Below are 57,276 nucleotides of genomic sequence, written 5' to 3' on the forward strand. Positions count from 1 at the left end.
AAAGGCTCGCGCAAGGGCGTTTTTCCCGCGAACCTACGAGCGCTTGCACTCGTTTTCCTCCTCGGCGCTGTGGTGGTCACGGCGCTGGGGGACCTGGCCTCACCTCAGGTCGAGCATGTATTCCTCGACACGATTGCTGCGCTGCTGGGCGCTGCGGCTTCGATCGGCATTGTCTATACGGTGGTGGCGAGTTTCCTGGTTGGCCGCTTCTTTTCCCGTAGCGTCAAGGTGCCGAAGCACTTTCCCGGCGTGACGATGGTAAAGCCGCTGCATGGCGACGAGTGGGAATTGCGCGAACACATCGCATCGTTTTTCAATCAGGATTACGAAGGAGAGATCGAGTATCTCTTTGGCGTGCACGATGCGAACGACGCGGCGCTCAAGAGCGTCGAAGCGCTGAGTGCGCGTTATCCTGACGCGAAAATCACCGTGGTCGCGGACGGCCGGCTTTATGGGCCGAACCGTAAGATCGCCAATCTCGTCAATATGCTCGAACACGCTAGCCACGATATTTTGTGTTTCGCGGATAGCGACGTGCGCGTCGATCGGTCGTATTTGCGGCAGATCGTGGGCACGCTCGACGAACGCGGCGTGGGTCTTGTGACCACGATCTATCGTGGTCTATGTGCGCCGGGTTTCTGGCCACGCGTTGGGGCGGCACTCACGAACTATCATTTTCTGCCTGGCGTGATTACGGGCGTGGCGATTGGCCGGGCGCGTCCCTGCTTTGGACAGACGATTGCGATTACGCGGCAGACGCTCAATGAAATTGGCGGCTTGCAGCAATTCGCCCATCATCTTGCTGAAGATCACGCGCTCGGTGAAGCGGTGCGCCGCAACGGCGCGACGGTGGCGATTCCGCCGATGGTGGTCCAGCACGCTTGCGTGGAAGACACGTTTGCCGCGTTCTTCAAGCATGAATTGCGCTGGAGTCGCACGATACGCGCGGCTGATCGCTCCGGTCATCTGGGTGCTGTGTTGATGCATCCGCTTCCTCTGGCGCTGCTGTCGATTGTGTTTTCAGGCGGGGCAGTGGCGGCATGCTGCATAGCGGCATCCGCGCTGCTGGCGCGCGTGCTGTTGGTGCTCAGGGTCGATCGCGCCACGCAGAACCGCACGCGCGGGTTGTGGAATCTGCCGCTCTGCGACATGCTGCAGTTTGTGGTGTATATCGCGAGTTTCTGTTCGTCCGCTGTGGTCTGGCGCGGCATCCGTTTCAGCGTGGATGGCAACGGCATGCTGTCGCCCGTCCATGACGAATGAGCGGAAGTGGCTATTTCACGCAAGAGAAAGTAACTGATGAAGCAGCTTGGTCGTATTGCGGCGCTGGCCGGTTTTGCCATCGCCGCGTTTCTAGTCTGGCGCGAACATCCGGAAACGACATGGCGCCTGATGCGCGATGCGGGTTTCGGGCTCGTGCTCGCCGCCTGTGTTCACGTTATGCCGATGTGGGCGAACGCTTGGGATTGGCGCACGCTGATCCGTCCCGCTGAGCGTCCGTCCTTGCTGACGATGCTCAAGATCGTGTGGATTCGCGAGTCGGTGAATGGATTGCTGCCGGTCGCGCGCGTGGGCGGCGAAATCGTCTCGTTTCGCTTGCTCAATCGTCTTGGCGTGCGTCCTGCGAGTGCGTTGGGAAGTCTCGTCGTCGATATTCAACTGACGTTGATCAGCCAGCTTCTGTTTGCATTCCTCGCGTGCGCCTATGTGCTCGACCAGTCGAATTCCGGCGCCGCGCATACGATCAGCACGCTGCTCTGGAGCATTAGCGCGGCCGTGCCGGTTCTGGTGCTGTTTGCGCTGGTGCAGCATGCACGGCCGTTCGAGCGGATGGCGCGCGTGATGAATCAGGTGACGAGCGGCAAACTGGTCGAACTGGTGGGAAAGTCGGTTCGTATCGATCAGGCCGTCAAGTTAATATGGCGGCGCAAAGCGACGGTTCTGCGCTATTTGTTCATCTGGCAAACGATTCAATTCATTGGCTTTTCACTCGAAATCTGGCTTGCGCTGCGCGTGCTGGGCGCCGAGCCGACATTCGCCCAGGCGTGCGTCATTGAAGCGTTGATCCAGATTGTCAGCAGTATTGCGTTTCTGGTGCCCGCGAGTCTAGGCGTGCAGGAAGGCGGTTTTGTGCTGATCGGAGCGATCTTTGGCTTCGACGCGCCGACGTGCCTCGCGCTGGCCGGCGCGCGTCGCATACGAGATCTGCTGTTTTATGTACCGGGCCTTATCGCATGGCAATTGGCCGAATATGGCGGGCCGCGCGAACGCCAGACGCAGGCGAAACTGGGTCATGGGGTCTGAAACTGACGAGTGGCCCGTCATCAAGAATTTGGCAACACGATATGCATGTACAGATTGCGTCGGATCTTCATCTCGATGCGTTGCAGAAGAAGTTTCCCGATTGTGCGCCGCTCGCCATTGCGCCGGGCGCCGACCTGCTGATTCTCGCGGGCGATATTGATCTGGGCGCTGCGGGCGTCGATCGATTCGCCGAATGGCCCGTGCCCGTGATTTACGTGAGTGGGAATCACGAGGCCTATGGTTCGGGCTATCGCGAAACCGTGGACGGTATCGCCAGGCGCGCGCAAGGGACGAATGTTCATTACCTCGAGCGTCGTTCGATCGAACTCGATGGTGTGCGTTTTCTGGGCTGCTGTTTGTGGACCGATTACGCGCTTTATGGCGATAGCGCCACGAGTATGGAATACGCACGCGAAGCGATGTCGGATCATCAGGCGATACGGCGTGAAGACGGCGGCTCGTTTGGCCCGGAAGAGGCCTTGGCCGAACACCGCGGTGCAGTCCAGTGGCTTGTGAAGGAGCTGGCGACGCCGTTTCGCGGCAAGACGGTGGTGATTACGCACCATGGCGTTTCGCCCGAGTCCGTGCACGAGCGTTTTCGCGATCATCCGGTCAATGCCGGCTTTCTAAGCGATCTACGTAACCTGCTACCTTTTGCGGATCTGTGGATTCACGGCCACGTGCATGACTCGTTCGATTACCGGTCGGGCGGCGCGCGCGTGATGGCGAATCCGCGCGGCTATCCGTTGAACCTGGCATCGGCGCACAGCCCGGCTGAATTGCAATGGGAAAACCGGGCGTTCGATCCACATTGCGTCGTCAGGCTTTAACCGGGTTGTCGGTTGAAACCGTTAGCGCTTCCCACGCGCGAATTTCCTCATCTAGCGCCGACAATTTGCTTCGCACCAGACCAAGCGCATCGCTGCCCAGCAGCAGATGCGCGGGCGGGTTCTGCGCATCGATTACCGCGAGCATCGCCTGCGCGGCCTTTTGCGGATCGCCCAGTTGCTTGCCGCTTTTCTCCTCGCGGGCCTGGCGAATGGGATCGAAGAGGGCGTCGTAATCCGCTATCGAGCGCGGTGTGCGTGCCATCGAGCGTCCGGCCCAATCGGTGCGAAACGAGCCGGGCGCCACGGCCGTTACGGCGATGCCAAACGGCTTGACCTCTTTGCCCAATGCTTCCGAGATTCCCTCCAGCGCAAATTTGCTGCCGCAGTAGTAAGTAATCCCAGGCATGGTGATATAGCCTCCCATCGATGTGATATTCAGGATGTGGCCGCGACTGCGCTCGCGCATGAAAGGCAACACGGCTTTCATCATTGCGACGGCGCCAAATACATTCACATCGAACTGCCTGCGCATCTCGGACAAGGGCGATTCTTCCATCACGCCTTCATGGCCGTAGCCTGCATTATTGACGAGCACATCGACCGGGCCGACAGTCGATTCGATCCCGGCGACAACGCCATCGATCGCATCGAAATCGGTCACATCCAGCACGCGAGCGAAAGCGTCTTGCGTGGATAGCGCCTCGAAATCGCGCTTCGCTTCTTCGCTGCGTACCGTGCCGATTACGGTGTGACCTGCCGCCAACGCCTCTTGCGCGAGCGCTCGCCCAAAGCCGCTGCTAACGCCCGTGATCAGTAGAATCTTGCTGGATGCCATGAGAGCCTCGCTCGAATGTTGTCAGAAACACCATACTAGTCTCAGGAACAGGGCAAAATAAGCCAAATTACCGGATTTATATTGCCTAAAACTATGAGCAAGAAACAAGCCGTTCCACTCGAAGCCGAGCGGGCGCAGCCCAATCGCAAGCGCACGATTGCGCTTTTGCGCGCGCTGGCGCCGGACGAGGGCTACAACCTCACGCCGCTGCCGGGCGTGCGTATCCTGCGCTCGAACCGGCCCTTGTCGATGACGCCGGTGCTTTACGATCCCGGCATCGTGATCGTGTGTCAGGGCAGCAAGCGCGGCTATTTCGGCGATCAGCTCTATCGCTACGACGAGGATCATTACCTCGCCGTCTCCGTGCCGGTGCCGTTCAACATGGAAACCGAGGCCAGCGCGCATCGCCCGTTGCTCGCGCTCTATCTGCATCTGGATTTTGCGCTTGCTGCCGAACTCGCAGCGCAGATCGATCGAGAAGGCCTTGCGGAGCACGTGCAGGCACCGCAAAGCATGATGTCGACGCCGATGGACGATGCCATGCAGGCGTCCGTGTTGCGCTTTCTGGAGGCCATGCATCAGCCGCTCGAAGCGGCGGTGTTGGGGCCGGGATTGTTGCGCGAACTGTATTTTCGCGTGCTCACCGGCGCGCAGGGCAGCGCGATGCGCGAGGCGCTGGCGATGAAAGGGCAGTTTGGCCGCATCGGCCGCTCGCTGCGCCTGATTCATGCGAACTATGCGCAGGCACTGGATGTGATGCAGCTAGCGGATGAAGCGGGCATGAGCATGCCGAGTTTCCATAGCCACTTCAAGGCAGTCACGCAGATCTCGCCGATGCAGTATGTGAAATCCACGCGTTTGCATCAGGCGCGGCTGTTGATGGTGCGGCAGGATCTGACTGCGGAGGCGGCCTGTCACGCTGTGGGTTACACGAGTGCATCGCAATTCAGCCGCGAATTCAAGCGCTTGTTCGGTTTGACGCCGGCGGCGGAAACGCGCCGCATGCGGGAAAGCTTCGCGATTCCCGAGCCGTTTGACGGCGCGGTGTTTGTTTCGTCGCATTGAGTCATTTGCCGCTTAACGCATCGCATCGTTATGGGGCTGAGTTTGTCCAAGCGTATCCGCAGGCCGATATTCGCTGGGCGGCACGCCTAATTCGCGGCGAAACATATCGCTGAAACTAGTGGGCACATAACCGAGCGATCGGGCAACCGCGCTCACGGATTGCCCTTCTGCAAGCCGCGAAACCGCAATCGCCAGTTGCACCTGGCGTCGCCATTGCGCGAAGCCCAGACCCAGTTCCCGCGTGAAGAGTCGCGCGAGCGTGCGCACGCTTGCGCCCACCGACGCCGCGTGTTGCTCGAAGGCAATCTCATTCGACGGATGGTCGATCACGGCCCGGCAGAGCATGGCGAGGCGCCGGTCTCCCGAACCCGCCGTCCCCACGGCATCGGGCAACGGAATGCGCAGCGACGAGCGCCGCGCATGCGCGAGTTCCATCGCCGCGAGATGCGATGCGGTGGCGAGCCAGGCGTCGTCGCGTTCGGCTTCGTGTTCGGCGATGGTACGGATCAATTCGCGCAACAGACCATCGATTTGGAACACTTCGCTGCGCGTACTCAGATGCCCGATATCGCGTTCGTGCAGATAGAGATTGCGCATTTCCACTTCGCTAATCATGTGGATGGCGTGCGGGGTGCCAGGCGGCAACCAGACCGCGCGCTGCGGCGGCACGACCAGTGCTTCGCTGCCGGCCTCGACCCACATCACGCCGGAGACCGCATACAACACTTGCGCCCAAGTGTGCGAATGCGGCTCGATATGCAGACCGCGCGGATAGCGGCGCGCGAGCGAGCGGCCACGTCCGGGCGCGTCGTCGAGAATCGGGGGCGCGGCTTGGGTCATAGATTACGATGCTTCAGGGCGAAAGGCGAAGATCGCTACGCTATCACGAGACGGAAGGGCACGCGCGTTGCGCTACGGGCAGGTGTGCGTGCGAAAGTCGATGATCAATTGCACCATGCGCAAAGAGAAAAGCACGTACGCTACGGTCAGTGCCGCCTGCAATGCGACGTGCCATCGCAGTCTGGACCACTGTCGCAAGCAATCGATCAGATTCAGAACGATGAGCACGCGACCAACACCGGCGACGATATAGCCCGCAAAACGCGGATTCGACCAGCTCGGCGAGTTCATGAAGTCGAAGCTTTTGGCGGATTCAAAACCCGCTGCAACCAGCACGGTTGCAATCACCAGATTGCGCACATGCTTGAACGCGGATTTCAGCCCGCTCCGGTCGAATGTGCCCGTGCAGCAGCGTGTGCGACACCTCGCATGAATGCCCCTTGAACAGGCCGATTGTGCGCGCTTGCTTATTGAAACGTTGCGTTGATGGTCAATTCGACGGCATTTCCTTTCGGACGATTGCTCGCGCTAAACTCATTCACCCAACGCAGCGCTGCGCCTACCAGTGTCTTGTCGATTTTTCCATTCCATGTGAGCGTCGGGCCAATCCCGACCGAGTGGCCCTGCGAGCCGCCCGTCAATTGTATGATCCCGCCCGTATCGTTGCCTACCTGCTGGATATAGCCACCGATGATGCCGGCGCCCCAACCGCCCGCGAAACGCTTGAGCGCCAGCACATCCAGCACGCTGACCGGCGCATTGTGATATTGCGTGTCGTTATTCGGCGTATAGAATTCGAGGCCGTAATTCAGCGAAAACTCGATATTCTCGGCCGGGAAAATATGGGTGTACGCAATCGTGGGCGTGAAAGTCCAGGTATTCTGACCGGCGTTGGCGAGGCGATTGGCATTGTAGGCGCCGGTGGGCGCGAAAATCTGCACGCTCAGCGCGATGTGATCGATTTTCGTCAGATGGTAGCCCGCCACGACAGGCGAGAAGAACACATCGGCGAATTGCGTGCCGTGGTCGTTCGGCAAAACACCATGAAACAATGAGATGTCGGTGTATTGCAGCGGCACGCCGAACGAGGTGCCGAAGTTCCAGCCACCAGCCGTGATTCGCCACGTTTTGACCGCATTGATCAGTGTGTACGAGATCGTGTAATCGAGCCCCGCAGTGACGCGTCCCGCAATCGGCAGGGTTTTACTCGCGCCGACTGAACCTTCGTAGTAGATCGTATTGAGCGAAATGATCCAGTCCGATGTGGGCGGCACCACGCCCGCATAAGGCGAGATCTGCATGCCGGTGATCGGGCGGCCAATGCCGCTTTCGGTGGCCGCAGCGTTCAAGGAAACGCCAAGCGTGCCTGAACATGCGATTGCGGCCAGCAGCCTTGTCGACATTCTGCGCGCTTGAATGGTGGTCATCCTGTTGGTATCCAGCGTGATCGTGTCGATGAACCTGCGCCGTTCGGTTCGCCTGTGTGATGTCCGGCACACGCCAGCTACGGTCGACGGCGTGGTGACGCGTCATGCGTCGCCACGGGAGGAAACGCGTCAGGCAGCGCGATCGGCGTGTTACCGGCTTCGCTTATTTCGTCGGCGTAAAGTCGCCGGGCTTCCAGCTCTTGTCGAACGCCGCGGCCTCCAGGCCATAGATGCGGATATAGGCGAACCAGCCACGGCCAGGCACAGTCTTGATCCAGTGGCCTTCCTGCCCCTTGGGCGCTGTCGGGCCGAAATACAGCGTCACCGGTTTGCTCTGGTCGATATCCTTCAACTCGAACAGCGAGCGCAGCGCGGCTTTGTCCTGATCGGTTTGCACCTGCAAGCGGGTAGCGGCGTCGTAGGCGGTCACGGACCAGAAAAGCTTGCCCGGCACCGGTTGCGGAATCACCAGTGTGTAGTGCTTGCCGCCATCGAGCCACGCGCCTGCGGCGTCGCGCGCGCCCAGCCAGTAGAGCGAACCCGCGCCCGGATCACGCCGGAACATCGCAGGCGAAGTGACGATGGCCTGCGCAAACCAGCGGTCGTGCGCATGCAGATCGATCCCGCCAAGCGTCTCGAACTGCACGCTGCCCGGCACGAGGCCGATCCACTCCCAATGACGGTCGGGCCACGGTTTGAGGTCTTGCCGATTGCTGTCGAACGCGGAAACCAGCATCTGGTCGCGGCCCATACGCGCGGCGCGATCGAGTAGAGCCTTTTGTTTTTCGTCGAGATGGACGGGCTTGCCTTTCTCGATGCCAAGTTCGGCCAGTAGCCCGTACATCGGCAGAAAGGAGGGATTGAGCGGCGCTTGCTGGATGATCTTGTCCAGTTCCTGCCAGAACTGGGGGTTGTCCTGAATTGATCGATGGACGCAGGGTGCTTTTCATTTGCAAACGACCAAGAAAAAAGCCGCTCTTTCGAGCGGCTTTTTTATCTGCTACGACAACGGATCAGTCGTCGAGCAGCGACAGATCGCGCACAGCGCCCTTGTCGGCCGACATCACCAGCTTCGCATACGCCTTCAGTGCCGCCGACACCTTGCGCGGACGCGCTTCTACCGGCTTCCAGCCCTTGGCGTTCTGCTCTTCGCGGCGGCGCGCCAGTTCTTCATCCGAAACCAGCACGTTGATCGAGCGGTTCGGAATGTCGATGCGGATGCGGTCGCCATTGCGCACCAGACCAATCGCGCCACCCGCTGCCGCTTCCGGCGAGCAGTGACCGATCGACAGACCCGAGGTGCCGCCCGAGAAACGGCCATCGGTCAGCAGCGCGCATTCCTTGCCCAGACCCTTCGACTTGATATAGCTGGTCGGGTAGAGCATTTCCTGCATGCCGGGGCCGCCCTTGGGGCCTTCGTAACGCACGATCACCACGTCGCCGGCCTTGACCTTGTCGGCCAGGATGTTCGCGACCGCTTCGTCCTGCGACTCGGTCACGTGCGCCGAGCCTTCGAACACGTGGATGCTTTCGTCCACGCCGGCTGTCTTCACCACGCAACCGTCCAGCGCGATGTTGCCCGTCAGCACGGCAAGGCCGCCTTCCTTCGAGAACGCGTGCTCATACGAGCGGATGCAGCCTTCGGCGCGGTCGGTGTCGAGGCTCGGCCAGCGCGTGTTCTGGCTGAATGCCGTTTGCGTCGGGATGCCTGCGGGGCCGGCCATGTAGAAGGTCTTGACCGCTTCGTCCTGGGTGAGCGTGACGTCCCACTGGTCCAGTGCGTCCTTGAGCGTGGGCGCGTGCACGGTCGGCGCGTCGGTGTGCAGCTTGCCTGCGCGGGCCAGTTCGCCCAGGATCGCCATGATGCCGCCTGCGCGGTGCACGTCTTCGATGTGGTACTTGTTGGTGTTCGGCGCAACCTTGCACAGTTGCGGCACGACGCGCGAGAGGCGGTCGATGTCACGCATCGTGAATTCGATTTCCGCTTCCTGGGCGATCGCCAGCAAGTGCAGGATGGTGTTGGTCGAGCCACCCATGGCGATGTCGAGCGTCATCGCGTTCTCGAACGCCTTGAAGCCCACCGAGCGCGGCAGCACGCGGTCGTTCTCGCCTTCGTAGTATTCGCGCGTGATTTCGACGATACGACGGCCCGCGCGCTTGAACAGTTGCTCGCGGTCCGCGTGCGTGGCGACCACCGTGCCATTGCCCGGCAGCGAAAGGCCCAGTGCTTCGGTCAGGCAGTTCATCGAGTTGGCCGTGAACATGCCGGAGCACGAGCCGCAAGTCGGGCAGGCCGAGCGTTCGACTTCGGCGACTTCGGCGTCCGAGTACTTGCTGTCGGCGGCGATTACCATCGCGTCGATCAGGTCGAGCTTCTTGACTTCGATCGCCTTCGTGACCGGGTTTGCGAGGCGCGTCTTGCCGGCTTCCATCGGGCCGCCCGACACGAAGATCACAGGGATGTTCAGGCGCATCGCGGCCATCAGCATACCCGGGGTGATCTTGTCGCAGTTCGAGATGCAGACCATGGCGTCGGCGCAGTGCGCGTTGACCATGTACTCGACCGAGTCGGCGATGATGTCGCGGCTCGGCAGCGAGTAGAGCATGCCGTCGTGGCCCATCGCGATACCGTCGTCGACGGCGATGGTGTTGAATTCCTTGGCAACGCCGCCTGCGGCTTCGATTTCACGCGCGACGAGCTGGCCCAGATCTTTCAGGTGCACGTGACCGGGCACGAACTGGGTGAACGAGTTGACAACGGCGATGATCGGCTTGGCGAAGTCTTCGTCTTTCATGCCGGTGGCGCGCCAGAGCGAGCGCGCACCTGCCATGTTGCGGCCGGCGGTGGAGGTTTTGGAACGGTATGCGGGCATCGTGGGTGCTAGTGAAAAATCGCTGAAAAATTAGCGGGCCACGGGAATAAAGGCCCCTCGAGCGCCCGCGCGGCCAACCTTTTGAGCGGCGCCTCGGGCAAACTCTGTAATTATCCCATACGTGCCGCAATGCCGTCCTAGTCGGCCGAATTTGAGGTATTTGCGTGCGCGAGCAAGGGTTTTTCGCCGGGCGAACATAAAGCTCGCTGAAAGCAGGGCCGAAAACGATCGCCGCAGACGCAGACGAAAAAAAACCGCACGCGAACTTTGCATGCGGTCTCAGACGATCCGTGGATCGTGCAGTGCCGGCCGATTCTGCCAGGCCGGCAGGCGTTATCAGAACAGGTTGCGCAGACCGATTGCGACGCCGGTCTGGTTGTTGCGACCCGGGTAGTCGATCTTGTAAGCGCCGGTGCCGCGCGTGAAGTCGACCGTGCCGTAGACTTCCGTACGCTTGGAGATCGAGTACTCTGCGAGCAGCGTGGCCGAGTAGTTGATACCGTTGCCCAGATCGCCGTTGCCGAGCGATGCATTGCGTGCGTGGCCGTAGTAGCCTGCGACCGTGATGGCCAGCGGGGCGGTGGCTTGCCACGTGGTGCCGACGTAGAAGTTGTCGTCGATACGGTTCGGGCTCACAGCGCTCGTCGGCAGCGAACCGGTTTGCAGTTCGGCCTGGTCGACCGTGCCCGAGTTGTCCTGCGAGTGCAGCCAACCGGCGAGCAGGCGAACAGCCGGCGTAACCGAGTAGACGAGGCCGACGTTAGCCAGGTTGAACTTCTTGCCGGCGACGTCGTTCTGCTGCCAGCCAACGAGTGCTGCGAGCGGGCCGACCGTGTACGAAGCCGTCAGGCCATACATGCTGTTTTCGCCGGTGCTGCCTGCCACGCCGCCGAAACCGTACATCGCCTCGACGTGCACGCCTCCGAACGTGTTCGTGTACTTCGCCGAGCTGTTCGTGAAGAGGAACGGGCCGACCGGGTTGTACGCCCAGCTGTCCTGCCAGTAATCGGCAACGGTCAGCGGATCGAACGTGTTGCCCATTTCGTCGAAGAACGGCGTTTGCTGGCGACCGAACGTCAGCGTGCCGTACTGCTGGCTCGAGAGACCCACGTAAGCGTTACGCTGGAAGAGCGTGTTCGAGGTGTTGGCGAGCTTGCCGTTCCAGAGGTTGAACTGGTTTTCCAGCTTGAAGACAGCGGAGAGTCCGCCGCCCAGATCCTCGGCACCCTTCAGGCCCCAACGGCTCGGCGTCACGGCGCCTTCGCGCATTTCGACCAGACCGTCGTTTGCTGCGTTGGCGTTGGTTTGATAGCGGATTGCCGTATCGACGAGGCCGTACAGCGTGACCGAGCTTTGCGCGAAAGCGGACTGTGCCGAAAGGGCCAGCAGTGCTGCGCCGATTGCTGCGGTGGTCTTCTTCATGTATTCCCCGTTTGTAATTGATTCCAGCGGGCTCGGGCGCGGCGCTGGCATTAGTCTTCGAACCAGTATCGCGGACGGTGTCCCGTGCACGAAAGTGGCGATAATATTTCGAACCATTAAATTTCCCGCAATAAATTTAAATGGGTGTCGCACGGGCACAACATGGGCTGGCGCAGCGTGCAATTGCCCGCTATCAGGGCGTTCGCGAGGTTTCGGGCGGCTGGCGGCATGCATCGCCGTATAAACGCAAGCAGGTAATATGAGCGGCGAAACGGGGTTTTCCCTAATTCTTTTCTTTCACGCGCTTTCCATCTCATGAAGATGATTTGCCGATGAATACCCAGGCTCTCACAGTTCAAAACGAAGGTCCCGAAGGTCTCTATTCGCGTGGCGCGGGTGCCGCGCGCGAATGGTGGCGCGTGTCGCTTTCGGAGCGCGCGCAGATGTTCCGCATCGAGCACGGCCGTGACGCAGCGGGCGAAGGCGCGGTGGACATCGAAACAGTTGTCGATCTCGACAATCTGGAAGCGAAGCTGCTTAAGTGGCGCCGCGAAGGTTTCGTTTCAGCGGCTGAGCGCGAGGACGAAGCACGCGCAGTGGATGCGGGCAGCCAGTTCGCAGCGGAGCTTCGGCGGGCGGCGCAGCTTGCACAAGAGGCGGCGTTGCCTGCTGTGGAAACGGGTGTTTGCATCGGCAATGTCGTTATGCCGCTCACGCCTGAAGGCACGCCAACGGCGCTGGTGCCGCGCATCAACGAGGCCTATCTTTTCACGGCTCGTACAGACGATATCGCGCTCGATATCGTCGAAAACCGTCGCGTGATGCTGATCGGTCACACGGGTTCGGGCAAGACAAGTTTTATCGAGCAGGTGGCCGCACGCACAGGGCATGGCGTATTGCGCGCGAATATGAACGGGCAAACGACTATCGGCGATTTCGTCGGTTTCTGGACCGTGAAGGGCGGCGAAACGGTGTGGGTGGATGGCGTGCTGCCGGTGGCGATGCGCGAGGGCTACTGGCTCATCATCGACGAACTCGATTTTGCGGAGCCTTCGATTCTGGCGGTGCTGACTGCGGTTCTGGAACCTCACGGGCGCTTGTTATTGAAAGAGCGCGGCAATGAAATTGTTACGCCGCATCCGTCGTTCAGGCTGTTCGCAACGGCCAATGCAGCCGGGGCGATGAGTGCATTCCGGCACCTGTATCAAGGGTCGAATCTGCTTAATGAGGCGTTTCTCGATCGCTGGCGCGTCTATCTTTTCGACTATCTGTCGAAAGAAGAGGAAACCGAAGTATTGCTGCGGACCTTGCCGCAATTCACGCCGATGCTGGCGCAAACGCTCGCCGCCATTGCCGCCGATTGTCGCGCGGCTTTCGCGCGCGAAGATCTGGCGAGTACGTTTTCGACGCGGCGTCTGATCGACTGGGCCGAGTTGATGCTGCGCACCGGCGACGCCGACCGCGCTGCCGGTCCGGCGATCTACGCGAAAGTCAGCGCTGAAGATGCGGCTTTGATTCGCAGCATCATTCGCCATCACGCGATTTTCGACATGGATTCCAGCGTATAGCGCAAACCGGCCATGGACAGCACGCCGATCGACGATCTTGAAGTGCGGCTTGGGAAACTCGCACGCGTGCTGACTGGCGCGGCGAGTGTGACGGTATCGATCGGCGCGGGCGGCCCACGTCTTGAGGGCGAGCGCTTCGTGTTGCCATCGCGTGCGCTGGAAATCGAAAAGGATTCTGAATCGTCTTTGCTGACAGGCTATCTCGACCTGCTGGCGGCGCGTTGGCGGTATAGCGCGGTGGAACGGCTGGATGTCGCGCAGGCGGGCGTGACAGGGCGTATTGCGCAGGTTATTGAGGACCGGCGTGTGCTTGCGCGTCTGTTGGTGGATTTCCCGGGCGCGCAACAGTATGTGACGCGTTGGCGCACGCAACTCGCTCGCGATGCCGCGCGGCGCTGGCAGGTGCTGACATGGTCAGAACGCCTGGTGTGGGCGATCGAGCGCACACTCTGGCATGAGATGTCCGACGTGGACGAACGCGACGCGGTCTCGCTGGCGGCCGCACTGCGTACGCTCGACGTTGCGCAAGGCCCGCTGGCGGCCGCGCGTGGGAGCGATTCCACGCACGCGAGCGTGCGGGCTGCGCAGGCGATCGTAGCGGGCGTGCGTTCGCTGGCTTCGCGCGGCGCGAACAATATGATGCAGTCGGCGCGGCCCATCGAAGCACTCGACGACGATGCGTTCGCGCGTGAGCTCGACGCCTTCGGCGCACAGGACGACACCGATTTCGCGCTGACGCTGGACGCAGACGAAGCCGCGAAGGCGTCGCGCGAGCCGGGCGCGCAGTTGCGGGATTCCGCCGCTCAGGCACAAGCCGATACATCGAGCGCACCGGGCGCCACGCTCTCAGACGCCGATGCCACTGCGCCGCGCGCTGCGAGCGCCGACGCAGCGTTCATAAGACCGCTGCGCTCGATTCCTCTCACCACGGCCTTCGACGTAATCACGGATCTCACCGGTAGCGGCGACGCCACCGCTTGGCGCAAGCTGCGCACGCTGGCGCGCGCAGAAACCGGCGCGCTCAAGATCCATCTCGAACGCGTGCTCAAGGCCGACGAACTCACGCACTGGAAGCGCGAGCTGGAACGCGGCGAGATCGATCGCGCTGCGCTCGCGCGTCTGGCGGTATCGCGTGGTTATCGCACGCCGTTTCGCGTGAGCACACACGCAAGCGGGCGCGACGCTGCCGTGACGCTGCTGCTGGATTTAAGCGGTTCGATGGCGGGGCGCAAGATCGAACTCGCGCGTTTATGCGCCGCCGCACTCACGGATGCGCTCATACAGCTCGATTTCGAGGCGGAAGTATTGGGCTACAGCTCGATCGAGTCGCTTTCAATGCGCGAACACTACGAGCACGAGCGGGCTTCAGGCGTGGATCTGCGCGCCTATAACCGCTTTGTCGAAAGGCTCGATCTGCGCGTCTTCAAGCGGTTCGACGCGCGCGATCCGAGCGGGCTCGCAGCCATCGAATGCGGCCACGAAAATCCCGACGGCGAAGCGCTAACGTGGGCCGCCACGCGTCTGATGGCGCGCAAGGCGCGGCGTCGCCTGCTATTCGTGCTCTCGGACGGTTTGCCCTCCACCAGCGACGGCGATCCCGCGATCCTGCGCAGCGACCTGCACGCGCGCGCGGCCGAGGTCAGCGGGCAGGGCATCGAACTGGTGGGGATCGGCATACAGGATGATGCGGTCGAAGCGTTTTATCCGCATGCGGTTGTGGTGCGCAAGCTGCACGAATTGCCGAGCGTTGCATTCGCCACGTTGAGCCGGATGCTCGCGCGGCGGCGTTGACTCTCGCAGCAACCCGTTTCGATTCGTTGCAAGTGCGCCTGAATAGCCGGGTATGAGCCTTGCAGACAGCGTAGGCGTGATATACCTTGTTAGATTAAATCGTCGCGCGGCGCGTGGCGATTCGACTGAACAAAGCCAGTGATAACTCTTTTAGATAGTTAGGTTATGTCCGCTCCCGACCCAAGGACACACGAAGACTACGATCGCCTTTATTACCGGCTCGACCTCGAGCCTGGTGCCAGCGCGGCCGATATCAAACACAACTATCGGCAACTCGCGCAAATATTCCATCCCGACAAATGGCGGCATCCGACTGCTGCGTCGCTGCATTGGGCCGACGAGCAGTTCAAGAGGATCAAGGAAGCGCGCGAAGTGCTGGAGGCTTATTGGGCCGCGCATCATGAAGCGCCGTCGAGCGGATATGCGCTCAGCGACGCGCAACGCGGGCGCGCGCTCGAACAGGTGCGCGAATTGCAGATGCGCCGCGAGCGCCTTTCCATCGACCTCGACAATCTTCAGCGCGAGCGTCTACGCACCCTCGCCGAAATTGCACGCATGCAGAACGAGCGCGAGCGTTTGATCGGCGACATCGTGCGTCTGCGTGACGACGCTTCGCGCGAGCGGGAAGCGCATGCGGACTGGAACGAACAGAAGCAGGCATTTTCTGCTTCAAACGCTAGTTCGAATTCGCCTTCCGATTACGACGCCCCGCATGGCTATGAAGCAGGCATCGCCACGCCAGCCGAAAGCGATTTCACGCCCACGAAATCGCATCCCATCCGCCATTTCTTTTTCTCGCGTTTTGACGACCCTTCGCGCGGCTGGCTGATGACGCTCAGCGGCGCGGTATTCGTATTGATCGTGCTGTTCGTGGCGGCGCACCGGATCGTCTTTAGCGTATTCGATATGACGGGTTCGTGGCGCTGGCTGGCGGTGTTTCTGCAAACGCTGTTGATTAGCACTGGCGCGGTGCTGGCGGGCGGTTTCGCTTGGGCGCAGCGCACCTTGCATCGCGCGGATAGAGCGGGCCGCGTGCATGGCGTGCCGCTGCCTGTGCAGGAAACCTGGCTGCGCGTGACGACGTCATTGCGCGGTACGAGCCGTCATGGCGCGGCGTGGCAGATCGAGACCGGCGCGCTTTCTACCGGCGATTCGGGTTTCGAAATCGATGCGGTGTTGCGCTACTCGACCCGACCGCACGGCGAAGGCGAAGCGAATCAGGCCGTGCGGTTCCGTTGCCGTGCGCAGGCCGCTGGAGCGGGCGCAACGCGTATTGCGTGGGATTTCGGCGTTCAGGCGCCGACCTGGTGGCTCGTGCCTGCCGCGCAGGTCGTGCGCGATCTGCGCTGGCGTGTTGAAGCCGATATCGCCGGGCGCATATAAACGCCGCGATATCGATTGTTCAGAACACCTGACGAAATGCCCAGTACAACGCGGCAGAGAGCGCAATCGAAGCGGGCAACGTCAGCACCCAGGCCAGCGCGAGATTGCGCACGGTCGACCATTGCAGCCCGGAGCCGTTCGCAGCCATGGTGCCCGCCACGCCCGACGCCAGCACGTGCGTCGTGGAAACGGGCAAGCCGTAGATATCGGCCATGCCGATGGTGAGCATGGCGACGGCTTCGGCGGATGCGCCCTGACCATAGGTCAAATGCTGTTTGCCGATTTTCTCGCCCACCGTGACGACGATGCGTTTCCATCCCACCATCGTTCCTAATCCCAGTGCAATCGCCACAGCCACTTTCACCCACGTGGGAATGAATTTGGTTGCGTGGTCCATCTGTTTGCGCAGGCCGTCGAGCGTTGCGGCATCCGCGCTGGAAAACGCGGGGTTTTTCGCTTTTTCCATCAGCCGGATCGCTTCGGAGGCGACGTACATATTGTTGCGCACGTTATCGACGATCACTTGCGGCACTTGTGCCATCGAGCCGGACAGACTGACCTGATCGGCGATCGTATCGGTCAAGGCGCGCAGCGCGGGCAGCGTGGCCGGCTGCAACTTGTGCGTACGCACATAGGCTTCGACTTCGGCACGTGGATTGTCGGGCGGCGCTTCGGGCGCGTAGTGCACGAGCGTAATGGACGCGGCGCGCGCGACGGCGACGAAGACTTCGGTTTCGCCCGGCGTGACGGCCTTGTTGAGCGCGTAGGCTGTCGGCACCACGCCGATCAGGATCAGCATGATCAGGCCCATGCCTTTCTGGCCGTCATTGGAGCCGTGCGCGAACGACACGCCCGTGCAGGTGCCGATCAGCAGCAGGCGAATCCAGAACGGCGGCGGTTTGTTCGGCTCCGGCTGACGATAGAGACTGGGTTTGCGCACCATGAATTTCAGTGCGACCAGCACGAGCGCGGAAAGCAGAAAACCGATGATCGGCGAGAACAGCAGCGCCTTGCCCACGCCGGCCGCTTGCGCCCAATCGACGCCCGAAGTGCCGGAAGGCCCGCTGATCCACTGATTCATGATGCCCACGCCAATAATCGAGCCCACCAGCGTATGCGAACTCGAAGAAGGCAAGCCGAAATACCAGGTGCCCAGATTCCAGATGATCGCGGCAATCAGCAGCGCAAACACCATCGCGAAGCCCGCGCTGCTGCCCACCTGCAGAATCAGTTCGACGGGCAGCAGTTGCAGGATGCCGAAGGCAACCGCACCGCTCGACACCAGCACGCCGAGGAAATTCCACGCTCCCGACCAGACTACGGCGATATGGGGTTCGAGTGAGTTCGTATAGATGACGGTGGCGACGGCATTGGCAGTGTCGTGAAAGCCATTCACGAATTCAAAGCCCAGCGCGATGATGAGCGCCACGCCCAGCAACACAAAGGGCAACGCCGAGCTTTCCTGCACCTCGCGCAGATCGAGGAACAAATGATCGATAACATAGATCGCGCCGATCGCGATGATCAGAAAAAACAGCGTGACGGCGAGGCCGCGTCGGCGAGGGTGCACCGCGCTTAAGGGGGAAAGGGGAAGGTCCGGCATGTGAGTGCGCTATGAGTTGGGCTCGTGAGCCTCGCGCGCTGTGCCGGGAAAACGTGACGCTGGCGATGTGGTCTGCAAACTCATTTGCAAACCTCGTGGCCGCGTGCGTGAAAGAAGGCGGGGCGCGTCAGACACGCTGCCATTCGAGCGTGTCCTTTCGAGACGCGACAGTGTCGCACAACGCGCGGCGCGGCTGCGCCAGGACGCACGCGCTGCCATGGCGTGCTGCGCCGCGGCGCCCGCCAGAAGCGGCCGCCGCGGCTTTTGCGTCGTATTGACGCGTGGTGTGTTGATTCACTTCGGGCTATTCGAAGTGCATCAGTCCTGCATCACACCGGCATCAGAACAGCAGCGCAATGCCCGCCATGCCGACAAACTGCGAATGCGTGCTCGACGGCGTGCTGTTCTGCGAGTCGCCCACCGAAGGCGTGGCGTTGACGATGTCGCCGCCGCCATTCGCGCCCAGCGTCTGACCGCTCGCGTGCTGATAGCCCTGCAGCGCATAGAGCGAGGTGCGCTTGGAGAGGTGATAGGTTTCCTTCAACGAAACCTGCTCGTAGCGCGCCGCGCTGGTGATGCCGTTAGCCTTCGACGCCATCGTGTAAGCGAAGCCGCCGCCCACGTCGAACGACGGCGTGAAGCGGTACGTGGCGAGCGCCGCCCACGTGTTGAACACGGCCGTATCGGCGAACAGCGACTTGCCGCCCGCGAGATATTCGACGTTCGAATACGACGCGCCCAGCATCAGATTGCCGATCGTGTAGTTACCTGCCACGGCGATGTGCTGCACCGCACGCGCCGAAACATAGCCCGTATTCAGCGACGATTTGCCGAAGCTCGCGGTCGACGAGGTGTCGAAGCCGCTCGTCAGCGCCGCATTATCCATGCGCAGATAAGCGGCCGCGAGTGCGATCGGGCCGTTGTTGTAGCGCAGCGCCGCGCTCCACGTCTGCCCCTTGCCGGTGCTGCCAGCGATGCCGCCGAACGCGTACATGGCGCTGGCCTGCAGGCCGTACCACACCGGCGACGTATAGATCGCCGAGTTGTTGATACGCACGGTGGTATCGAGCCCGTCGATATCGCCAGGGTGCGCGCCCGTCGCGCCGGTCAGCCAGTTGCTGCCCGTGAGCGGGCCGACGAACTGGTAATACGGCGTGTACTGGCGGCCGAGCGTGAAGGTGCCCGCATTGTTGTTCTTCAGGCCGACATAAGCCTGACGGTTGAAGAGCAGGCCGCTCGACTGCAGCGCGCCGGTGTTCGGATCGAAACCGTTCTGCAGATCGAAGATCGCATAGGTGCCGCCGCCGAGATCTTCCTTGCCGAGTAGGCCGAATTTCGAGGCATAAACGTTACCCTGGCGCAGGTAGACGTTCGAGTGACCGTTCTGGTTGTTGACGTAGGTGATGGCGTCGTCGACAGCGCCATACAGCGTGACGCTGCTCTGGGCGAAGGCGGGATTGGCGATCAGCGCGGCGCCCGCCGTCAGGAAAATACCGGGGCCGAAGGCAGTCTTCTTCATCGTTGTGCGTCTCCAATAAAAGGCAGGATTGCTTATTTTTTTAAATCGAACCGCGCAAAATTTGCGCGGGGTGCGCCGCGTGAACGGCGCAAGGGTCTCAGGCTCTTTGGGTTCGGTATGGCCTTCTTTGTGAAGGCTCGTATTGAACGTGTCTTTTTAAGGCTTTCTGATTTGACTTATTCAGCCTGTTCGCGTGCCGCACGGGCACGCTGGCGCGCCTGCGCGGCCAGACGCACGGCGGCGTTAGGCGCGCCGTAGCCGTCGTATCCGCCGCGTCGTTCGACCAGTTCGACAAAGAAGCGCTGGTCGAGCGTTTCGGTGTAGGCGTGCAGGAATTCGCCGCCGTTTTCGTCGCGGTCGTAGAGCAGGTTGTGCTCGCGCAGAGCATCGAGAAAATCGGCGGGCAGCGCGAAACGCGCGTCCAGATCGTCGTAATAATTCGCGGGCACGCGCAGCAGCGGCACGCCGGCGGCTTCGAATTCCGTGACCGCACGGAAGATATCGCCGGTGCTGAACGCCACGTGATTGAGGCCCGTGCCGTGATACGCGCGCACCGTTTCTGCCGCAGCGGTGTGCTGATCGACCGAAGCGTTGAGCACCACACGCAGGCCGCGATCGGCGCTGAAAAGGGCGCGGCTGCGCACCAGACCATAAGGATCGGGCACGAGCACGGCGGCGGTGGCCTGCAGACCGAACACCGATTTCAGAAACAGCACCCACGAATCGAACGAACCGGCGGGCAGCGAAAGGCTCACGTGATCGATGCCGGTGATCGGGCCGACTTCGGTAGGACCGTCCACATCGGTGAGCACGAAATCGGCTTCGAACAGTGTCGGCTTGCCGGGCTCTTCGTTAACGAAGTAGTTAAGACTGCCGTCCGGCGCCTGAACGGCGGGCACGACGCGCTCGTTCGGCCCGACGCTGCCTGAGAACGGCTGATAGCCGAATCCGGCCGCGCGTTCGAGCGCGTGGCCCGCATTGTCCACGTGCAGTGCGGACGCGCACAGCGACAGACCGTGGCGCTGGAAGAAGGCATCGGCGAACGAATCGGGCTCGGCGTTCAGGACGATGGCTGCGGTGCCGTGCTGATAAAGCGTCACATCCTTCGAGCGATGCTGGCCGGCGCGGCGGAAACGCAGCTTGCCGAGCAGATCGGCGAGGTGTTCGCGCGCGGCATCGTTGACGGCGAATTCGAGGAATTGCCACTGCGTGTGCGCGGGCGCGGCGGGCGGCGTGTAAAGCGTCGAACCCGCTTTATCGCCTGCTTTAGCGAGCTCCTGATGCGTGAGTTCTTCGAGCAGCAGCAGCGAACGATGGCCATCGGCGGCGGTCGCAGCGGGCGGCGCGCCACGGAAGCCGTCGTTGAAGATTTCGAGCGAAAGCGGGCCCTGATAACCGCTCTTAACTACCTGCGCCGTGAAATCCGCGAGCGCGAAGTCGCCCTGACCCGGGAAGCAGCGGTAATGGCGGCTCCATTCGAGCACATCCATCTGCATTTTAGGCGCGTCGGCGATCTGCACGAAGCCGATGCGATCGCCCGGAATCGACCCAATCGCGCCCGGCGTGTCGTCGAGCGACAGCGTATGGAAGCTGTCGAGCGCGAGTGTAAGGTTCGGATGATTCACCGCATCGACCAGTTTCCACGCGTGGCGATACGTGCTCACGTGGCGGCCCCAGGCCAGCGCTTCGTAGCAGGTCACGACGCCGGCCTGTTCGGCGGCGCGCGCGAGTGCGCCAAGCTGGTCGATGGACAGCGCGTCGTCGCCGATCGAGTCGGGCGAGACATTGCTGCACACCAGCAGACGGTCGGCGCCCAGTTCGTGCATGACGTCGAACTTGCGCTTGACGCGTTCTATGTTGCGGGCGAGGCGCTCGGCGCTCACGCCCTCGAAATCGCGGAACGGCTGATAAAGCACGATGGCGAGGCCGTGATCGGCGGCCATACGGCGCACGTCGGCGGGCGAGCCTTCAAAATAGAGCAGGTCGTTTTCGAAGATCTCGACGCCCGTGAAGCCGGCGGCGCTGATCGCGGCGAGCTTTTCCGCGAGCGTGCCGCTGATCGATACGGTCGCGATCGAACGGCAGAGAGGGGCGATGGCTGGGGCTTGGGGCGTCTTGGACATGGCGTGGTGCGGCTGCGGCAATAACGTTAAGCATAGGACCTGCGGCGCGGATCGGCTGTCCTATCGAGGACGGTCCGAGCCGCAGGAGTATCGCAAGGATAATAAAACTAACCAGTTAGTACAAATTCTGGGAAACCCCAGGTGACTGGGGCAGGGTCGCGCGGCAAACTGGCGGCCATGCGTTGGATGTGCGCATTGGCCACATGGATTCATGCGGTTCGAATATGCGCATAGACCACGCCTGTCGAGACGTCGTAGTGGAGCGTGTAATGCAATTGCCGTCGGTGCTGGTCCTCAATGGACCCAATCTGAATCTGTTGGGAACGCGGGAACCCGCGTTTTATGGGGCTGAAACGCTGGACGACGTGGCGCAGCGCTGCCGCGAAGCCGGCGAGCGGCTGAATCTCGCGATCGACTTTCGTCAGTCAAACGCCGAGCATCAGTTGATCGACTGGCTGCACGAAACGCGCACGCAGGTGGACGGCATCGTCATCAATCCTGCTGCTTACACGCATACCTCGGTGGCGATCGCCGATGCGCTTTCCGCCGTCGACAAGCCGGTGATCGAAGTCCATATTTCGAACGTGCACCAACGCGAGGCATTCCGTCACCACTCGTATGTTTCGGCGGTGGCGTCGGGCATCATCGTCGGCTGCGGCACCCAGGGTTATGTGCTGGCGCTCGAACGCATGGCCACGCTGCTGGCGCAGCAATCGGCGAAGAAGGGGGCGTAATGAGCACGAATTCCACACTCAAACCGCGCTCGTTTCTCTGCGGGCTGATCGGCAAAGGGATTGCCGGTTCGCTCACGCCCGCGATGCACGAGAAGGAAGGGCGCGAGCTTGGCTATAACACGGTCTATCGCCGCATCGACCTCGATCCACTCGGCCTTTCGATCGACGATCTGCCGGAGCTGCTGCAGTCGGCGCAGCGCATGGGTTTTGACGGCCTGAATATTACGTATCCGTGCAAGCAGGCGGTGATTCCGCTGCTCGACGAACTCTCCGACGATGCGCGCGCGCTGGGCGCCGTCAACACCGTGCTGTTCCGTGACGGCAAGCGCATCGGCCATAACACCGACTGGTCGGGTTTCGCCACCGCGTTCAAGCGCGGCCTGCCCGATGTCTCGCTCGAAGCGGTCGTGCAACTGGGCGCGGGTGGCGCGGGTGCGGCGGTCGCGCACGCAGCGCTGCAGATGGGCGCACGCGCGCTCACGCTGTTCGATGTCGATAACGACCGTGCAGCCTCGCTGGCCGCCGAATTGCAGGCGCGCTGTCCTGCGGCGCGCGTGAGCGCGGGCACGAGCGCCACGCTCGAATCGACGCTTGCCGGCGCCACGGGCCTGATTCACTGCACGCCCACCGGCATGGCCAAGTTGCCCGGTCTGCCGCTGCCGGCCGAGTATCTGCACACCGGCCTGTGGGTCGCGGACATCGTTTATTTCCCGATCCGCACGGCGCTGCTCGAAGCCGCCGAGGCGCGCGGCTGCCGCACGCTCAGCGGCGGCGGTATGGCGGTGTATCAGGCGGTCGATGCGTTCCGGCTGTTCACGGGCATGGAACCCGACGCAGAGCGCATGTACGCGCATTTGCAGGCAATGCTGGCGCTGGACGCCGGCCAATAACAAAGACCACTACGCGCCTCTACGGGCACATTCAGGTTCAGGAGACAGACATGGCACCACCCGTATCCACCGGGCGCGACGCGCCGGGCGTCGCTGCCGCACCGGCGCAGGGCGCACTGCGCCGCTCGAAGGCGCGTTATCGCATCCTCGGGCTGCTGGCGATCGGCACGATGATCAACTATCTGGACCGCACGGTGCTCGGCATCGCCGCGCCGCAGCTGACCAAGGAACTGGGCATCAACGCCGCGCTGATGGGCCTCGTGTTCTCGGCGTTCTCGTGGAGCTACGTGGTCGCGCAGATTCCGGGCGGCGTGTTTCTCGACCGCTTCGGCAGCAAGCTCACGTATTTCCTGTCGATGACGCTCTGGTCGCTCTGCACGCTGGTGCAGGGGTTCGTGGGCAGCGTGGGCGCGCTGTTCGCCTGCCGGCTGGGTCTGGGCGCGGCCGAATCGCCGTGCTTCCCGACCAATAGCCGCGTCGTGGCAACGTGGTTCCCGCAGCAGGAGCGCGCCTTCGCGACCGGCACCTACACGGTGGGCGAGTACATCGGCCTCGCGTTCTTCAGCCCGTTCCTGTTCGCGCTGATGGGCGCTTACGGCTGGCGCTCGCTGTTCTACGTGGTGGGCGCCGTGGGGATCGCGTTCGGCTTCGTCTGGTGGGCGTTCTATCGCGAACCGCACGAGCACCCGGCGGCGAACCGCGCGGAACTCGACTATATCGAGGCAGGCGGCGGCCTGGCGAAGCACGAACGCAAGGCCGACGCGGCCCAGCAGGAAGGCAAGCCGGCCAGGGGCGGCTTTGACTGGCGCATGGCCGGCAAGCTGCTGCGCAAGCGCCAGCTCGCGGGCATCTGCCTAGGCCAGTTTGCCGGCAACTCGACGCTGGTGTTCTTCCTGACCTGGTTCCCGACCTATCTCGCCACCGAGCGCCACATGGGCTGGCTGAAGATCGGCTTCTTCGCGATCATGCCGTTCATCGCCGCTTCGGTGGGCGTGATGTTCGGCGGCACGTTCTCGGACTGGATGCTGCGCCGTGGCATCTCGGCCAACGTGGCGCGCAAGCTGCCGATCATCGCCGGTCTGCTGCTGGCGTCGAGCATCGTGACGGCCAACTTCGTCGAAAGCAATGTGGCCGTGATCGCGATTCTCTCGGTGGCGTTCTTCGCCCAGGGCATGGCCGCGCTGGGCTGGACGCTGGTGTCGGACATCGCGCCGGCCGGCATGCTGGGCCTCACGGGCGGCATTTTCAACCTGGCCGCCAATCTGGCCGGCATCATCACGCCGCTGGTCGTTGGCATGATCGTGGCAGCGACGGGCTCGTTCGTGTGGGCGCTGGCGTTCATCGGCACCATCGCGCTGCTGGGCGCGGCGTCGTACATCTTCGTGGTGGGCGACATCAAGCGTATCGAGCTTTGAGCTAGCGGTCTGGACCGGCGGGCTGCGTTCGCGCGCCGCCGGTTTTTCGTTTCCCGGGCCCGCAGACCGGCCAGGCCACCCCGCAAAGCGGCCCGGCAAAGCCCGGCAGGGGGCCATGCTAGAATCGGTTGAATCCCTTCCTTACTCGCGGTCCACAGAATAATTATGGCAAGACCGGCGGCTGCGGCCGAACGTAACGACGCTCAATCCGAAAGCCGGCGCAAGTACGATCCCGAGCAGACCAAACGGAATATTCTCGAAGTGGCAACCGCCGAATTTTCGGCGATGGGCCTAGCTGGTGCGCGTGTCGACGCCATCGCCGAGCGCACCAACACCACCAAGCGCATGCTCTATTACTACTTCGGCAGCAAGGAAGGGCTGTACGAAGCGGTGCTCGACAAGGTTTATGGAGACATCCGGGCGCTGGAGCAGGACCTGCATATCGACGAACTCAATCCCGACGAAGGCCTCAAGCGTCTGGTCGAATTCACTTTCGATTACCACGACCGCCATCGCGATTTCGTGCGCCTCGTGACGATCGAGAACATCCACGGCGCGAAGTATATCGAGCGCCTCAAGACCTTCCGCACCCGCAATGCCAGCGCGATCCGCACGATCGAGGATCTGCTCGCGCGCGGCGTGAGCGCCGGCTTGTTCCGCGACGACATCGACCCGATCGACCTGCATCTGTTGATCAGCTCGATGTGCTTTCATCGCGTGGGCAACCGCCATACCTTCGGCGCGGCGTTCGGGCGTGATCCGTCGCATCCGCGTCTGCGCGCGCGGCATCGCGAGATGGTGGTGGACGCGGTCACGCGCTTCGTGCGCAAGTCGGCCTGAGCCATTTCCGGCAGGGAAGGCGCCGCCGCCCGGTTATCGGCACGCGGCGCGTCTAGCACATCCCCGACTTCCCTCATCCCATAAAAGTGCGCAAACGCATTACACTACGGCCCGGAAGCCCGCATGCGCGGGCCTTGCCCGTGCCGTGCGCCCGCTCGCGTCATTGCTACCGGTGGTTTCCGGTCTGACGACGTCGTGCGCGCCCGGCGCCGGCTCACGCCAACCGGATAAGCCCACGCGTAATGAGCACTGCCATGCCCCGTTCCGGTACCGCCGGACTGCCACGTCAGACCCAGGGTCGCTACACACTCGGTACGCGCATCGTTCTTAGCTTCGGCCTGCTGTTTGTGCTGATGCTGGCGACCGCCGCGATTTCCTGGGAGCGCCTGCGCGCCATCGACGACGAAGCCCTGAGCCTCACGCACGATTCCGTGCCGGGCCTGTTCTACGCCACTTCGATGCGCGCCGCCGCGAATCAGACCTACACCCTGGTCGAGCGCGCCGCCTTCGTCGAACCCGATGCAGCGGGCATCGCGCGCGTGCTTGGGCAATTGCCGGCTTCGGTGGCCCAGGTCGAGCAGAACGCCACGCATTACGAAGCCTCGGTGTATCGAGACGTCGACCGCGCGCGCTATCAACGCTTTCGCGACGCTTACGCGCGCTATCTGCCGCTGCTGATGGGCGTGGTGCGCAACCTGCCGGCCCAGCGCAGCGCGGCGCAGACGCAATTCGTACAACTCGACGCCACGTGGCGCGAGGTCATCACGGCCGCGAACACGCTCGTCGAAGAAAACCGCAAGCAGGCCGATCTCTCCGCGCAGGCCATCCGCGATTCGGTGACGGGCACGGAAATCACGCTGGCGACGGCGCTTGGTTTCGTGCTGCTGTCCGCGCTGGTGACCGGTTACATGCTGCATCGTGCGATCACGCGGCCGATGGCGCGCCTCGTCGAAGTGCACGACGCCATGCGCATGGGCAATCTCGCGCAACGCCTCGATCTGGGCCGCCGCGACGAATTCGGCGTGCTCGAGGACGGTTTCAACCGCATGAGCGACGAACTCGCGAGCCTCGTCGCCCAGGCGCAGAAGTCGTCGCTGCAGGTGACGACCTCGGTGGCCGAAGTGGCCGCCACATCGAAGGAACAGCAGGCCACGGCCAGCGAAACGGCGGCCACCACGACCGAAATCGGCGCGACTTCGCGCGAGATTTTCGCGACCGCGCGCGACCTTGTGCGCACCATGGGCGAAGTGGCGACCGTGGCCGAACAGTCGGCGGGACTGGCCACGACCAGCCAGAGCGGCCTCACGCACATGGAAGACACCATGCGCAGCGTGATGGAAGCGGCTGGTTCGGTGAACGCCAAGCTGGCGATCCTCAACGAAAAAGCCGTCAGCATCAATCAGGTGGTGGCGACCATCACCAAGGTGGCCGATCAGACCAATCTGCTGTCGCTGAACGCGGCCATCGAAGCGGAAAAGGCTGGCGAATATGGCCGCGGCTTCGCGGTGGTGGCGACCGAGATCCGCCGTCTCGCCGATCAAACCGCCGTGGCGACCTACGACATCGAACAGACCGTCAAGGAAATCCAGTCGGCGGTATCGGCGGGCGTGATGGGTATGGACAAGTTCGCCGAGGAAGTGCGTCGCGGCATGCACGACGTCCAGGCAGTGGGCGCGCAGCTTTCGCAGATCATCGGCGCGGTGCAGACGCTCGCGCCGCGCTTCCAGGTGGTCAACGACGGCATGCAGGCCCAGGCCACCAGTGCCGAGCAGATCACCCAGGCGCTCACGCAGCTGTCCGAAGCGGCGCAGCAGACGGCCGAATCGTTGCGCCAGTCGTCGCAGGCCATCGACAATCTGACGCTCGTGGCCAACGAACTGCGCACCGGCGTGTCGCGCTTCAGGATCGAGGCGTGATGCGCGTGCTGGCTCCGGCCTTTTTCTGAACGGAGCGCCGATGCTTTTTCTCGTCTTCGAGCTGGACGGCGAACGTTACGCGCTCGATGCGCGCGAGATCGTGCGCGTGCTGCCCTTGCAGCCAGTGCGCGCGTTCGCGGGCACGCCGCCGTTTATCGCGGGCGTGATCGATCACGAAGGCGCGCCGGCGCCGGTCGTCGATATGGCGCAACTGGCGCTCGGCCGTCCCGCGCATGCGCTGATGTCCACGCGGCTCGTGCTGGTGAACGACGGTATTGACGCGCACACGTTGAAGCCGCGCTGTCTCGCGCTGCTGCTCGAATGCGCCACGCGCACGCAGAGCTTCGCGCCAGGCGACTTCGCCGAAGGCGGCATCGCCACGCCCGAGGCGCGCTGGCTCGGCCCGGTCGCGCGCGACGCGCACGGTTTCGTGCAATGGGTAAAAGTCGACCAGTTGCTCGATGCGCGCGTGCGCGCCTTGCTATTTCCCGATCCGCCCACGTGGCAGCGTGACGGCATGCCGGCGGAGCGTACGCCATGAACGACGCGCGCTTTGCGGCCTGGCTGCTGGGAGAAACCGGCATCGAAGCCGAATCGCTCGGCGCCCAGGCGCTCGCGCGTGCCGTGTCCGCGCGCGCGGCCGCGACCGTTGCGCCGGATCTGGCGACGGGCGCGGTCTTGCCCGAGGCAGCCCGCGAAGCCTACTGGACCTTGCTGACGACCACCGCCGCCGAACGCCAGGCGCTGATCGACGCGCTGGTCGTGCCCGAAACCTGGTTTTTCCGCGAACGCGAGGCCTTTGCGGCGCTCGCGCGCGGCGGCGCGCAACGGCTCGGCTCGCATCCGGGCGATGTGCTGCGGGTGTTGAGCGTGCCGTGCTCGACCGGCGAGGAGCCGTACTCGGCGGCGATGGCGCTGATCGACGCGGGACTCGCGCACGAGCAATTCGGTATCGACGCCATCGACATCAGCTCGGCTTCGATCGAGGCTGCGCAGCGCGGCGTCTATGGCCGCAATGCGTTTCGCGGCGATGCGCTGGCGTTTCGCGAGCGTTTTTTCCACGCCACGGCGCACGGCTGGCAGCTCGCCGATACCGTACGCCGCGCCGTGCATTTCGAGCGCGCGAACCTGTTCGACTGGCTCGCCGCGCATCCCGTGCGCTACGACTTTATTTTTTGCCGCAACGTGCTGATCTATTTCGACCGCCAGGCTCAGGACCGTGCGATCGGCCTGCTGCGCGCGCGCCTGGCCGAAGGCGGGATGATTTTCGTCGGACCCGCCGAGACCGGCTTGATGATGCGCCATGAATTTGCGTCGGCGCAGATACCGCTGGCGTTCGGCTTTCGCTGGACCGGCGGCGAGGGCGCGTATTCCGCTGCGCCGCCCGCGTGGCAGGCGAGCCGCGAGCAAGCGCCACGCGTGACGCACGTGTCGAAAGCTTCGCAGTCTTTCCAGACACCGCACGCCGCGTTGCGGCCGTTGCACAGCGCGCCGCCCGCGCGCGCTGCCGGCGTGCCCGCTGTGAAAGCCGCCGATCCGTTTGCAGCGAAGCCGGTTGTGACGCCGGTGTTCGCCGCCAGAATCGCAACACCCGCCGCGCCCCAAACCCAAAACATCCCGACGCTCGCCGAAGCCCGCCGTCTGGCCGATGCCGGTTCGCTCGACGCCGCCGCGCGCGCCGTCGCGCAGCATGCGCAGGCCACGCCCGACGACGCCGAAGCCTGGTATCTGCTCGGCCTGATCGCCGATGCGCAGGGCGAAGCCACGCTCGCGCTCGGCCACTACCGCAAGGCGCTCTATCTGCAGCCCGGACACTACGAAGCGCTCACGCATCTGGCCGCGCTGCTCGAAGTGCAGGGCGACGCCGACGGCGCGCGCCGTTTGATGCGCCGCGCCGAACGCGCATCGCCGGGCGGCCAGGGAGGCGCGAATGCGTGACCACGACTTGTTGCATGACGCCACGGCCAGCGACGCCGCGCCGCTCGACGAATGCTGGAAGCGCATCGGCGTGTTGGGCGACGGCACTTGCGAGCGGCTCGAACAATATGTGCGCTGCCTCAATTGCCCGGTGTTCGAGCGCGCCGCCGCGCGCATGCTCAATCGCCCGGCGCAACGCGAAACCGGCACGCCGATCGCCCAGCAACCCGTCACGCAGACGAACGCGGTGCTGTCGCGCCGCGCCGGTTCGCTGGTGTTTCGCGTGGGCGCAGAATGGCTCGCGCTGCCGGCATCCGCGCTGCGTTATGTCGGCGAATCGCGTCCGATCCACACGTTGCCGCACCGGCGCAGCGCCGCCGTGCTCGGCGTCGTGAATGTGCGCGGCGTGCTCACGCTCGCCGCGTCGCTGGCCGAACTGCTGCATATCGAAGCCGCTGCGAGCGGGGGGAGCGGCGTGAACAACGCGGGAGCGCGCATCGCCACGCCGCGCCTGCTCGTGACCGAATGGGACGGCGAGATGACTGCGTTCCCCGTCGACGATGTCGAAGGCGTGGCCTATTTCAACGCCGACGAACTGCTGCCCGCGCCCGCCACGCTCGCTCACGCCGCCGGCCGCCACGTGCGCGGCGTGTTCGCGTGGCGCGGCCGCTCGGTGGGCGTGCTCGAACCCGATGCGCTGTTTGGCGCGCTGACCCGGAGCCTTGGATGAGCGACGACGAACTGAGCCGCCGCTCGCTGCTCGACCTGTTCCGCGAGGAAGCGCAGACGCAGACGCGCACGCTCGCGGCGGGCCTGCTCGCGCTCGAAGCGACGCCACGCGACGACGCCACGCTCGAAGCCTGCATGCGCGCGACGCATTCGCTCAAGGGCGCGGCGCGCATCGTCGGCTTGCCCGAGGCGGTGGATGTGGCGAGCGCGATGGAGGATTGTTTCGTCGCCGCGCAGCACGGTTTGCTGACGGTCGATGCAGCACGCATCGATACGCTGCTGGTCGGCATCGACCTGTTGATGGCGGCCGGCGATGCGAGCGCGCCGCCGCTTGCGCGCGATATCGTCGATGGCTTTGTTGCGCGGCTGGAGAAGGGCGGGCAGACGACGGCTGAAATGGCGGCGCCCATCGCGCAGCAAGATCCCGAGGCGTTGCTGGCCGCGAGTCTTGCAAGCGTGCAGCAGCCGGTCGAAGCAGAACCCGCGCTGGCGGAAAGCGCGAGCGAAGCCGCCGACGTTGCGAGCGCATCGGCGTCCGCTGCCCAGCCTGCAGGCGCGAATGCGTCCCGCATATCGCGCGCCAGCGACCGCATGCTGCGCGTGCGCGCGGGCACGCTCGATCGTCTATTGGGTCTCGCGGGCGAATCGCTGGTGGAATCGCGCCGCATGCGGCCGTTCGCCAACGGCCTGCTGCGCGTGCGCCGCGCCCAGGGCGAAGTGCTCGCAGCGCTCGGCCAGTTCAACGAACATCACGGCGATACGCTCGACGCCGATGCGCGCGCCGCGCTGGCGGCGATCCGCGAGCAACTGTCCGCGCTGGGTGGCCAGCTGGCGGAGCGCTTCGACGATCTCGACCGCATCGACCGGCGCGGGACGCAACTGGCACAACGTCTTTACGATTCGGCGCTCGAATGCCGCATGCGGCCGTTCAGCGACACGGCGCACGCCTATCCGCGCATCGTGCGCGATCTGGCGCGCTCGCTCGGCAAGCGCGTGCGTTTTGCGATCGAAGGCGAGAGCACACAGGTCGATCGCGACATCCTCGAAATGCTCGACGCGCCGCTCGGCCATTTGCTGCGCAATGCGCTCGATCACGGCATCGAAGACCCGGATACGCGCCGCCTGCTCGGCAAGCCCGAGGAAGCGACGCTCACGCTCGAAGCGCGTCACAGCGCGGGCAAACTGCTGATCGCCGTGGGCGACGATGGCGCGGGCGTCGATCTGGGCGCGCTCAAGCGCGCGATCGTGGCGCGCGGTCTCGCGCTGGCCGATGCGGTCGAAGCGATGTCCGAGCCGGAACTGCTCGACTTCCTGCTGCTGCCGGGTTTTTCGATGCGCGAGCGCGTGACCGATGTGTCCGGCCGCGGCGTGGGTCTGGACGCCGTGCAGAATTTCGCCAAGGCGGTGCGCGGCACGGTGCGCATCGAAAGCGCGGCGGGGCGCGGCACGCGTTTCGTGCTGCAATTGCCGCTGACGCTGTCGGTCGTGCGCAGCCTGATCGTCGATGTCGCGGGCGAGGCCTACGCGTTTCCGCTCGCCCATGTGCGGCGCGCGCTGCGCGTGCCGCGCGATAGCATCGAAATGCTCGAAGGCCAGCAGCATATCGTGCACGAAGGGCGGCCGATCGGTCTCGTCACCGCGCGTCAACTGCTGGGCGCGAACGGCGCGGCGAGCGCCGCCGACGACGTGAGCGTTCTGCTCGTCAGCGACGGCACGGGCCACGAAGCCGCGCTGTACGGCATCGCCGTCGATGGTTTCGCGGGCGAACACACGCTCGCGGTGCAGCCGCTCGATGCGCGTCTGGGCAAGGTGCGCAACGTGGCGGCGGCTGCGCTGCTCGAAGACGGCACGGTCACGCTGATCGTCGATGTCGAGGATATCGTCGCCTCGGTGGCGCGGCTCGTGCGAGAAGGGCAACTCGCGGGCGTGGCGTGCGGCGCGAGCACGGTGGCGCGCGAACGCAAGCGCATTCTCGTCGTCGAGGATTCCTTGACCGTGCGTGAGCTGGAGCGCAAGCTGCTCGAAAAACGCGGCTACGCCGTGACGGTTGCGGTGGACGGCATGGACGGCTGGAATACGCTGCGCAACGGCCAGTTCGATCTCGTTATCACCGATGTGGACATGCCGCGTATGGATGGCATCGAACTCGTTACGATGATTCGCAGCGACCCGCATCAACGCAATGTGCCTGTGATGATCGTCTCGTACAAGGATCGCGAAGACGACCGGCGGCGCGGCCTCGACGCTGGCGCCGATTACTATCTGACCAAGGGCAGCTTCCACGACGAAGCGCTGCTCGACGCAGTACAAGACCTGATCGGAGAGGCGACCTGATGAACATCGGTATCGCGAACGACATGCCGCTCGCTGTCGAGGCGCTGCGCCACGCCATTGCGGCGCGGCCCGGGCATCGCGTGATCTGGGTGGCGGCGGACGGCGAGCAGGCCGTCGACTTCTGCGCGGCCCAGCAGCCCGACGTGATCCTCATGGATCTCGTGATGCCGAAGATCGACGGCGTCGAAGCCACGCGGCGCATCATGGCGCGCTCGCCGTGCCCGATCCTGATCGTCACGAGCAGCGTGGGCGCGAACGCGTGGCGCGTGTACGAGGCGATGGGCGCGGGCGCGCTCGACGCTGTCGATACCCCGACGCTCGCGGGCCCCGAAGCGCGCAGCACCATGGACCTGCTGCTTGCCAAGATCGACCAGATCGGCCGCGTCAACCACATGACCGAAGCGGCGCGCGCCCCGGCGTCGTTTGCATCGGGACCGGGCACGCTCACGCCGCTGGTGGCGATCGGCTCGTCGGCGGGCGGTCCTACGGCGCTGGCCACCGTGCTAGGCGCGCTGCCCGCCAATCTGAATGCGAGTATCGTGATCGTCCAGCACGTCGATCAGTCGTTTGCCGTGGGCATGGCCGACTGGCTCGACGGACAGACCGCGCTGAAAGTGCGCATCGCCTGCGAAGGCGAGCGGCCCGCGCCCGGCGAGGCACTGCTGGCGGCGACCAACGATCACCTGCGCATGACATCGAACGGCAAGCTGGCTTACACTCGCGAGCCTGCCGAGACGCCTTATCGCCCGTCCGTCGACACGTTTTTTCATAGCGTGGTCGAGAACTGGCAGGGCGAAGCGATCGGCGTGCTGCTCACGGGCATGGGTCGCGATGGCGCGATCGGCCTGAAAGCCATGCGCGCCAAGGGCTGCTACACGATCGCCCAGGACCAGGCGACGAGCGCCGTGTACGGCATGCCGAAAGCGGCTGCGGCGCTGGGTGCCGCGCGCGCGATTCTGCCGCTGCCCGCGATTGCCCCCGAACTCCTGAGCCGCGTGGGTGCGCCGCGCGCGGCGTGAAGCGAACGCCACGCCGCTGCGCGTAAGCCCTGCTGGACGCAAGCATCGATACTGGATACACCAAGCGACTGACATCATGACCGAGAAGCCGAACCATTCACCTGCGCCAGACACTGCGTTGACCGAAGGCGGGCCCGACGAGGCCTCGCTCGAAGGCGCGCTGGAAGCCGTGCGCACCGCGCTCGAGCAGCCGTTGCCGGGCGCCGCGGACGTGCCGATGATGGTGCTGCTGGTGGACGACCAGGCGATCGTTGCGGAGGCCGTGCGGCGCGCGCTCTCGGGCGCCCGCGAAATCGATTTCCATTACTGCGCGCACCCCGAGCAGGCCGTGCGCATGGCCGAGCAGGTGCGCCCGACCGTGATCCTGCAGGATCTCGTGATGCCGGGCACCGACGGCCTGACGCTCGTGCGCGCCTATCGCGCCAACGACGCCACGCGCGACGTGCCGATCATCGTGCTGTCGACCAAGGAAGAACCGGCGATCAAGAGCGCGGCTTTTGCGGCGGGCGCAAACGATTACCTCGTCAAGCTGCCGGACAGCATCGAGCTGATCGCACGAGTCAAATATCATTCGCGATCCTACGTAAATATGCTCCAGCGCGACGAAGCCTATCGCGCGCTGCGCCGCTCGCAGCAGGAACTGCTGAAGGCCAATCTGGAATTGCGGCGTCTCACGCATTCGGATGGCCTCACGGGTCTTTCGAATCGCCGTTATCTGGACGAATTCCTCGGCGCCGAATGGCGCCGCGCGCAACGCGAGAATACCGAGGTCTCGCTGCTGATGATCGACGTCGATTACTTCAAGCCCTATAACGACACCTACGGTCACGTGGCGGGCGATAACGTGCTGCGTTCGGTGGCGACCACGATCCGCCGCGAAGTGAGCCAGCCGCGCGATCTGGTGGCGCGCTTTGGCGGCGAGGAATTCGCGGTCGTGCTGCCGGGAGCGGGCAGTGCGCTCGCGCGTCTGCTCGCCGAGAAAATGCGCCGCGACGTGGCGGCGCTGCAGTTGCCGCATGTGGGATCGGCGGTCAGCGAACACCTCACGATCAGCGTGGGTGTGGCGACGCTCACGCCCAGCGCCGGTCTGGCCGAAACCGCGCTGATCGAGGAAGCCGACGCGGCGCTCTATCGCGCCAAACGCGAAGGCCGCAACCGCGTGGCGTTCTCGACCGATGTGACGGTGCGCGGCTGATCGCGCGCTCGCGCCCTTAAAAAATCTTCCTGCCCGCGCCGGAATAAGCGCAGCGCCTGCGCGTTAGCCCATCGTCCTCATCTTTTCTTCACGACGATCATGGTTGCGCAGGGGCCGCCCGACGAGCGGCCGGTGTCTGAAGCCGATATTCAGGCCTACACTGACGGCTCGCTGTCCGGCGAGCAGGTCGCGCGCGTGCGCCGTTATCTGGAGCGGCGGCCTGGCGAATGGCATCGAATCCTGTTTTATCGGCGACTCAATGCGCAGATGCAGCGCTCGTTTGGCGCGGCGGCGATGGCGGGGTCTGCGCTGGCTGCACCTGCTGCACCTTGCTCGCCTGCCGAGGCGACGGGCTTTGCGGCGCTTCGGCGCGCGCTGGTCGTGCTGGCAATCGCGATTGCGCTGGCGGTCGCTGCGCTCGCCTGGCTCTATGTTTCCGAACCTGACGCGCAGACGCTGAACAACGCCGCGGTCATGGCGCTGATGGAAGCGGGCAGCAGCAGCCAGCCCATGGCGAGCCCCGCCGACACGCTCGCCGAGGTGCTTGCGCCCGGCACGCGCGCGGCAGGCCCCGCGCTGTTCGATCTGAGCGGCGTCGGCTTGCGCTTCATTGCGTCGGGCACGGTCGAGCTGGGTCCGTGCGCGCGTGCGCAACGCTGGATCTACGTGAACGCCGATGGCCAGCCCGTCGTCCTGCTGGCGGCGCGGGCGTGGTTCGTGCGCGCGGCGCCGCAGTGGAGCGCGCGGCGCGTGGGCGATTTGCGTCTGATCGGCTGGATTGGGGACGGCGAGCGCTGGGTACTCGCAGGTAACGCGCGCACGCACGGACTGATGCGCGCCGCCGATGCCGCGACCCAGCAGATGGAAGCGACGACCGGGCGCGCCGATGCGCCGCCCCGTCAATGAGCGTCAATAAGCATCAAAATGCGTCGATAAAAAAAGGGCAGACAAGGATGGAACATGGACATCCGTGACGAGCTGATCGAACACGTCCCGCGCCTGAGGCGATACGCCCGCGCGCTGATCAACAATCGCGAACTGGCCGACGATCTCGTGCAGGACACGCTCGAACGCGCGCTCGCGCGCACCGAGCTGTTTCGCGCAGGCACCGATCTGCGCGCCTGGCTGTTCACGATCATGCACAACCTGTTTGTGAACCAGGTGCGCAAATCGGCGTCGCGCGGCACGCACGTTTCCGTCGACGACGAGAGCGTGCCCGAAACCGACTACGCGGTGCCCGCGACCCAGACCGGCACGCTCGAAGTGCGCGATCTGGACTACGCGTTGCAGCGCCTGCCGGTCGAACAGCGCGAAGTCGTGCTGCTGGTGGGGCTGGAAGAAATGAGTTACGCCGACGTGGCGCTGGCGCTCGACGTGCCGATCGGCACGGTGATGTCGAGGCTGTCGAGAGGACGTGAGCGCCTGCGCGCGCTCATGGCCGGAAACGTCCCGCGTGCGAACCTGAAGGTGGTGCGATGAGCGAGCAACAACATCCCGTAACCGAAGACGAAATCCACGCCTATGTGGACGGCACGCTTTCCGAAGCGCGCCGCGCCGACGTCGAGCGCGAACTCGAACGCAATCCCGAACTCGCGGCGCGCACGAGCGATTTTTTCTCGCTGAACGGCCTGCTGCATGAGCGTTTCGATCGTGTGTTGAGCGAGCCGGTGCCTGCGCAATTGCGTGCAGCTATTTCGGCATCGGCAACTGTGTCTGGCGATGATGCTGCGAAAGCGCATGAGCCGGTGGGGAACCCGGCGCGCGCGGCGGCCAACTGGCCGAAGTTCGCGGGCCTCGCGGCGACGCTGCTGCTGGGTGTCGGCATTGGCTGGGGCACGCATTACGGCGCGGATCTGATGAGCGATGCGCCGTCGCCGCGCGGCGCTCTACATACGGTCAGCGCCGATCAGACGATGAACTTCGTGCACGAAGCCGCGCTGGCGCACGTGGTTTATATGCCGCAGGTCGAGCGCCCGGATACGATGGGCGCGCTCCAGGAGCAGGATTTCGTGCAGTGGCTCGCGAACCGGCTGGGCACCGATGTGCATCCGCCGATGCTTGCGAAGAGTGGTTTTGAACTGGTGGGCGGGCGTTTGTTGCCCGGGCCGCAAGGCGATGTCGCGCAGTTCATGTATCACAACGCGCAGGGCGAACGCGTGACGCTGTGTATTTCGCGTCGCAAGGTCAGCAGCAATACCACGGCGTTCAAGCTCTATGAGGATGGGCCCGTGAGCGTGTTCTACTGGATCGATGGCGATTTTGGGTACGCGCTCTCGGGCGGTATCGATAGAAAGGTGCTGCTGCAACTTTCGCACGATGTCTATGCGCAACTGACTGCGCGTTGAGCGCGGGAGTTTGGGCCGGGCGCGCTGGGTGGCGCGCCCGGTTTTTTGTTTTGCGTTTTATTTCCACATGCCAACGTCGAAACCCCGCTCTCAACGAGCGGGTTTTCGGCGTTGCACGCTTTACGCGCGATGAAACCCGGCAGCATCAGCCGCCCGAATAGAGATTGCAGAAGCTGTTCGGCCCGACGCAGGCTGCTTGCGGTGCGCCGGAATCATGCGTGCCGACGGCTGTCGTGCCCATGCCGCTGGCTTCCTGCGCGGGCGCTGCGTGCGCGACCTGCTGCGCGAAGACCGGGCTCACATCGGGATAGGACGCATCGGTGACGAAGCGCGAGCCGTTGGCTTCGGCTTGGATCAGTTGCTGGCGCACTTCCTCGCGGGTGAGACCTTGTGCGGATGCCTTGGTAACAGCGCCCACGGAAGCAGCAGCGACGAGCGTGGCGATCAATACGCGGCGGATAGACATTTCGAACTCCTCATAAGATGGTGTGGTCTCGCGGCCGGCGCCGATGAACCGCATCGTGTTGATCGGTTCGTTTCGACGCTGCCTGCATGGATAAGAACGCACCAGCCTGGGAGATATTCCGCGCGAATTTGTATCTGCTTTGTAGCGGATATGGAGCGGGGTGTCGATGATGTGGCCCGATGGAGATTCGGGCCACATGAATGCCGAGATTTACTGCAGTTTTACATCGACGAAACTGCGCGCGTTATTGCGCTGGATCAGCAGCGCCATGCTGCGCGTGGCCTTCGATTCCAGCGCCATGGCCTGCTCGTGCGTTTCGATCAACGTGTCGTTGAGCGAGAGCACGATGTCGCCTGGACGCACGCCCGCGCGTGCGGCAGCACCGCTCGACGCGTCCACCATCAGGCCGAGCGGCAGGCCGCTGGAGCGCCGTTCGTCCTCGCTGAGCGCGTGCGTGGTCAGGCCGAGCCGGTCGGTCGTTGCGCTGTGCGGTTTCGGCAGTTTGGCCGCGGTGCTGATGCGCTGCACGGCCACGCCGTCGGTCTCCGCGTCGACGGTGGCGACGGCGCGTGCGTCGCGCGTCGCGGCAGCGGGCGCGTCGGCGGCATCGGTTTCATCGGTCTGGTCGGCGGCTTGCGCGGCCGGCGCTGCCTTCGCCGCTTGCACCGATTTAGCCGTCTTGCCCGCCACGGTTGCCTTCGCGGTTTTGGCCGCCTTGCCGCTCTTCGGCGTGTCGATGGCCGCGTTCGAGAAACTCGCCAGCATCGGCCGGCGGTTGCGGATCAGCTTGAGCGGCGTCTGCGTGGCGGGCGGCACGGCGGCGAGCTGGCTGGCGAGCGTCGCTGCGCTGTCCACCGGTGCTTCGCCAACCTGCACGATCACATCGCCGGCTTTTACGCCCGCCGCGGCGCCGATCGAATCGGCATCGACGGTATCGACCAGCGCGCCGCCCGCATGCGACAAACCGAGCGCCGCGGCCAGGCCCGGGCTCACGTCTTCCACCTGCATGCCGAAGGTGCGCGTGCCGGCGCTCGCGGCATCGGCCTGATCCGTCTGGTCGGTTTGCTTGACGGGGCCGGTCTTGCGCGCCGCCTGCAACTGCGCGCGGAACTGGTTCGCCGCCTCGATCGGAATGCCGAAAGTCAGCCCCGTGAAGCGGTCGCGATCGGCGTAGACCTGCACGTCGATGCCGATCACTTCGCCCGCGCGATTAAAGAGCGGACCGCCGGAATTGTCGGGGTTCACGGCCACATTGGTCTGGAAGAAAGGAAACACGTTGCCGTCGGGCAGCGTGCGCGAGGGCGCGCTGACGATGCCGGTCGTGACCGTGTTCTCGAAGCTGTCCGGCGAGCCGATCGAGAGCACCGGTTCGCCCGCGCGCAGCTTCGACGAATCGCCGAGCTTCACGGTCGGCAGATCGTGCGCGTCGACCTGCAGCACGGCCACATCGCTTTGCGGATCGACGGCGACGACTTCGGCCTTGAACTCGCGCTTGTCGGTCAGTTGCACGATCACTTCCTGGGCGTTGTCGACCACGTGCGCGGTGGTGAGTACGACGCCGTCCGGGCTGACGATAAAGCCGGAACCGCTGCCGGTCATCACACGCGGGCCGTTGGGGTTCTGGCCCGGCGTCTGGGTCTGGAGTTCCGTGGACTGTCGCGGCGTGCGTTTGAAGAAGGCGGAGAAGGGATCGTCGTTGTCGATCGCTTCCTGCTCGGGCGGTGCGGACTGGTCGTCGGTGCCGCGCGCGATCACGTGCACCACGGCCGGGCCGTAGCGGTCGGCCAGCGAGAAGAAGTCCGGTGCCGCCATCGCGCTGGGCGTGGCCGGCGGATGCTTGCCGGGGGAGGGCTTTTCGGCGACGGTTTTTTCGGCGGCGGATTCGTCGGACGCCTGGGCCGGCGTCGCGGCATAGGCGGCTCGATCGAGCTGGGCGGTGAGGCAAACGGTGCCGACAAGAAGAGCAGCAAGCGCAGCGGCGGGGCGCGAGGTGCAGGCGGGGATCGGGCGGGGCACAGCACACCTCCAGTAGTCATCGTGTCGGCGAGCGGGTGCCGACGCATTTAGTGTAGTCACACCGCGTGCAGAGTTGGGGGAGGGTTTGTCCCGTAGCACACAAAAACCCGCATTGCATCGTGATTCGTCGTCTGTATGGCATCGGGCGATGACCGCTATGAGGTCTACATACGTGCGATTTCCTTACTTTCCCTTACGTGCCGTGTTGGGTATAGCGCATGCTCAGCGCGCCGCTACGTGTGCGCTTTGGTGTGATCCAATGCGAACACGGCATCTGCAATCGATTGCAGATGCCGTGTGTCGTTTCCCAGCCGATGTTAGGGATGGCGAATCGAATCGCAGACGTATTCTCAATCCGCGTGATCCGCGCAATTTCGCCAGCATTGCAGCGGATCATGCGCGACGATCTGCTTGTACCTGCCGCTGAAGAACAGCAGCGGCGGGCCGTCCGATTCGCGTAACGCCAGCACGTCGGCGGTGTAGATCAGATGATCGCCGCCACGATGCACCGCGTCGACGCGCGCCGCGATCTGCACCAGCGCCGCGCGCACGACCGGCACGCCGCCGGCGTGTTCGAACAGATCGTCGAGTCCGGCTTGCGGCTGTCCGCCGAAGTGCCGGCTCAGCGGCTCCTGGTGCTGCGCCAAAAAGCTCACGCCGAACGTATCGCCGCACGCGATCGACTGCGCGAAGCGCGCCTGCGCGCGCACCGAAACCAGAATCATCGGCGGATCGACGGACAGGGACATGAAGGCGTTGGCCGTCATGCCCGCCGTGCGTCCTTCGTGATCGAACGTGATGACAGTCACGCCGGTCGCGAACTTGCCCATCGCGCGGCGGAACTGCGCCGCGCCGAAATCGACATCCGGGGTGAGATCGAGTGTCGCGCTCATGGCTCAGATCAGCGGCGTGCCGGCGCTCTGGCCGCAGGCGAGGCGCCCGTAGGTTTCGAAGTTCGTCGCCGGGGTGACGATGCCGTGCAGCGAGGCCACGCGCGCGTCGTGCCAGACGCGTGCGAACGGATTGCCGAGCGCCGCGAGCGAGCCGCCCGAAGCCGTTGCGAGCGTGTCGACGGCGTCCCAGATCAGCGTTTCCGCGAAGCCGACGTCGCGGCGCACTTTCGCGCGATCCATATAAGCCATGTACTGTCCGGCGGCGGCGCAGGCGTCGAGCGCATCGGCGTGCTTTTCGATGATGGCGCGCGCGGCGTCCAGTTTCGCCGATGCTTCGCCCACCTGCAGATGCGTGACGGCGGCTTCGGCCTGCTTCGCGTACCACGTGTACTGGATGCCACGGCGCGGCAGCAGTTCGAGGAAGGTGTCGAGCGCGTTGCGCGCGATGCCGAGCGCCGGAAACGCGAGGATGATCGCCAGCATCGGAATGCAGGCGACGCGATAAAGCGGTTCGTTCGCCAGATGCGTCGAGCGATATTGGCCTTCGATCGCCTGCGTCATGGAGGCGACGCGTTCGTCGGGCACGAACAGATTCGTCACGCTCACGCTGGAACTGCCGGTGCCGCGCAGCGCCATCACGTTCCAGTCGTCGAGCGTGCGCACGTCGCTTGCGCGCACCAGCGCGACGCCCTGATCGACCACCTTGCCGCTTTCATCGACGAGCGGAATGCCCAGCAGATCCCAGTTGGCGTGATAGATGCCCGAGTTGAAACCCCAGACGCCTTCTTCGATCACGTAGCCGCCATCGACTTTCGTGACGCTGGCCTTGCGCGGCGAAAGCACACCGACGACGCGCGCACGCTCTGGACTGCAAAATACTTCGTCGGTGACCTTTTCGCTGAAGAGCGTGGCGGCTGCCCACGTCGTCACGTTGATAAGCGCGGCGACCCATGCCGTCGACGCATCGCCGCGGCCGAGTTCGGAGACCGCTTCGAGGAAGGTGCGTACGGAAGCCTGCTTGCCGCCGTATCGGCCTGGCGTGGTGAGTTCGAAAAGGCCGGCGGCGTTCAGGTCGTCGAGGGTTTCCTGCGGCAGGCGCGCTTGCTGGTCGACGGCGGCGGCGCGTTGCTTGAGCGTCGGAACCAGTTCGCTTGCGGCGCGGATCAGCGCGGCTTCGGTGTTTTCAGCGTGATGAAGGTCATGCGGGGCATTCATGGTGTCGTCCTCGTGGTGTCTCGTCGTTGAATTATTGATATTGTTATCAAAAATGATTTATGTATCAATAACGAGATGGCCAGGTGCTTTCCCTGGCGTGGGGACGAGCGCAAACGGCACGCGCTCTGGCGTGCTCAGTGACAGGGAAGGGGGAGTCGGCGCGTTGCGCGCCGCAGGAGAAAGACGGGAAGCCGGTCAGGCGGCGCGGGTGGAAGCGCTTGCCGCCACCTGCAATTCATCGTGCCGCAGCACTTCCTTCATGATGCCGGCCACATCCGCATCGCGAATGCCGAGCCCGCGCAGCGCGAACTCCGTGAAGCGATCCACCGTCTCCGGCGTGCGGCGCTTTTCCAGAATCTGACGCATCACATGCAGCGCGCCGCCGATGATGCAATCCATTGCCGCGAGCACATCGGCGCAATGAAAACGCCCGGCATCCACGCCGATGCGGATATCGCGCGCGAGCCGTCCGCCCATCGTCTCGATCAGATCGCTCACGCTCGATGCCGCGTTGACGAAGAACCAGCCCCAAATCGGATCGTCGAGCGTGTGGCGCATCACCTGACGCACATTGAGGCCGACGATCACGGCGATATCGGCATCGGCGGGACGGATGCGGTCCAGCAGATCGGCGATCGCGAGCATGTCTTCGACAAACACGGCGCGCGCGATTTCGTCCTTGGTCGAGAAGTAGTTGTAGAACGAGCCGAAAGCGACGCCGGCCTGTTCGGTGATGTCGTTGATCGCCGTGCCGGAGATGCCTTTCTGGCCCATCACCATGCGTGCGGCCTGCAGGAGCTTGCCGCGCGTGCGGGCGCGGGCGCGCTCGTTGATGCGCGGCGCGGCCTTGGAGGTTTCTGTCGCGTCACCCGCTTTACTGGCTTGAGCGCGCTTCGCCGGGGCACGCTTGCTGGCAGGCGCTTTTTTCGCGGCGGTGGGGGCGGTGGGCGCGGCGGTGCTGCGTCGGGAAGTGGCCATGGCGATCGAGGGCGGCGAGTAGGAGCGCGGTGCGCAGAATGCCGCCATTATTGCCGCTGACCGCGCAAATGCCTACCAGGCGGCTTGCCTGGCAGGCTCGGCGCATCACAGCGTGCCGTGCCACAATCGCTGTCTGCGGTCATCCGCCCGACAGCCAGACATCATGAACCGACACCGCCCAAGCGCCAGCCCCGACTGGGTCGAACGCGCCGAGTCCATCGAAGGCGTGGAGCGCATCGAAGCGTTTTTCCACGGCAAAGCCTACGCGATGCATCGCCACGACACCTACGCGATCGGCCGCACGCTCGCGGGCGTGCAGAGTTTCAACTACCGGCGCGGCCAGTGCAACAGCCTGCCGGGCCATACGCTGGTGCTGCACCCGGACGAGCCGCACGACGGCCAGGCCGGTACCGGCGAAGGCTTTCAATACCGCATGATCTACGTGCAGCCGTCGCTGTTTCAGGACGTGCTCGGCGGGCGCACGCTGCCGTTCCTCGAAGGCGGCGTTACGACCGATCCGCGGCTTTCCGCTACAACCTGCGCCTTGCTCCAGCAGATGAGTTACACGCTCGAGCCGCTCGAACAGAACGACGCGCTGACCGAACTGATCCATGCGCTGGCCGACGTCACCGGCACGGCAAAGCTGAGGCCAACGGGCGACTATCGCGCCGCCCGGCTCGCCCGCGACTTCCTGCACGCGCACAGTACAGAAGCGGTCGCGCTCGAAGCCCTGGAAGGCGCGACCGGCCGCGACCGCTGGAGCCTGTCGCGCGATTTCCGCCAGTTCTACGGCACGAGCCCATACCGCTATCTGACGATGCGCCGGCTCGACGCCGTGCGCCGCCTGTTGCTGGCGGGCACGTCGCTGTCCCAGGCGACGGCAGCGGCGGGTTTCGCGGATCAACCTCACATGACGCGCCATTTCTCCAAGGCCTTCGGCATGACGCCCGGACAGTGGCTGCGCGTCGCGCGCGGCTGAGGAAATCGCCACGATCGTTCAATACGCGTATGCGCGGCGCGACTAAGCTGGGTGGATCGACATTCTTTCAACGGAGCCCAGCATGTCCGAAACCACCTCCGACCATGCCGCGCCGGCCACCCGCGGCCAATGCCAGTCGATCGATCTCGCAGGCAAGATCGGCTTGATCGACGGTCACTGGCAGCCGCGCGTGGTCGCCGAAATGAACGACTACCAGTTCAAGGTCGTCAAACTGCTCGGCGATTTTCTCTGGCACGCGCACGCCGATACCGACGAAACGTTTATCGTGCTCGATGGCGAATTGCAGATCGGCATTCGCGGCGGCCCGAACGGCGACGAAACGCTCGTCGTGCGTGCGGGGCAGATGGCCGTGGTGCCCAAAGGCATCGAACACAAACCCCATGCAAGCGCCGAAGTGAAACTGCTGCTGATCGAACCGCGCGGCGTGGTCAATACCGGCGATGGCGCGCAGGGCGAGCGCACGGCCGAAAACGATCTCTGGATCTGATTCCGGGTGCGCATAAAAAGCGTTTGTGTCAGAAACATGTCGACCGTGTGAAAGCCTGCGCTTGCCTGCAAAAGCGGGGATATGGCATGCTTGCGCCGATTAAACGGCCATACGACCATGGATCTCGCCTCGTCCATTGCAACCTACGGCGCCGACATGTCGGGCTTGATTTGCGGATTCCGCTTCATGCCAGGCGAGCCGGGCCAGCCCGTCAAGGGCGAAGATGTGCTCGCCGCGCTGCAGGCCGGCGAGCAGAACAAGTCCGCTAACGACGGCGCTTTCTACTGGCTGCATTTCAATCTCGCGCACGCCGCGAGCGCTTCGTGGATGCGCGCGCATCTCGATCTGCCCGAAAGCTTCTTCGAAATGCTGGTGGAAGGCTCGCACTCCACGCGCATCGAGCAGGTGGACGGCGCGCTCTACGCCGTCGTCAACGACGTGATGTTCGATTTCGAGCTCACGCCTTCGCAGATCGCCACGCTCTGGTCCTATACGCACGAACGCCTGCTGGTGACGGCGCGCATGAAGCCGCTGCGCTCCATCGACCGTCTGCGCGGCGATGTGCGCAACGGCGAGACCTTCCGCTCGCCAGCGGATCTGCTTATCCATCTGCTGCGCGATCAGGCCGATCTGATGGTGGAAATCGTGCGTCGCACGAGCGTCGATGTCGATCGCGCCGAAGACCAGTTTCTCGCCTCGCGCCGTTTCGGCAGCCGCCACGATCTGGCGGCGATGCGCCGCATTCTGGTGCGTCTGCAACGCATGCTCGCGCCTGAACCCGGCGCGGTGTTCCGCCTGCTCGCGCGCCCGCCGCGCTGGCTGCAACTCGCCGATATGCAGGATCTGCGCGAGACGACCGAAGAATTCACGCTGGTGCTCGGCGACATGGCGGGTCTGGTCGAACGCATCAAGTTGCTGCAGGAAGAGATCGGCGCGCGTCTTGAAGAACAGAACAACCGCACGCTGTTCACCCTCACGCTGGTGACCGTGCTGGCCTTGCCGATCAACATCGTCGCGGGCTTTTTCGGCATGAACGTGGGCGGCATTCCGCTCGCCGAAAACCATCACGGTTTCTGGCTGATGGTGCTGCTCGTGGCGGGCTTCACCGTGCTGCTCGGCTGGTGGGTGTTCCGCCTGCGCGGCCCGGTGGATCGGTAGTGCGGCCGAGCCCCGCTTAGCGCCGTTTCGCGCGCGCGGCAAGCGATTTTTGACCGATTTTTTTCCCGCCGGACCATGCATTGCGGTTAAATTCGCGCGCTATATACTAGCCGCTCGATTCCCTAGCCCGTCCGGGCGTTTCGCCCGCCATGCCCTTGCCAGCCACGCCATCGTCCGCTGAAGCCGCGTTCGTTCCGTCTGCCACTTCGGCGGCGGCCGGTCGTGGCGCGCACAACGACGGCGCTCCTGCATCGGCAACGACGGGGCATGATCCGTTGCTCGATGCGTTGATGCGGCTGGCGGCCCGGCATTTCGGCGTGGCGGCCGCCTGCGTGCTGCCCGGCGAGGCGGCGCAGGGCGCTGAGTGGCTGGGCGCGGGCGTCGACGCGCCTTTGCGCGACGCGCTGCTGGAGGTCCAGCGCTCGAATGCACGTAATGCGGATGAAAGCTTCGTCGAGCCGATCGTCGTCAACGATCTCGGCTCCGACCCCGCATGGCAGGCCTGCCTGTCGCGCGCGAGTGCGTTGCCGTTTCGCTTCGTTGCTGCGTGGCCACTGGTGAGCGCGAACGGCGATGCGCTGGGCAGTCTCTGTCTGCTCGATCACGCGCCGCGCGAGTTGTCGGCGGCACAGCGCGCGAGTCTCGACGATTTCGCGCGCGTGATCGCCGCGCTTGCGCACGACACGCTCATGCCCGACACGGCGCTGCGCGAAGAAATGGCCACGTTGCGCGAGCGCGAACGTCTGCTGGCATTGGCGATCGCGGGCAGCGGCACCGGCATCTGGGACCGCAACGTGACGACCGGCGAAATCCGCTATTCGACGGGCTGGAAGGCGATGCTCGGTTACGCCGACGACGAAGTCACCAATCGCATCGAAGACAGCTACCAGCGCCTGCATCCGGACGATCTTGCCTACGTGCAGGCGACGATGAAGGCGCATTTCGAAGGCCGCACGGATCAATACGAAGTCGAGCATCGCATCCGTTGCAAGGACGGCAGCTACAAGTGGATCTGCAGCCGCGGCAAGGTCACCGCGCGCGGCGCCGACGGCCACGCGCTGCGCATGGTGGGCACCTCGACCGACGTGACGTCGATGCGCGAAATGGCCGAATGCCTGCGCGAATCGGTCAATCTGATCACCAATCTCACCAATGAAGTGCCCGGCCTCGTGTTCCAGTGCCGCCGCGCGCCGGACGGCCACACCTGCTTTCCGTACGCGAGCGCGGGCATCGGCGAAATCTATGAGCTCACGCCCGCGCACGTGGCCGCCGACGCCGAGGGCATCGACGCGCTGATCCATCCCGACGATCTCGAAGCCTATCGCGCTTCGTTCGCGGAATCGGCGGCGACGCTCGCACCGTGGCATCTGGAATACCGTGTGCGTTTGCCGCAACAGGGATTGCGCTGGCGGCAGGGCGACGCCAAGCCACAGCGTCTCGCCGATGGCGCGACCGTCTGGCACGGCTTTATCACCGATGTGACCGAGCGCAAGCGCATCGAGGCCGAGTTGCAGGAATTCGCCATGACCGACGGCCTCACGCGCCTCGCGAACCGGCGGCACTTCATGGCGCGACTCGACACGCAACTCGCGCTGCTGCGCCGCGCAGGCGCGCCCGATTGCGCGCTGATGATGTGCGACCTCGATCACTTCAAGTCGATCAACGACCGATTCGGTCATGCCGTGGGCGACGATGCCCTGCGCCATTTCGCGGCGATCCTGCGCAACCAGTTGCGCGTGGGCGACGTGGCGGGGCGCATCGGCGGCGAGGAATTCGCAGTCTTGCTGGGCGGCGCCGATCTCGACGGCGCGTGTACCGTGGCGCGGCGCATTCAGGACAGCATCGCGCAATCGCCGCTCTGTGCGCAGGCCGGAACGGTGGCGCTGACGGTCAGTATCGGCGTGACGCTCATGCGAGCCGACGATATCGGCGCCGAAGCCACGCTTTCGCGCAGCGACGTTGCGCTTTATCGTGCGAAAAAGGGCGGGCGCAATCGGATCGAATGCGCGTGAGTTTTTCGGGCGATGCGTTAACGTCGAAATCGTTATCCCCGCAGCGTAATTTGCTTAGCGCGATTCGTTACTTCTGCTCGCGCGGCGTGACAGGTAGCATTTTTTGCACCTTTCATTGCCGCTTCGCGCTACGCATCATGAGCCACGATAACGATATTCGCTTCCAACGCCGCCGTACGATTCTCGCTGCCCTCGGCGCAACGGTGGGCGCTACGCTTGCCGGTGCTGCGCTGCCCGCGTGGGCAAAGTACCAACCCGATCAATTCCGCATTGGCTATCAAAAGGCCGCAAGTACGCTCGTATTGTTGAAAGCCAGCGGCACGCTCGAAAAACGCCTCGCGCCGCAAGGCATCAAGGTGTCGTGGACGGAATTTCCGGCGGGCCCGCAATTGCTCGAAGGGCTGAATGTGGGCGCGATCGATTTTGGTTATGTGGGAGAAGCGCCGCCTGTTTTTGCGCAGGCCGCAGGCGCGGATTTCGTCTACACAGCTTATGAATTGCCGACACCGCATGCCGAAGGCGTGGTGGTTTCCAGATCGTCATCGATTAAATCGGTATCCGAATTGAAGGGCAAGAAAATTGGCCTGAATCGCGGTTCGGATGTGCACTGGTTTCTGGTCGCGCTGCTGCAAAAGCACGGCATTGCGCTCGCCGATATTCAACCGGTTTATCTCGCGCCCGCCGATGCCCGCGCGGCGCTGCAAAGCGGTTCGATCGACGCGTGGGCCGTGTGGGACCCGTTTCTCGCCGCTGTGGAATCGCAGGACGGCGCGCGTCTGCTGGCGGATGCGAGCGGCGTGGCCAGCCATCATCAGTTTTTCCTGAGCCAGCGTGAATTTGCTGTCAAACGGAAGGACGCAATTGCCATTGCGCTGGATGAACTCGGTAAAACGGGGCAGTGGGTGCGTGCGAATACGGCGGCGGCTGCCGCGAAACTCGCGCCGATTCAAGGTCTGGATGCAGCGACAATCCAGATTGGTCTATCGCATTACGCGCACGAATATCGGCCAATCGACGCAGGCGTGATTGCTGAACAGCAAAAGATCGCCGATACGTTTTACGATCTCAAGATCATTCCGCGGCGGGTGACGACCAAGGATGCGGTGTTGGGGTGAAAATAAAAATGGCGGCCTGAAATGCCGCCATTTCCACACGCGAACTCAACCTGGCAATCAATGCTGCGACGACCAGCCCTTATAGCTGCCCACGTTGTCGCGCGTCACGAGTTGCGGCGTCATCTGGATCAGCGGATTCGCGGGTTTCTTGCCATTCATGATGTCGTAGCCCACGGTCACGGCCGTTTGTGCCATCTTCCACGGGTCCTGGCTCGCCGATGCCTGCACCAGCGTATCGGTCTTGAGCGCAGATTCGATATCGGGCGCGCCGTCCACCGAAGTAATCACGATGTTGTTGCGATGCAGTTGCTTGGCGGCCAGATCGCTGCCCACGGCCTGCGGATCGTTAATCGTGAACACGCCGGCCACTTGCGGGAAGCGCGTGAGATAACCCTGCATCGCGTTCATGCCGCCTTCGCGCGAACCCTTGCCGTCCTGATCGTCGGAAAGCACCTTGATGCCCGGCGACTTCGCGAGCACCTGCTTGCAACCGTTCACACGATCGATCACGGCCGACACCTGCGGACCGTTTTCGATAATAACGTTACCCTTGCCGTTGATCTTCTTCGCGAGGAACTCGCACGAGATCGCGCCGGCCTTGACGTTGTCGGTTTGCACGGTGGCGTCGGCGCCCGCGGCGCTCACGTCCACGGCCACCACCACGATGCCGGCCGCGCGCGCCTTGCGCACCGCCGGTTCGATCGCCTTGGGATCGGAGGCGTTCAGAAGAATCATGTCCACGTGCGCCGAAATAAAGTTATCGATCTGCGTGAACTGCTTGTTCAGATCGTAATCGGCGGAAACGGCGGTGACTTTCGCGTTCGGGTTGATCTGTTTAGCCTTGGCTTCGGCACCCTGCACGATGGTCACGAAGTAAGGATTGCCAAGCGAACCCACGGTGATGCCGATCGACTTCAACTGCTTGTCGGCGGCATGCGCGCCTTGCAGCGCGAATCCCATGGTCAGAGCGGCAGCGGCGAGCAGAGTCTTTTTCTTGAACATGAACGTGTCTCCAGAGAGGTCCTGTTGGTGTTGTCGTGCAGGGCGGGCGCAGGAGGACCGCATGCGCCCGCTTATATAGTCGCGAAGTGGTTGCAGGGTCGATCAGGTGCGAGCCGAACCCCGTTGACGATAACGATCCAGCGCCACGGCGCCGACGATCACGAGGCCCTTGATGATGTATTGCCAGATATCCGAAACGCCCAGCAGCACGAGGCCGTTGGTGAGCACCGCAATAATGAGTGCGCCGATCAGCGTGCCGACGATCGAACCCACGCCGCCCACGAAGCTCGTGCCGCCCAGAATCACCGCAGCAATGGCATCGAGTTCATACGACTGGCCCAGTTGCAGACCGTTCGCAGCATAAAGACGCGCCGCCGACATCACCGCGCCCAAACCCGCGAGCAGGCCCGACACCGCGTAGACGAACATCTCGATCGCCCAGACCTTGATGCCGGAAAGACGCGCCGCTTCGGGATTGCCGCCCACCGAGTAAATATGCAGACCCAGCACGGTACGGCGCAGCACGAACCACGAAGCCGCCACCACCACCAGCGCGATGATCACGAGCCAGGGCACGCCAAGCACCGAACCATTGCCGATGAACGCGAACGAAAGCTGCGGATTGAAGATCGTCGTGTCGTGGCCCATCAGGCGTGCGATACCGCGCACCGCAGTGAGCGACCCGAGCGTGACGATAAATGGCGGCAGACGCAGCAGCGAGATCAGCGCGCCATTGATGACGCCGAATCCCAGACCCACGCCCAGCGCAGCCGGAATGCCGAGCCAGCCCATGCCGACGATGGTCGAACCCAGCATCGCCGCAACCGCTGCGGCGGCCAGAATCGAGCCCACCGAAAGGTCGATGCCGCCCGTGAGAATCACGAAGGTCATGCCGGCGGCCAGCACGATATTGATCGACGCCTGTTGCGTCACGATCGACAGATTCTCGAACGTAAAAAAGCCGTCGTTGAGCAGACCAAAGCCGATGCACAGCAGCACCAGCACCGGCAGCATGCCCGCCGTGCGCATGATCGACTTCATGCGCGCGCGATGGCCGTCGATGGCCTGGCTGCGCGTCGATTGCGTCGCCTGCGCGCCCGGTGCGGAATTGGCCGCAACGCCGTGGCGGGGAAGAATGTTTTTCATGATGTCGTGCTCCTCAATATCTCTTCGACGAATGCGTCTGTTTTTGCAGATGCCGCGCTTCAGGCGGCTTCGTCCAGCGCGCCCTGCGAGCCGGTGGCGAGTTCGATGATGGCTTCCTGACTGATGGGCTTGCCGGTATAGCCGCCCAGTTCTCCGGCGAACTCGCCTTCGCGCATGACCAGCACACGATCGGCCACGCCGATGATTTCGGGCAGTTCGCTCGAAATCACGATGATGCCCACGCCGGTTTTGGCGAGGTCGTTGATGATGCGATAGATCTCCGACTTCGCGCCGATATCGACGCCACGGGTCGGCTCATCAAGAATCAGCACGCGCGGCTTCGTTTCCAGCAATCGGGAAAGCAGCACCTTCTGCTGATTGCCGCCCGAGAGCGCGCCCACATTCACGCGCGGGCTGGGCACGCGAATCGACAGCGCGCGGATCGAATCTTTCGCACGCGCCGAACCGCGCGCGAGATCGAGCACACCAAAGCGCGCATCGCGTCCGGCCACGGCCACGTTGATGTTGTCGCGCACACTCATGTCGAGAAAGAGACCTTGATGCTTGCGGTCCTCGGTGAGATACACGAGGCCCGCGTCGATCGCATCGCGCGGCGTATGCACGGCGAGCGTGCGTCCGTCGATGGCGATATCGCCGCGCGCGCGGGGCTCCGCGCCGAAGATCAAACGCGCCAGTTCCGTGCGGCCTGCGCCCACCAGTCCCGCAATGCCGAGCACTTCGCCCGCATGCAGATCGAGGCTGCAACCGCGCACGCGTTTGTTGTCGGCGACATCGCGCACGGTGAGCACCACCTTGCCCGGATCGTAGGGCGCGTGCGCCTTTTTGTAGAACCCCGAAATATCGCGGCCCACCATCATGCCGACCAGGCTTTCCGCGCTCAGTTCTTCGCGCATCAGCGTGCCCACATAGCTGCCGTCGCGCAGCACGGAAACGCGATCGGAAAGCTCGTAAATCTCGGCCATGCGATGGCTGATGTAGATGATCGCGAGACCTTCTTCGCGCAGTTGCAGAATCAGTTTGAAAAGCCGCTCGGTTTCGCGCGAGGAGAGCGGTGTGGTCGGCTCGTCCATCACGATGATGCGCGCTTCGGTATGGACGGCGCGCGCGATTTCCACGAGTTGGCGTTCGGCGATCGACAGCGAACCCACCAGTGTGGTGGGCCCGAAACTCGCGCCCAGACGCGTCAAAACGTCTTCGCAACCGCGCTCCATCGCTGCGCGATCAACTACGCCAAAGCGGCGGCCGCCTTTGCGCAATTCGCGGCCCGCGTAGATGTTTTCGGCCACGCTCAGGTTCGGCGCGAGGCTCAGTTCCTGATAGATCACGGCCACGCCCAGTTCGCGCGCGGCAAGCGGCCCGTCGATCACGACGGTTTTGCCGTCGAGCAGGATTTCGCCGCCGGCGTCGGCCTGATAGGCGCCCGAGAGAATCTTCATGAGCGTCGTTTTGCCCGCGCCGTTCTCGCCCATCAGCGAATGCACTTCGCCAGGCCAGACCGAGAGGCGCACGTTGTCGAGCGCGCGCACGCCGGGAAAGGTCTTGCTGATGCCCCGCATTTCCAGCAGCGGGGGCGTCGACTCAGAGCGCGACATGGCTCACCTCCTGGGCTTGCGCCTGCATTTGCGTTGGGTTCTGCAAGGTGGACTGCTGCGCCGCGCCGGCGCCCATCAGGATGCCCGCGCGCGGCGAGAAGTTGAAGAACATCGGCAAGGTGGCCGCGCCCAGCGCGCCCGCATCCTGACCGAAGGTGCCGCGCACCAGTTCGGGCGTGCCGCGCGCTTCGGGCGCCGTGGCCGCGACGGCCCAGCGCAGACGCTCCATCAGCGTGTCGATGAGACCCGCGTCGACGTCGGCATCCAGCACCACGGCCGGCACGTCGAGCACGCACAGCGCCGAACGCAGCGCGGGCGCAAGCGCATCGATGCAATCGTCGAGCCATTCCTCGACGGCCGGATGACCGCTGGCGATATGGCCTTCGATATCGGCGCGGCTTTCGACGCTCGCGCCGCGATATTGCAGATGGCGGCGCAGCGCGATCAGCGAGGCGCGCGAGAGTAGGATGTCCCACTTGCCGTCGGGCTTGTACGCCGAGGGCAGGCTGCTCGGCGGCACCGGCATCACGGCGAAATCGCCCGCGTTGCCCGTGAGACCGCGCACGCAGTCGCCGCCGACTGCAATGCCGCCGCCGATGGCCGGGCCTAGAAACAGATAGAGGAAATCGTCGCGCTGACGCCCGCAGCCGTAGAAGATTTCGGCGATGGCGGCGGCGTTGCCGTCGTTTTCGCTGAACACGGGCAGCGAGAGTGCGCGGCCCAGCTCGCCGGCGAAATCGACTTCGCTCCAGACGCGGAAGGTGTCGGCGGGCAGGCCCAGTTCGCGCAGCCAGCTACCGAGGTTATAAGGCTGCGCCACGCCGATACCCGCCAAGCGCTTGCGTTCTTCTTTGTTCAGCAATCCTGACAATTCGTGAATGTCGCGCTGGACGATTTCCTGCGCTTCGGCCGGTTGCGGCAGCAGCATGTCGTGCGAGCGGCGCTCGATCATCTGGCCCGCGAAATTCACCAGCACGGTTTCGATATTGGTCCGGTCCAGCCGCACGCCAATCGCAAACGCGCCGCGCGGCGACAGCCGCAGCAGCGAAGCGGGCTGGCCGCGTCCGCCATCCAGACGACGCCCGCTCAACTCGATCAACCCGCTCTGGATCAGCGACGTGATGATGCTGCCCACAGCCGTGCTGGTGAGATTCGCAAGACGGGCGAGATCGGCCTTGGACGCCTCGCCGGCGCGCCGCAGCGCCTGCAGCAGCAGGCGCTCGTTGAAGCGGCGAACATTGGCCGAGTTGCTGCCCTGGCCCACATGCGGACTCCTCACGTGTCTCCTCCGTTGGCGTCGCCGGTGGCACCTTGCGGCTGCGTCGGCGACTAAATAAATCAAGTTGATTTATTTAATGACGGAAACCGCCTCGTGTCAGCCTGGGGAAATCCCGGCGATCGCCTGGTTTTTATCTTGCAGAGCGCCGTTCGCGCATCGGCGCGCGTTGTCCGGCGCTATCCTTACTGACGCTTTCGACACCCAAACCGACAGGCATTCTTCTGGAGTAGGCACTTCATGGCATATCTGCTGCTGATCAGCGAGCCGCGCGGCCAGCGCGAGGCCCGCACGCAATCCGAAGGCGAGGCGCTTTACGCGCGCATGGTGAGCTATGCCGAAGATCTCGCGGCGCAAGGCGTGTTGCTCGACGTGCAGTCGCTGGTGTCCGACGCCGATGCCGCGCGCGTAGAAGTGCGGGAAGGGCGCACGAACGTCACCGACGGGCCGTTTTCGGAGGCTAAAGAAATGATAGGCGGCTTTTTCCTGATCGATTGCGCCACGCGCGACGAAGCGCTGGCGTTCGCGCGCGCCTGCCCGGCGGCGCAATGGGCGAGCGTGGAGGTGCGCGAAACGGGGCCGTGCTTTCGCTAGCCGCGTTGAATCCTGGTGCTTTCCCTGGCACGTGAAAAAAATCGTCGAATCGTGTCGATTGGCTTGAGCGTCGCGCGTCGTATCAATGAGCGCATCGTTTCGCTCGATCCGCACATTCAGGAGATTTCAATGCGATTCATGATCATGGTGCGCGCCAATTCGCTTAGCGAAGCTGGCGAGCAACCCGCCGACGAAACCATTTTCGCCGACATGGCCACGTATCACGAGGAACTGGCGCGCGCCGGCGTGTTGCTCGACGCCGCAGGTTTGCAGCCGAGTTCGCGCGGTTTTCGCGTGCGCTATACCGGCGGCAAACCGCATATCGTCGATGGCTCTTACGCCGAAACGAAAGAACTGATTGCCGGTTACACGCTGATCCAGGTGCGCTCGCGCGAAGAGGCGCTGGAATGGGCACGGCGCTTTCCCGCGCCATTCGGCAAACAGATGGATGGCGAAATCGAAGTGCGCCAACTCTATGAACTCGACGATTTCGAAGAACTCGAAAGCATTGAGCGATTTCGCAAGCTCGAAGCACAGAGCAAATTCAAGTGAATCCAGTTAGTCATGCGAATCAAAGTTAATCAAGGAAACGATCATGCACAAGCACATCTTCGTCAATCTGGGTGTCAGCGACCTGAAGCGCTCGATGGACTTCTTCGGCGCGATCGGCTTTCGTTTCGAGCCGAAATTCACCAACGATCAGGCGGCCTGCATGGTGATCGGCGAGAACATCTTTGCGATGCTGCTCACCACCGATTTCATGCGCACCTTCACGGACAAGACGCTCGTCGATGCGCGCGAGCAGACCGAAGTGCTCACCTGTCTTTCGTGCGAGTCGCGCGACGAGGTGAACACGCTCGTCGATAAAGCGCTGGCGGCGGGCGGCACTTCGAAGCGTCCGCCGATGGATTGCGGCGAATCGATGTATGGCCGCAGCTTCGAAGACCCGGACGGCCATATCTGGGAACTGATGTATATGTCGCCGGAAGCGGTGGAGAAGGGAGCGCACGGCTAAGTGGCGCGGAAAAGCGCATCCGTTGCGGCGATCCATCGTTCGATCGAGGCGGTCTGGCGCATCGAACGCGCGCGCGTGATCGCTCACGCCGCGCGCGTGCTGCGCGACGTGGGACTCGCCGAAGACGCCGCTCAGGATGCGCTGGTCGCGGCGCTCGAAAGCTGGCCGGCGAGCGGTATTCCTGCCAACCCTGGAGCGTGGCTCATGACGGCGGCCAAACATCGCGCGCTCGATCGCTTGCGGCGCGCGGCCGCGCATGCACGTGCGCACGATGCCATCGGCGCGGATCTCGACGCGCTGGAGGCGCAGTTCGCGCCCGATATCGCCGATACGCTCGAAGCCGCGCGCGACGACGCTATCGGCGACGATCTGCTTCGGCTCATGTTCGTTGCCTGCCATCCAGTGCTGCCGCGCGAGCAGCGCGTGGCGCTGACCTTGCGGCTGCTGGGCGGTTTGAGCACACCGGAAATCGCGCGCGCGTTTCTCGTTCCCGAAGCGACGGTTGCGCAGCGCATCGTGCGAGCGAGACGCGCACTTGCGGCCGCAAAGGTGCCCTTCGAAGTGCCAGACGCGACGGAGCGCGCCGCGCGGCTTGCTTCCGTGCTGGAAGTGATCTACCTCGTTTTCAACGAAGGTTATGCGGCCACCTCGGGCACGGACTGGATGCGCCCGGCGTTGTGCGAGGAAGCGTTGCGGCTGGGGCGCATGCTGGCCGAACTCGCGTCCGCCGAATCCGAAGTGCATGGCCTGGTCGCGCTGATGGAGTTACAGGCGTCGCGTCTGCACGCGCGTGTGGATCGCGCAGGCCGCGCCGTGCTGCTGGCCGATCAGGACCGCTCGCGCTGGGACCGCCTGCTGATCCGGCGCGGCTTCGCGGCAATCGAGCGGGCGCAGCGGTGTGCTCACGGCGCGCTCGGGCCGAATACGCTGCAAGCCGCGCTCGCCGCTTGCCATGCGAGCGCGCCCGGTACGGCCGAGACCGACTGGCCGCGCATTGTCACGATCTATGATGCGTTGCTGCGCATCGACCCATCGCCCGTCGTGCGCCTGAACCGTGCGGTGGCGGTGGGCATGGCGCAAGGGCCGCAGGCCGCGTTGGCGCTAGTCGATGCCTTGAACGATGAAGCCGCACTGCGCCATTACCCGTGGCTGCCCGCGGTGCGAGGGGATCTGCTCGCGAAACTCGGGCGCAGCGACGAAGCCCGCACGGCCTTCGAACAGGCCGCCGCGCTGACGCAGAACGCACGCGATCGCGAAGTGCTGCTCGCGCGCGCGGCCGCACTGAAGCCCAACGCGTCTCAAACGCCCTGAGCCGTCAACAACCTCAACTGCTTGAGCAACTTGACCGCGGGACTCGGCAAAATTCCCTGACGCCGTCTGAACGCAGTCAACGTGCGTCGTCCAATCACGCCTGGCATTTCCAGTGTATCGAACACGCCCGCCTTGCTCTCGGTCACATACATCGTCGACGGCATCCAGCTAAGGAATCCTGAGCTTCCTGCCAGGCTCTTGAGCACCGTCACGGAACGCGTTTCCACCACCACATTCGGCAAGCCCAGCCCCTGTTCCGCGAAAGCCTGCTGCATATGCTCGAACGGTCCGGTGCCGCGCGGCGGAATCGCCCATTGCGCGTCGAGCGTATCGGCGAGCGTCAGCCCGGTCGTGGCGCGCAGCGGATGATCGAGCGCAGCCACCACATAGCTCGCGTCTTCCCAACGGCAATCGCCGATGGCGGTGATTTCCTCGCGCGTCGCACGCAACGCTGGCCGGAACTCGCGCGGCTGCTCGGCCGCATGTCGCGCGATGTGGCATCCAACGCCACGTTCACCGACCTGCGCGAGCAATGCGCCGAAAAGCACAGCGCCTTCACCGCGCTCTTTCGCGATGGCCGCGCGCGCGACAGCGCCGCCATCTGGGGGGCGTTCTTCATGTGCCTGCTGGCGGTGTACAGCGCGTTTAGCTGGTTGCCGTCGATGCTCACGGCCGAGGGCCTGTCCGTCTCGCTCGCGGGTTACGGGCTGAGCGCCTACAACCTGGGCGGCGTGATCGGCGCGTTGGGATGTGCGCTGGCGATTTCGCGCTGGCCGATGTTGCTGTGCTGCGCGGGCGGCGCACTGAGCGCGTGGATGATACTCGGCGTGGGCGCAACGCAGCATACGGGCTGGCTGATCGCCGGGCTCGGCCTGCACGGCCTGTTCGTGAACGCGGTGCAATCGACGCTTTATGCGCTCTGCGCCTACGTCTATCCGACCAGCGTGCGCGCGACCGGCACGGCTTCGGCGCTGGCGTTTGGGCGTATCGGCGCGATTCTTAGCGCGTTTGCCGGTGCGGCCGTGATCACGGCTGGCGGCGCGTTCGCCTATCTGCTGATGC

General features: G+C 64.0%; 48 protein-coding genes and 4 pseudogenes (1 of these 52 only partly in view). 32 read left to right on the forward strand and 20 right to left on the reverse strand.

Annotated elements, in window-relative coordinates; genetic code table 11:
- Positions 1 to 69 precede the first annotated feature (69 nt).
- Genes hpnI through U5A67_RS27990 form a run of 3 tightly spaced genes read left to right on the forward strand, consistent with a single transcriptional unit; the run spans position 70 to position 3,134 of the window.
- A complete protein-coding gene (gene hpnI, locus U5A67_RS27980; RefSeq protein WP_321816950.1) occupies positions 70 to 1,263 on the forward strand; it encodes a bacteriohopanetetrol glucosamine biosynthesis glycosyltransferase HpnI in 1,194 nt (397 codons plus the stop codon).
- A 36-nt stretch (positions 1,264 to 1,299) separates the two neighbouring features.
- Positions 1,300 to 2,304 (forward strand): lysylphosphatidylglycerol synthase domain-containing protein, encoded by a 1,005-nt coding sequence (locus U5A67_RS27985; RefSeq protein ID WP_321816823.1) that lies wholly within the window; start codon positions 1,300 to 1,302, stop codon positions 2,302 to 2,304.
- 41 nt (positions 2,305 to 2,345) lie between these two features.
- Complete coding sequence (locus tag U5A67_RS27990; RefSeq protein ID WP_321816824.1) at positions 2,346 to 3,134, forward strand: metallophosphoesterase; 789 nt, start codon at positions 2,346 to 2,348, stop codon at positions 3,132 to 3,134.
- Here the strand turns inward: U5A67_RS27990 and U5A67_RS27995 are convergent.
- Positions 3,124 to 3,969 (reverse strand): oxidoreductase, encoded by an 846-nt coding sequence (locus tag U5A67_RS27995; RefSeq protein ID WP_321816825.1) that lies wholly within the window; start codon positions 3,967 to 3,969, stop codon positions 3,124 to 3,126. The two genes, U5A67_RS27990 and U5A67_RS27995, sit on opposite strands and share 11 nt — an antisense overlap.
- 93 nt (positions 3,970 to 4,062) lie before the next feature.
- Between U5A67_RS27995 and U5A67_RS28000 the strand changes: the two genes are divergently transcribed.
- Positions 4,063 to 5,034, forward strand: coding sequence for an AraC family transcriptional regulator (locus U5A67_RS28000; protein ID WP_321816826.1), 972 nt, complete (start codon positions 4,063 to 4,065; stop codon positions 5,032 to 5,034).
- A 12-nt stretch (positions 5,035 to 5,046) separates the two neighbouring features.
- Here U5A67_RS28000 and U5A67_RS28005 read toward each other — a convergent pair whose 3' ends face one another.
- The 6 genes from U5A67_RS28005 to U5A67_RS28030 all read right to left on the reverse strand — a co-directional run bounded on the left by U5A67_RS28005 (position 5,047) and on the right by U5A67_RS28030 (position 11,596).
- A complete protein-coding gene (locus U5A67_RS28005; RefSeq protein WP_321816827.1) occupies positions 5,047 to 5,874 on the reverse strand; it encodes a helix-turn-helix transcriptional regulator in 828 nt (275 codons plus the stop codon).
- 72 nt (positions 5,875 to 5,946) lie between these two features.
- Complete coding sequence (locus U5A67_RS28010) at positions 5,947 to 6,234, reverse strand: hypothetical protein (protein ID WP_321816828.1); 288 nt, start codon at positions 6,232 to 6,234, stop codon at positions 5,947 to 5,949.
- Between the two features lie 107 nt (positions 6,235 to 6,341).
- Positions 6,342 to 7,301: a transporter gene (locus U5A67_RS28015; RefSeq protein WP_321816829.1), complete on the reverse strand. Its 960-nt coding sequence runs from the start codon at positions 7,299 to 7,301 to the stop codon at positions 6,342 to 6,344.
- 163 nt (positions 7,302 to 7,464) lie between these two features.
- Positions 7,465 to 8,145 (reverse strand): DUF1214 domain-containing protein, encoded by a 681-nt coding sequence (locus tag U5A67_RS28020; protein ID WP_321816830.1) that lies wholly within the window; start codon positions 8,143 to 8,145, stop codon positions 7,465 to 7,467.
- 169 nt (positions 8,146 to 8,314) lie between these two features.
- On the reverse strand, positions 8,315 to 10,174 hold the full coding sequence (gene ilvD / locus U5A67_RS28025; protein ID WP_321816831.1) for a dihydroxy-acid dehydratase: 1,860 nt from the start codon (positions 10,172 to 10,174) through the stop codon (positions 8,315 to 8,317).
- Between the two features lie 336 nt (positions 10,175 to 10,510).
- Entirely contained in the window at positions 10,511 to 11,596 is a 1,086-nt protein-coding gene (locus U5A67_RS28030) for a porin (protein WP_205985688.1), read from the reverse strand.
- A 332-nt stretch (positions 11,597 to 11,928) separates the two neighbouring features.
- Between U5A67_RS28030 and U5A67_RS28035 the strand changes: the two genes are divergently transcribed.
- The 3 genes from U5A67_RS28035 (at position 11,929) to U5A67_RS28045 (ending at position 16,338) form a co-directional block, all read left to right on the forward strand.
- On the forward strand, positions 11,929 to 13,164 hold the full coding sequence (locus U5A67_RS28035; RefSeq protein ID WP_321816832.1) for an AAA family ATPase: 1,236 nt from the start codon (positions 11,929 to 11,931) through the stop codon (positions 13,162 to 13,164).
- Between the two features lie 12 nt (positions 13,165 to 13,176).
- A complete protein-coding gene (locus U5A67_RS28040; protein WP_321816833.1) occupies positions 13,177 to 14,955 on the forward strand; it encodes a cobaltochelatase CobT-related protein in 1,779 nt (592 codons plus the stop codon).
- 165 nt (positions 14,956 to 15,120) lie between these two features.
- Positions 15,121 to 16,338 carry a J domain-containing protein gene (locus U5A67_RS28045; protein WP_321816834.1) on the forward strand — a complete coding sequence of 406 codons (1,218 nt, stop codon included), beginning with the start codon at positions 15,121 to 15,123 and terminating at the stop codon, positions 16,336 to 16,338.
- Between the two features lie 19 nt (positions 16,339 to 16,357).
- Here U5A67_RS28045 and U5A67_RS28050 read toward each other — a convergent pair whose 3' ends face one another.
- From U5A67_RS28050 to U5A67_RS28060, 3 genes are all read right to left on the reverse strand, one after another.
- Complete coding sequence (locus U5A67_RS28050) at positions 16,358 to 17,941, reverse strand: inorganic phosphate transporter (protein WP_321816835.1); 1,584 nt, start codon at positions 17,939 to 17,941, stop codon at positions 16,358 to 16,360.
- A gap of 340 nt (positions 17,942 to 18,281) precedes the next feature.
- The gene (locus U5A67_RS28055) at positions 18,282 to 19,460 is read right to left on the reverse strand and encodes a porin (RefSeq protein WP_205985683.1); all 1,179 of its coding nucleotides are present in this window, start codon (positions 19,458 to 19,460) and stop codon (positions 18,282 to 18,284) included.
- A 176-nt stretch (positions 19,461 to 19,636) separates the two neighbouring features.
- The gene (locus tag U5A67_RS28060) at positions 19,637 to 21,583 is read right to left on the reverse strand and encodes a bifunctional sugar phosphate isomerase/epimerase/4-hydroxyphenylpyruvate dioxygenase family protein (RefSeq protein WP_321816836.1); all 1,947 of its coding nucleotides are present in this window, start codon (positions 21,581 to 21,583) and stop codon (positions 19,637 to 19,639) included.
- 269 nt (positions 21,584 to 21,852) lie between these two features.
- Here U5A67_RS28060 and aroQ point away from each other — a divergent pair, with 269 nt between their 5' ends.
- From aroQ to U5A67_RS28130, 15 genes and pseudogenes are all read left to right on the forward strand, one after another.
- Entirely contained in the window at positions 21,853 to 22,317 is a 465-nt protein-coding gene (aroQ, locus tag U5A67_RS28065; protein ID WP_205985681.1) for a type II 3-dehydroquinate dehydratase, read from the forward strand.
- Positions 22,317 to 23,207 carry a shikimate dehydrogenase gene (locus tag U5A67_RS28070; protein WP_321816837.1) on the forward strand — a complete coding sequence of 297 codons (891 nt, stop codon included), beginning with the start codon at positions 22,317 to 22,319 and terminating at the stop codon, positions 23,205 to 23,207. Before aroQ ends, U5A67_RS28070 begins: the two co-directional genes overlap by 1 nt.
- 50 nt (positions 23,208 to 23,257) lie before the next feature.
- On the forward strand, positions 23,258 to 24,622 hold the full coding sequence (locus U5A67_RS28075) for an MFS transporter (RefSeq protein ID WP_321816838.1): 1,365 nt from the start codon (positions 23,258 to 23,260) through the stop codon (positions 24,620 to 24,622).
- A gap of 165 nt (positions 24,623 to 24,787) precedes the next feature.
- On the forward strand, positions 24,788 to 25,462 hold the full coding sequence (locus U5A67_RS28080) for a TetR family transcriptional regulator (RefSeq protein ID WP_205985678.1): 675 nt from the start codon (positions 24,788 to 24,790) through the stop codon (positions 25,460 to 25,462).
- 353 nt (positions 25,463 to 25,815) lie between these two features.
- Positions 25,816 to 26,229: pseudogene (locus U5A67_RS40775) on the forward strand (methyl-accepting chemotaxis protein); the annotation flags it as partial.
- Positions 26,212 to 27,378: pseudogene (locus U5A67_RS28085) on the forward strand (methyl-accepting chemotaxis protein); the annotation flags it as partial. The pseudogenes U5A67_RS40775 and U5A67_RS28085, both read left to right, overlap by 18 nt.
- Positions 27,379 to 27,418: 40 nt before the next feature.
- Complete coding sequence (locus U5A67_RS28090) at positions 27,419 to 27,919, forward strand: chemotaxis protein CheW (RefSeq protein WP_321816840.1); 501 nt, start codon at positions 27,419 to 27,421, stop codon at positions 27,917 to 27,919.
- Positions 27,916 to 29,316, forward strand: coding sequence for a CheR family methyltransferase (locus tag U5A67_RS28095; RefSeq protein WP_321816841.1), 1,401 nt, complete (start codon positions 27,916 to 27,918; stop codon positions 29,314 to 29,316). Before U5A67_RS28090 ends, U5A67_RS28095 begins: the two co-directional genes overlap by 4 nt.
- Complete coding sequence (locus tag U5A67_RS28100; RefSeq protein ID WP_321816842.1) at positions 29,309 to 30,025, forward strand: chemotaxis protein CheW; 717 nt, start codon at positions 29,309 to 29,311, stop codon at positions 30,023 to 30,025. The genes U5A67_RS28095 and U5A67_RS28100 overlap by 8 nt, the downstream gene beginning before the upstream one ends.
- Positions 30,022 to 32,358 (forward strand): hybrid sensor histidine kinase/response regulator, encoded by a 2,337-nt coding sequence (locus U5A67_RS28105; RefSeq protein WP_321816843.1) that lies wholly within the window; start codon positions 30,022 to 30,024, stop codon positions 32,356 to 32,358. The genes U5A67_RS28100 and U5A67_RS28105 overlap by 4 nt, the downstream gene beginning before the upstream one ends.
- Entirely contained in the window at positions 32,358 to 33,377 is a 1,020-nt protein-coding gene (locus U5A67_RS28110) for a chemotaxis response regulator protein-glutamate methylesterase (protein ID WP_321816844.1), read from the forward strand. The genes U5A67_RS28105 and U5A67_RS28110 overlap by 1 nt, the downstream gene beginning before the upstream one ends.
- Positions 33,378 to 33,453: 76 nt before the next feature.
- Positions 33,454 to 34,572: a diguanylate cyclase gene (locus U5A67_RS28115; protein WP_205985671.1), complete on the forward strand. Its 1,119-nt coding sequence runs from the start codon at positions 33,454 to 33,456 to the stop codon at positions 34,570 to 34,572.
- Between the two features lie 132 nt (positions 34,573 to 34,704).
- Positions 34,705 to 35,478, forward strand: coding sequence for a transcriptional regulator (locus U5A67_RS28120; RefSeq protein ID WP_321816845.1), 774 nt, complete (start codon positions 34,705 to 34,707; stop codon positions 35,476 to 35,478).
- A 54-nt stretch (positions 35,479 to 35,532) separates the two neighbouring features.
- A complete protein-coding gene (locus U5A67_RS28125) occupies positions 35,533 to 36,051 on the forward strand; it encodes a sigma-70 family RNA polymerase sigma factor (protein ID WP_321816846.1) in 519 nt (172 codons plus the stop codon).
- Positions 36,048 to 36,917, forward strand: coding sequence for an anti-sigma factor (locus U5A67_RS28130; RefSeq protein WP_321816847.1), 870 nt, complete (start codon positions 36,048 to 36,050; stop codon positions 36,915 to 36,917). The genes U5A67_RS28125 and U5A67_RS28130 overlap by 4 nt, the downstream gene beginning before the upstream one ends.
- A gap of 145 nt (positions 36,918 to 37,062) precedes the next feature.
- On the opposite strand, the gene U5A67_RS28135 is transcribed toward U5A67_RS28130, so the two are convergent.
- From U5A67_RS28135 to U5A67_RS28155, 5 genes are all read right to left on the reverse strand, one after another.
- A complete protein-coding gene (locus U5A67_RS28135; RefSeq protein ID WP_321816848.1) occupies positions 37,063 to 37,383 on the reverse strand; it encodes a DUF4148 domain-containing protein in 321 nt (106 codons plus the stop codon).
- A 210-nt stretch (positions 37,384 to 37,593) separates the two neighbouring features.
- Entirely contained in the window at positions 37,594 to 39,399 is a 1,806-nt protein-coding gene (locus U5A67_RS28140; protein ID WP_321816849.1) for a trypsin-like peptidase domain-containing protein, read from the reverse strand.
- 350 nt (positions 39,400 to 39,749) lie between these two features.
- Positions 39,750 to 40,292, reverse strand: a complete 543-nt coding sequence (locus U5A67_RS28145; protein WP_321816850.1) for a flavin reductase family protein — start codon at positions 40,290 to 40,292, stop codon at positions 39,750 to 39,752.
- Positions 40,293 to 40,295: 3 nt separating this feature from the next.
- Positions 40,296 to 41,507, reverse strand: a complete 1,212-nt coding sequence (locus tag U5A67_RS28150; RefSeq protein WP_321816851.1) for an acyl-CoA dehydrogenase family protein — start codon at positions 41,505 to 41,507, stop codon at positions 40,296 to 40,298.
- 195 nt (positions 41,508 to 41,702) lie between these two features.
- Positions 41,703 to 42,485 carry a helix-turn-helix domain-containing protein gene (locus U5A67_RS28155; protein ID WP_321816852.1) on the reverse strand — a complete coding sequence of 261 codons (783 nt, stop codon included), beginning with the start codon at positions 42,483 to 42,485 and terminating at the stop codon, positions 41,703 to 41,705.
- Positions 42,486 to 42,648: 163 nt separating this feature from the next.
- Here U5A67_RS28155 and U5A67_RS28160 point away from each other — a divergent pair, with 163 nt between their 5' ends.
- The 5 genes from U5A67_RS28160 to U5A67_RS28180 all read left to right on the forward strand — a co-directional run bounded on the left by U5A67_RS28160 (position 42,649) and on the right by U5A67_RS28180 (position 48,257).
- A complete protein-coding gene (locus tag U5A67_RS28160; RefSeq protein ID WP_321816853.1) occupies positions 42,649 to 43,464 on the forward strand; it encodes an AraC family transcriptional regulator in 816 nt (271 codons plus the stop codon).
- A gap of 82 nt (positions 43,465 to 43,546) precedes the next feature.
- Complete coding sequence (locus U5A67_RS28165) at positions 43,547 to 43,972, forward strand: cupin domain-containing protein (RefSeq protein ID WP_321816854.1); 426 nt, start codon at positions 43,547 to 43,549, stop codon at positions 43,970 to 43,972.
- Positions 43,973 to 44,089: 117 nt separating this feature from the next.
- Positions 44,090 to 45,130: a transporter gene (locus tag U5A67_RS28170; RefSeq protein ID WP_205985661.1), complete on the forward strand. Its 1,041-nt coding sequence runs from the start codon at positions 44,090 to 44,092 to the stop codon at positions 45,128 to 45,130.
- A 149-nt stretch (positions 45,131 to 45,279) separates the two neighbouring features.
- Positions 45,280 to 47,142 (forward strand): diguanylate cyclase, encoded by a 1,863-nt coding sequence (locus U5A67_RS28175; protein WP_321816855.1) that lies wholly within the window; start codon positions 45,280 to 45,282, stop codon positions 47,140 to 47,142.
- A gap of 137 nt (positions 47,143 to 47,279) precedes the next feature.
- Positions 47,280 to 48,257 (forward strand): aliphatic sulfonate ABC transporter substrate-binding protein, encoded by a 978-nt coding sequence (locus tag U5A67_RS28180; protein ID WP_321816856.1) that lies wholly within the window; start codon positions 47,280 to 47,282, stop codon positions 48,255 to 48,257.
- Positions 48,258 to 48,314: 57 nt separating this feature from the next.
- On the opposite strand, the gene U5A67_RS28185 is transcribed toward U5A67_RS28180, so the two are convergent.
- The 4 genes from U5A67_RS28185 to U5A67_RS28200 form a co-directional block, all read right to left on the reverse strand.
- Positions 48,315 to 49,259, reverse strand: a complete 945-nt coding sequence (locus U5A67_RS28185) for an ABC transporter substrate-binding protein (RefSeq protein ID WP_415767956.1) — start codon at positions 49,257 to 49,259, stop codon at positions 48,315 to 48,317.
- 102 nt (positions 49,260 to 49,361) lie between these two features.
- Positions 49,362 to 50,405: an ABC transporter permease subunit gene (locus tag U5A67_RS28190; protein WP_321816857.1), complete on the reverse strand. Its 1,044-nt coding sequence runs from the start codon at positions 50,403 to 50,405 to the stop codon at positions 49,362 to 49,364.
- Between the two features lie 59 nt (positions 50,406 to 50,464).
- Entirely contained in the window at positions 50,465 to 52,018 is a 1,554-nt protein-coding gene (locus U5A67_RS28195) for a sugar ABC transporter ATP-binding protein (RefSeq protein ID WP_321816858.1), read from the reverse strand.
- Complete coding sequence (locus tag U5A67_RS28200) at positions 52,005 to 53,297, reverse strand: ROK family transcriptional regulator (RefSeq protein ID WP_321816859.1); 1,293 nt, start codon at positions 53,295 to 53,297, stop codon at positions 52,005 to 52,007. Before U5A67_RS28200 ends, U5A67_RS28195 begins: the two co-directional genes overlap by 14 nt.
- Before the next feature lie 237 nt (positions 53,298 to 53,534).
- Here U5A67_RS28200 and U5A67_RS28205 point away from each other — a divergent pair, with 237 nt between their 5' ends.
- The 4 genes from U5A67_RS28205 (at position 53,535) to U5A67_RS28220 (ending at position 56,214) form a co-directional block, all read left to right on the forward strand.
- Positions 53,535 to 53,888, forward strand: a complete 354-nt coding sequence (locus tag U5A67_RS28205) for a YciI family protein (protein WP_321816860.1) — start codon at positions 53,535 to 53,537, stop codon at positions 53,886 to 53,888.
- Positions 53,889 to 54,017: 129 nt separating this feature from the next.
- On the forward strand, positions 54,018 to 54,440 hold the full coding sequence (locus U5A67_RS28210) for a YciI family protein (RefSeq protein ID WP_321816861.1): 423 nt from the start codon (positions 54,018 to 54,020) through the stop codon (positions 54,438 to 54,440).
- Positions 54,441 to 54,483: 43 nt separating this feature from the next.
- Positions 54,484 to 54,903, forward strand: a complete 420-nt coding sequence (locus U5A67_RS28215; RefSeq protein WP_205985653.1) for a VOC family protein — start codon at positions 54,484 to 54,486, stop codon at positions 54,901 to 54,903.
- Entirely contained in the window at positions 54,904 to 56,214 is a 1,311-nt protein-coding gene (locus tag U5A67_RS28220; protein WP_321816862.1) for an RNA polymerase sigma factor, read from the forward strand.
- Here U5A67_RS28220 and U5A67_RS28225 read toward each other — a convergent pair.
- A pseudogene (locus tag U5A67_RS28225) lies at positions 56,202 to 56,648 on the reverse strand (LysR substrate-binding domain-containing protein); the annotation flags it as partial. The gene U5A67_RS28220 and the pseudogene U5A67_RS28225 sit on opposite strands and share 13 nt — an antisense overlap.
- On the opposite strand from U5A67_RS28225, the pseudogene U5A67_RS28230 reads away from it, so the two are divergent.
- Positions 56,643 to 57,276: pseudogene (locus tag U5A67_RS28230) on the forward strand (MFS transporter); its annotated part runs 59 nt beyond the window's last position; the annotation flags it as partial. The pseudogenes U5A67_RS28225 and U5A67_RS28230 sit on opposite strands and share 6 nt — an antisense overlap.

The sequence above is a fragment of the Paraburkholderia sp. J69-1 genome (assembly GCF_905220255.1).
Classification (GTDB): Bacteria; Pseudomonadota; Gammaproteobacteria; order Burkholderiales; family Burkholderiaceae; genus Paraburkholderia.

Excerpts from the sequence above, each read along its gene's own strand:
- U5A67_RS28160 (WP_321816853.1), top strand. The coding sequence starts at position 42,649 with ATGAACCGACACCGCCCAAGCGCCAGCCCCGACTGGGTCGAACGCGCC.
- U5A67_RS28050 (WP_321816835.1), bottom strand. The coding sequence starts at position 17,941 with ATGCCGGACCTTCCCCTTTCCCCCTTAAGCGCGGTGCACCCTCGCCGA.
- U5A67_RS28055 (WP_205985683.1), bottom strand. The coding sequence starts at position 19,460 with ATGAAGAAGACTGCCTTCGGCCCCGGTATTTTCCTGACGGCGGGCGCC.
- U5A67_RS27995 (WP_321816825.1), bottom strand. The coding sequence starts at position 3,969 with ATGGCATCCAGCAAGATTCTACTGATCACGGGCGTTAGCAGCGGCTTT.
- U5A67_RS27985 (WP_321816823.1), top strand. The coding sequence starts at position 1,300 with ATGAAGCAGCTTGGTCGTATTGCGGCGCTGGCCGGTTTTGCCATCGCC.
- U5A67_RS28080 (WP_205985678.1), top strand. The coding sequence starts at position 24,788 with ATGGCAAGACCGGCGGCTGCGGCCGAACGTAACGACGCTCAATCCGAA.
- U5A67_RS28175 (WP_321816855.1), top strand. The coding sequence starts at position 45,280 with ATGCCCTTGCCAGCCACGCCATCGTCCGCTGAAGCCGCGTTCGTTCCG.
- U5A67_RS28170 (WP_205985661.1), top strand. The coding sequence starts at position 44,090 with ATGGATCTCGCCTCGTCCATTGCAACCTACGGCGCCGACATGTCGGGC.
- ilvD (WP_321816831.1), bottom strand. The coding sequence starts at position 10,174 with ATGCCCGCATACCGTTCCAAAACCTCCACCGCCGGCCGCAACATGGCA.
- U5A67_RS28155 (WP_321816852.1), bottom strand. The coding sequence starts at position 42,485 with ATGGCCACTTCCCGACGCAGCACCGCCGCGCCCACCGCCCCCACCGCC.
- U5A67_RS28135 (WP_321816848.1), bottom strand. The coding sequence starts at position 37,383 with ATGTCTATCCGCCGCGTATTGATCGCCACGCTCGTCGCTGCTGCTTCC.
- U5A67_RS28180 (WP_321816856.1), top strand. The coding sequence starts at position 47,280 with ATGAGCCACGATAACGATATTCGCTTCCAACGCCGCCGTACGATTCTC.
- U5A67_RS28060 (WP_321816836.1), bottom strand. The coding sequence starts at position 21,583 with ATGTCCAAGACGCCCCAAGCCCCAGCCATCGCCCCTCTCTGCCGTTCG.
- U5A67_RS28110 (WP_321816844.1), top strand. The coding sequence starts at position 32,358 with ATGAACATCGGTATCGCGAACGACATGCCGCTCGCTGTCGAGGCGCTG.
- U5A67_RS28145 (WP_321816850.1), bottom strand. The coding sequence starts at position 40,292 with ATGAGCGCGACACTCGATCTCACCCCGGATGTCGATTTCGGCGCGGCG.
- U5A67_RS28020 (WP_321816830.1), bottom strand. The coding sequence starts at position 8,145 with ATGTACGGGCTACTGGCCGAACTTGGCATCGAGAAAGGCAAGCCCGTC.
- U5A67_RS27990 (WP_321816824.1), top strand. The coding sequence starts at position 2,346 with ATGCATGTACAGATTGCGTCGGATCTTCATCTCGATGCGTTGCAGAAG.
- U5A67_RS28045 (WP_321816834.1), top strand. The coding sequence starts at position 15,121 with ATGTCCGCTCCCGACCCAAGGACACACGAAGACTACGATCGCCTTTAT.
- U5A67_RS28040 (WP_321816833.1), top strand. The coding sequence starts at position 13,177 with ATGGACAGCACGCCGATCGACGATCTTGAAGTGCGGCTTGGGAAACTC.
- U5A67_RS28210 (WP_321816861.1), top strand. The coding sequence starts at position 54,018 with ATGCGATTCATGATCATGGTGCGCGCCAATTCGCTTAGCGAAGCTGGC.
- U5A67_RS28070 (WP_321816837.1), top strand. The coding sequence starts at position 22,317 with ATGAGCACGAATTCCACACTCAAACCGCGCTCGTTTCTCTGCGGGCTG.
- U5A67_RS28000 (WP_321816826.1), top strand. The coding sequence starts at position 4,063 with ATGAGCAAGAAACAAGCCGTTCCACTCGAAGCCGAGCGGGCGCAGCCC.
- U5A67_RS28035 (WP_321816832.1), top strand. The coding sequence starts at position 11,929 with ATGAATACCCAGGCTCTCACAGTTCAAAACGAAGGTCCCGAAGGTCTC.
- U5A67_RS28130 (WP_321816847.1), top strand. The coding sequence starts at position 36,048 with ATGAGCGAGCAACAACATCCCGTAACCGAAGACGAAATCCACGCCTAT.
- U5A67_RS28185 (WP_415767956.1), bottom strand. The coding sequence starts at position 49,259 with ATGTTCAAGAAAAAGACTCTGCTCGCCGCTGCCGCTCTGACCATGGGA.
- aroQ (WP_205985681.1), top strand. The coding sequence starts at position 21,853 with ATGCAATTGCCGTCGGTGCTGGTCCTCAATGGACCCAATCTGAATCTG.
- U5A67_RS28075 (WP_321816838.1), top strand. The coding sequence starts at position 23,258 with ATGGCACCACCCGTATCCACCGGGCGCGACGCGCCGGGCGTCGCTGCC.
- U5A67_RS28125 (WP_321816846.1), top strand. The coding sequence starts at position 35,533 with ATGGACATCCGTGACGAGCTGATCGAACACGTCCCGCGCCTGAGGCGA.
- U5A67_RS28030 (WP_205985688.1), bottom strand. The coding sequence starts at position 11,596 with ATGAAGAAGACCACCGCAGCAATCGGCGCAGCACTGCTGGCCCTTTCG.
- U5A67_RS28205 (WP_321816860.1), top strand. The coding sequence starts at position 53,535 with ATGGCATATCTGCTGCTGATCAGCGAGCCGCGCGGCCAGCGCGAGGCC.
- U5A67_RS28100 (WP_321816842.1), top strand. The coding sequence starts at position 29,309 with ATGCGTGACCACGACTTGTTGCATGACGCCACGGCCAGCGACGCCGCG.
- U5A67_RS28165 (WP_321816854.1), top strand. The coding sequence starts at position 43,547 with ATGTCCGAAACCACCTCCGACCATGCCGCGCCGGCCACCCGCGGCCAA.
- U5A67_RS28195 (WP_321816858.1), bottom strand. The coding sequence starts at position 52,018 with ATGTCGCGCTCTGAGTCGACGCCCCCGCTGCTGGAAATGCGGGGCATC.
- U5A67_RS28105 (WP_321816843.1), top strand. The coding sequence starts at position 30,022 with ATGAGCGACGACGAACTGAGCCGCCGCTCGCTGCTCGACCTGTTCCGC.
- U5A67_RS28015 (WP_321816829.1), bottom strand. The coding sequence starts at position 7,301 with ATGACCACCATTCAAGCGCGCAGAATGTCGACAAGGCTGCTGGCCGCA.
- U5A67_RS28095 (WP_321816841.1), top strand. The coding sequence starts at position 27,916 with ATGAACGACGCGCGCTTTGCGGCCTGGCTGCTGGGAGAAACCGGCATC.
- U5A67_RS28005 (WP_321816827.1), bottom strand. The coding sequence starts at position 5,874 with ATGACCCAAGCCGCGCCCCCGATTCTCGACGACGCGCCCGGACGTGGC.
- U5A67_RS28150 (WP_321816851.1), bottom strand. The coding sequence starts at position 41,507 with ATGAATGCCCCGCATGACCTTCATCACGCTGAAAACACCGAAGCCGCG.
- U5A67_RS28215 (WP_205985653.1), top strand. The coding sequence starts at position 54,484 with ATGCACAAGCACATCTTCGTCAATCTGGGTGTCAGCGACCTGAAGCGC.
- U5A67_RS28190 (WP_321816857.1), bottom strand. The coding sequence starts at position 50,405 with ATGAAAAACATTCTTCCCCGCCACGGCGTTGCGGCCAATTCCGCACCG.
- U5A67_RS28115 (WP_205985671.1), top strand. The coding sequence starts at position 33,454 with ATGACCGAGAAGCCGAACCATTCACCTGCGCCAGACACTGCGTTGACC.
- U5A67_RS28090 (WP_321816840.1), top strand. The coding sequence starts at position 27,419 with ATGCTTTTTCTCGTCTTCGAGCTGGACGGCGAACGTTACGCGCTCGAT.